We start from the raw sequence: 55,965 nt of genomic DNA on the forward strand, positions 1-55,965 counted from the left end.
TGCGGGATTACCGCGGACACGCGTTATCTGAATGCGCTGCCAGCGGCCCATAACTACGCCATGAGCTCACCCGGCTCGTTAGGCGTCTTTACGGCGGGGGGCTGCGTGGTGCTGGCAAACGATCCGAGCGCCACAATCTGCTTCCCGCTGATAGAAAAACATCAGATTACGGTTACCTCGCTGGTGCCCCCGGCTGTCAGCCTGTGGCTGCAGGCGATTGCCGACGGTGCAGGGAATGCCCCGCTCTCATCGCTGACGCTGCTGCAGGTCGGTGGGGCGCGCCTGTCCGCGACGCTCGCGGCGCGTATTCCGGCAGAAATTGGCTGCCAGCTGCAGCAGGTGTTTGGTATGGCGGAAGGGCTGGTGAACTACACCGCGCTCGATGATACGCCGGAACGCATTATCAATACGCAGGGGCGCCCGATGTGCCCGGATGACGAAGTGTGGGTGGCGGATGAGCACGGTAATCCGCTCCCGCGCGGTGAAGTCGGGCGTCTGATGACCCGCGGGCCGTATACCTTCCGCGGCTATTTCAACAGTCCGGAGCACAACGCCAGCGCCTTTGATGCGGACGGCTTTTACTGCTCCGGAGATCTGATCGCCATTGACGAACAGGGCTACATCACCGTTCAGGGACGGGAGAAAGATCAGATTAACCGCGGCGGCGAAAAGATTGCCGCTGAAGAGATTGAAAACCTGCTGTTGCGCCACGACGCGGTGATCCACGCGGCCCTGGTGAGCATGGAGGACAGCCTGCTGGGTGAAAAGAGCTGCGCGTATCTGGTGGTGAAAGAGCCACTGCGTGCGGTGGAGGTGCGCCGCTTCCTGCGTGAGCAGGGCGTTGCAGAATTTAAACTGCCGGACCGCGTGGAGAGCGTTGATGCGCTTCCGTTAACGCCCGTCGGCAAAGTCGATAAGAAACAGTTGCGCCTGTGGCTAGCTGAACGCGCCCGGGGCTAAGGAACAGAGTATGGCCATTCCACAATTAACCGCTTATGCGCTGCCGACGGCCGCAGACCTGCCAGACAACAAAGTGAACTGGGCGTTTGAGCCAGAACGTGCCGCGCTGTTGATCCATGATATGCAGGAGTATTTCCTGAACTTCTGGGGCGAAAACAGCCCGATGATGGCCCAGGTGGTCGCGAATATCGCCAGACTTCGCGATTACTGCAAGCAACACAATATTCCGGTTTACTACACCGCGCAGCCGAAAGCGCAGAGCGATGAAGACCGCGCCCTGCTGAACGATATGTGGGGACCGGGGCTGACCCGCTCACCAGAGCAGCAGCGCATTGTGTCTCAGCTGACGCCGGATGAAGCCGATACGGTACTGGTGAAGTGGCGCTACAGCGCGTTCCACCGCTCGCCGCTGGAGTTGATGCTGAAAGAGACGGGGCGCAACCAGCTGCTGATCACCGGGGTTTACGCCCATATTGGCTGCATGACGACCGCTACAGACGCCTTTATGCGGGATATCAAACCGTTCTTTATCGCCGATGCGCTGGCCGATTTTACCCGCGATGAGCACCTGATGTCCCTGAACTACGTCGCAGGGCGCGCCGGCCGGGTGGTTATGACGGACGACCTGCTGCAGTCCATTCCGGCCACGAAAGCGGCGCTGCGTGACATCATCCTGCCGCTGCTGGATGAATCAGATGAGCCGATGGATGACGAAAACCTGATCGACTACGGTCTGGACTCGGTGCGCATGATGGCGCTGGCCGCCCGCTGGCGCAAAGTGCACGGCGATATCGACTTTGTGATGCTGGCGAAAAATCCCACCCTCGACGCCTGGTGGGCGCTGCTCTCCCGCGAGGTGAAGTGATGGCGGGGTTCGATTTTACCGGCAAAACCGTCTGGGTAACGGGCGCGGGTAAGGGCATCGGTTACGCGACGGCGCGGGCGTTTGTTGAAGCGGGCGCGCAGGTCACCGGATTTGACCTGGCCTTCCCGCAGGAAGCGTATCCCTTTGCCACCGAAACGCTGGATATCGCGGATGCCGCACAGGTCCGCGAGGTATGCGGGCGTGCGCTGGCAAGGCTTGAGCGTCTGGACGTGCTGGTGAACGCGGCGGGAATTCTGCGTATGGGCGCGACCGACCAGATTGCGCAGGAGGACTGGCAGCAGACCTTCGCGGTTAATGTCGGCGGGGCATTTAACCTGTTCCAGCAGACGATGGGCCAGTTCCGTCGCCAGCAAAGCGGGGCGATTGTCACCGTGGCGTCTGACGCGGCCCACACGCCGCGTATCGGCATGAGCGCCTACGGTGCGTCGAAAGCGGCGCTAAAAAGCCTGGCGCTGACCGTCGGGCTTGAGCTGGCGGGCAGTGGCGTGCGCTGTAATCTGGTGTCACCCGGGTCAACGGACACCGATATGCAGCGCACCCTGTGGAAAAGCGACGATGCTGAGCAGCAGCGTATTCGCGGCTTTGGCGAGCAGTTCAAGCTCGGTATTCCGCTGGGCAAAATCGCCCGTCCGCAGGAGATTGCCAGCACGGTGCTGTTCCTCGCCTCCGATGCTGCCAGCCATATCACGTTGCAGGATATCGTGGTGGACGGCGGCTCCACGCTGGGGGCGTAGATGATCTGGAAACGTCACTTATCGCGTGAAGAAATGAACGCCACCAGTCTGAACTCCATGGTGGCGCATCTGGGCATCGTCTATACCCGCATCGGTGACGATACGCTTGAGGCCGAAATGCCCGTGGATGCGCGTACCCATCAGCCGTTCGGTCTGCTGCACGGCGGGGCATCGGCGGCGCTGGCGGAAACGCTGGGGTCGATGGCCGGGTTTCTGATGACCCGCGACGGACAAAGCGTGGTGGGAACGGAGCTGAACGCAACGCACCATCGCGCGGTATCGCATGGGAAGGTGCGCGGAGTGTGTCAGCCGTTGCATCTTGGGCGAACCAGCCAGAGCTGGGAGATTGTGGTGTTCGACGAGCAGGGACGGCGGTGCTGTACCTGCCGGTTGAGTACCCAAATTTTGGGCTAGCGTTGCACGGTCAACACCCCTCTCCCCGCTGGGGAGAGGGGGAAGGCTTACAGCATTGAAATCACCCGCTTCAACAAGCGTATTCTCGGCGCAATCGACGCTTTATCCAGCCACTCCGCCGGGCTGTGGAACCCGGCACCGATTGGCCCCAGCCCGTCCAGGGTCGGAATGCCCAGCGCGGCGGTGTGGTTGGCATCACTGCCACCACCGACCGCCTGCCAGGTAATGGCTATTCCTTCCGCCTGACCTGCCGCTTCAACCTGCTGCATCAGCGCCTGCGTGGCTTTACTCGCTGCCATCGCCGGTTTGTGGTTCACGCGCGCCAGCGAGGTCGTGACGCCCTCTAAAAAGCCTTTTTCACACAATGCCTCCAGCGCCTGGTTCACCCGGCTGTACTCATCGTTTTCCCAGAAACGCACGTCCAGCTCGGCAACGGCTTTATCGGCCACCACGTTTGCCGCGCTGCCGCCGTGGATCACGCCGACGTTGAGCGTGGTGCCACGTTCCTGGTCGGTCAGGGCATTAATGGCAATAATGCTGTTTGCCAGGGCGGTTATCGCCGAGCGGCCTTTCTCCGGTTCGTTACCCGCGTGTGCCGCCACGCCGCTGAACGTCAGGTGATAGCCCGCCATCCCTTTGCGAGCCTTCACCAGCGAACCGTCGGCGCGCGCGGCTTCGCATACCAGCACGCAGCGGGCGCGTTTTGCCAGTTCGCCAATCCATTCGTGTGAATAGACGGAGCCGGTCTCCTCGTCGGGATTCATGGCGATCGCAATGGCCAGACGATCGTGGTCGGCTGCGTCCAGCTCACGCATCGCCCACAAGATATTCAGCAGGCCGCTCTTCATATCCGATACGCCAGGGCCATAAAGACGGGTGGCGTCCTCGCTCAGCGGACGCTCGGCGACGGTGCCGGGGGCAAATACCGTATCAAGATGGCCGACCAGCAGAACGTCGAACTGTGCCGCCTGTGGCTTATTACTGACGAATACGCCCGGGCCGACCTTGTCGCCCAGATTGACCCGTTCGATGTGCCAGCCTTCGCGTTGCCAGAGCGTTTCAATAATGCCAGCCACGGTTTCGACGCCTGCGACAGTACGGGTGCCGCAGTCCACGTTCACCAGGGTTTTCAGCTCTTCAATATAATGGTCAAGGTTCATAGTAACGTCCTGTTCAGAGAATAATGCGCATCAGCAGCATGGCTAAGAAGGCGTTGATGACCGAAATGGCAATCATCAGCGGAATACGTTTGGCGCGGGTGCCGATCACACCCAGAATGCGGCCGAGATACTGCACCTGTGAGCCCATCAGATAGATAGCAGGTGCCAGAATCGCCAGGTGCTCGCCGGTAATAATGCCTTTATCAAACAGGCCGATCGCCACGCCGATCCCACCGCCCATCGACATCCAGCCGCCAATCAGCACGGCAGCCGCTTCACCCGGCAGGCCAAACAGGCCCATCAGCGGGGAGAAGATCATCCCCAGCCCTTTCAGTGCCCCGGTAATTTCCAGCGCCTTGATGATGATAAAAGCCATGACCACGTTGGGCAGGGTGCTGCCGGTGGCAATACTCCAGCCCTTGCGTGCGCCTTCGACAAACACATCGGTAATCACGGGATGAGATTGTGGGGCACTCATACGGTCTCTCCTTGTGTCGGTTGTTGCTCAGGGGCATCTTTGCCGATGACGGTCAGGATCAGGCGCAGCAGATTCGCGCCGACAATCTTCATGATGAACATCACGGCGATGCAGGCACCAATGGAGGTCGGCACCGCGGCCGTCCCGTCAACGGCGACCAGGGTAAAGAGGATGGCACCAGAGGAGAAAAAGTTGGTGATCATCGCCCCGGCGGAGAACTGGAACATGGCGAAAACGTCTTTCTCTTTTTCGCTAATCTGCCCTTCATCGGACAGGTTGCGGGTGAGGGATGCACCCACATCGGTGCTCTGCAGGCTGCCAATCAACGCCAGCCCGGTGGTGCCCGGAATACCCAGCAGCGGGCGCAGCAGCGGCGTTAACAGCTTACGGGCTGCACGCAGCGCACCATAGTGCTCCAGCACGTTGATCATCCCGAGCGCAAACATCACGGCCGGAATTAAACCGAGCGCAAAGAGAAACCCGTCCATTGCGCCACTGCCGCCGGTACCGCGAAAGGCGCTGGTGGCGGTAGTCAGGGTGCCGTCTTCAAGACTGGCCTTGCTGACCACCTTGCCAAACGCACCGTTGAGGGTGGTGAAATCAAACACGCCGTACCACTCTTTTCCGCCCAGCAGGCCAGAGAAGAAAACGGCTGCGAATGCCAGCGCAACGTACGCGCCGGGCCCGACCTTGAGATCCTGAGGTACTGAACTGTTCATATCCTTTTCCTTGTATGCACGCGATTGCGCAGGGTCATTCTGGCGAGGTTTTGAGCAAAAAAAATGATACAAATCATTTCGTAAGGCGGTGTCGGGACGAAAAAGGCAAAAGTGTGACCCGTGGCGGCAGGGGTGTTTCAGCGGAAGGTGATCGGCTTAACAATGTGGTGTAAATGTCTGGTTTGACCACGCATTATTGCGTTTCAAAGTTGTTAAATTTTGAGCGTTGTTCTAGAAACAAAATGTAACATCTCACTGTTTCACAACAACGGACAACAACTATGAACAACTCAGGGAAATACCTTACGTGGGCAGGGCTCTCCGTTGTGGGAGCATTTGCCCTGGGCTATATCGCCCTCAACCGGGGGGAACAGATCAACGCGCTGTGGATCGTTGTCGCCTCGGTCTGTATTTATCTGATCGCGTACCGTTTTTATGGCCGCTATATCGCGAAGACGGTGTTAGGGGTCGACGGCACGCGCATGACGCCTGCGGTTCGTCATAACGACGGTCTGGACTATGTGCCTACCGACAAGAAAGTGCTGTTCGGTCACCATTTTGCGGCGATTGCCGGCGCGGGCCCGCTGGTGGGGCCAGTCCTGGCGGCGCAGATGGGTTACCTGCCGGGGATGATCTGGATCCTCGCGGGCGTCGTACTGGCCGGTGCGGTGCAGGACTTTATGGTGCTGTTCGTCTCCACCCGCCGCGACGGACGTTCGCTCGGTGAGCTGGTGAAAGAGGAGATGGGAGCCACGGCCGGGGTGATCGCCCTGATCGCGACCTTTATGATCATGGTGATCATCCTCGCGGTGCTGGCGATGATCGTGGTGAAAGCGCTGACCCACAGTCCGTGGGGAACCTATACCGTGGCCTTTACCATTCCGCTGGCGCTGTTTATGGGGATCTACATTCGCTACCTGCGTCCGGGACGCATTGGTGAAGTGTCGGTCATCGGCCTGGTCTTTCTGGTGTTTGCCATTATCTCCGGCGGCTGGGTGGCTGAGAGCCCGACGTGGGCGCCGTTCTTCGATTTCACCGGCGTACAGCTGACGTGGATGCTGGTAGGGTACGGATTTGTGGCGGCGGTGCTGCCGGTGTGGCTGCTGCTGGCCCCGCGCGATTACCTCTCTACCTTCCTAAAAATCGGCACGATTGTGGGGCTGGCAATCGGCATTTTGATTATGCGCCCGACGCTGACCATGCCTGCGCTGACCAAATTTATTGATGGCACCGGCCCGGTCTGGACCGGCAACCTGTTCCCGTTCCTGTTTATCACCATCGCCTGTGGCGCGGTGTCTGGCTTCCACGCGCTGATTGCCTCCGGTACCACGCCGAAAATGCTCGCCAATGAGAATCAGGCCTGCCTGATTGGCTACGGCGGCATGCTGATGGAATCGTTCGTGGCGATAATGGCGCTGGTCTCGGCCTGTATTATCGACCCGGGCGTTTACTTCGCGATGAACAGCCCAATGGCGCTGCTGGCACCGGCCGGCACCGTTGACGTGGTGGCCTCTGCCGCGCAGGTGGTGAGCGGCTGGGGCTTTGCCATTACCCCAGACACGTTGACCCATATCGCCAGTGAAGTGGGCGAGCAGTCTATTATTTCCCGTGCGGGGGGCGCGCCAACGCTGGCGGTGGGTATGGCGTATATTCTGCACGGCGCGCTGGGCGGGCTGATGGACGTGTCGTTCTGGTATCACTTCGCCATTCTGTTTGAAGCGCTGTTTATTCTGACGGCGGTGGATGCAGGAACGCGTGCGGCACGCTTCATGCTACAGGATCTGCTGGGGGTGATCTCACCGAACCTGAAACGTACCGATTCATTACCGGCGAACCTGCTGGCAACGGCGCTGTGCGTACTGGCGTGGGGATATTTCCTCCATCAGGGCGTCGTCGATCCACTGGGGGGGATTAACACCCTGTGGCCGCTGTTTGGTATTGCCAACCAGATGCTGGCGGGCATGGCGCTGATGCTCTGTGCGGTAGTGTTGTTCAAGATGAAGCGTCAGCGTTATGCGTGGGTGGCGTTACTGCCAACCGCATGGCTGCTGATTTGTACCCTGACGGCAGGCTGGCAGAAAGCCTTCAGCCCGGACAACAAGGTGGGCTTCCTGGCTATTGCCAACAAGTTCCAGGCGATGATCGACAGCGGTAAGATCCCGGCGCAATATACGGAATCACAGCTGTCGCAGCTGGTGTTTAACAACCGTCTGGACGCCGGGCTGACCATCTTCTTTATGGTGGTGGTTGTGGTGCTGGCGTTGTATTCTCTGAAGACTGCACTGGCGGCGCTGAAAGAAGACAAGCCGACGGCAAAAGAGACACCGTATGAGCCAATGCCTGAGAACCTGGAAGAGATTGTGACCCAGGCGAAAGGGGCGCATTAATCGCTCAACCTCACCCTCTCCCCGCCGGGGAGAGGGGATAAAAGACGAGACATCCACTATGTTCGACACCCTCTCCAAAGCAGGAAAATACCTGGGCCAGGCCGCCAAAATGATGATCGGCGTACCGGATTACGACAACTACGTCGAGCATATGCGCGTCAACCACCCTGACCAGACGCCAATGACCTATGAAGCTTTCTTCCGCGACCGCCAGGACGCCCGCTACGGCGGCAAGGGCGGCGCGAAGTGCTGTTAACCCTCTTTCGGTAAACAAAGGCTGATCTGCTTTTGTTTACATTCAACATGCGATCAGGCGTTTAACCCGCCATCGACATCCAGTCCCGTGCCGGATATTTGTCCGGCGGCAGGACTGGCCAGGAAGGTGACCGCGGCGGCGATGTCTTCCGGCTGGCCGTAATGTCCCACCGCAATCATCTGGCGCTGAGATTCAGCCTGTTCTCCATCCTCCGGGTTCATATCGCTGTTTGTCGGGCCAGGATGCACAAGGTTCACGGTAATGCCGCGCGGGCCGAGATCGCGAGCCAGACCCCGGGTAAGGGAGTTGAGTGCAGATTTGGTCATCGAATAGACGGCAATACCGGGCATCGCCACACGGTTTGCCAGACAACTGCCGATGTTGATAATGCGCCCGCCGTCAGACATATGCACCAGCGCTTCCTGAATGGCGATCACCACGCCCCGGATATTGACGTTAATCAGGGCGTCAATATCCGCCAGCGTCATGGACTCCAGCGGACCGCCGCGTGCGATCCCGGCGTTGTTGACCAGAATATCCAGCCCGCCCAGGGAGCGCGCCGCATGGGTAACCGCATCCTGAATGGCCTGTGCGCTGGCGCTGTCGGCCTGGATCGCCTCGCTGTGGCGCCCAAGCGCCTTTATCTCTTCGGTGACCGCCTGGGCTTTGTCGGCGGATTTTTCATACGTAATAACCACATCGGCACCGGCGCGTGCCAGTGAAAGTGCGATGGCACGACCCAACCCACGGCTGGCGCCAGTAACCAGCGCCTTCTTACCTGTTAAATCGATCTGCATGATGACCTCGTTGCGAGAGTGATGAGAATCATCATTAGGTATAGTCGGTCGGAACGATTAACGGCTGAAGGATTCCACTTTCTCAAACGCGGCGCGCAGAACCGCAGGGGTGAGCGCGACCGGCAAATAGTGGATAGATTCCACCGGGCGCAGCGTATGGGCAATGACCTTGTCCAGCTCGTCGCGGTTGTTGATATCCACCTCCAGTTCGTGAAGCGTGGTGGGCAGGGTAAAGCGCTGATAGGCCGCCACCAGTTCGGCCAGCACGTCATCCTGGCCGAGCAGCGCACTTTGCACCAGAATGCCGTAGGCCACTTTGGTACCGTGCAGGTATTTTTCCGTTTGCGGCAAAACGGTTAAACCGTTGTGCACCGCATGCGCGGCCGCCACGCGGGTATAGCGCTCGCCCAGACCGCCCACCATTCCGCCCCCGGCAATAATGGCATCCACAACGTCCCTGAACGCCTGCGTCGCTTCGCCACGCTGCTGGTCGGCCAGCGCCTCTTCGCTACGGGAAAGCAGCACGTCGCGGATCGCCAGCGCGCCGTTGATCCCCAGGCGTACGGTCAAAGGCAGGTGTTCGGGTTGTGGGGCCAGGACCACCGCTTCATACCACTTCGCCAGCGTATCGCCGATGCCTGCCAGCAGGTACTCCGCTGGGGCATTGAGGATAATGTGCGGTTCCACCAGCACCAGGAAGTTAGCATCGTCGAACACCTCAAACTGCAGCGCCTGACCGGCATCGTTATACCAGACGGAGAGCGGCGTCCAGGCGGCGCAGGTGGCGGCGATGGTGGGAATAGCCACCACCGGCACGCCGAGACGGCGCGCCACCGCTTTGGCGGTATCAAGCAGTGCGCCACCGCCGACACCAATCACCACGCTGGCGTTATTGCCAGACGCCGTCACCAGATCGGTGACGTCACGTTCGCTGCAGTGCCCTTTAAAGCGCAGATGTTTTGCCCCCGGCGCGTGAAAGCTTTCCGGCAGGAAAGGGCGCGCGCCTTCAATGGCGCGTTCGCCATAAATCCACACCGCGCGGGAGAGCTGTTCCGGCGTAAAGAAATCATTCAGGTGCGCAAGGCTTCCCGGATGCGAGAAATAGTTCGCCGGGCCCGGCACGACGCGGATATCGGTGTTGCTCATGTGTTGTCCTTTTTTTAGCAAGCGCTAACCCGATGTTATGTCTGGACATCCGGATGGCTAATAATATTTCGCTTTATCTTATGCCTTTTCCGTCGTTGTCAGTCAACCGGAGCTGTGAAAAATTCGATAAATCACAATATGAAAGAAGGATTTAACGCGGATGGTTTCCAGTCGCCTTGAGATGCGCGGTATCAGCCTGGCCTTTTCCGGCTTTCAGGCGTTGTCGCGCGTGGATTTGACGTTAATGGGCGGCTCCGTGCATGCGCTGACCGGCGCAAACGGCGCGGGGAAATCGACGCTGATGGCGGTGCTGTGCGGCACTTACGATCGCTACGAAGGTGAGATCTGCATTAATAACCAGCCGGTGACGATCCGCGAGCCGCTTGATGCCAAACGGCTGGGTATCCACCTGGTGCAGCAGGAAGTGGACGTCGCGCTGATACCAGGGCTGAGCATTGCCGAAAACATCATGCTCGATCAGCTCGCACAGACGGGGCATCGCTATCGCTGGCGCGCAATCCGCCAGCAGGCGAAACAGGCGCTGGCGCAGCTGGGTATCGCTTTGGATGTGCGACGCATCGTCGACACCTGCACGCTGGCAGAAAAGCAGCAGATTTTGCTGGCGCGGGCGCTCTCACACCACTGCCGTTTTCTGATTCTGGATGAACCGACCGCGCCGCTGGATAGCCATGAAAGCGAACGGCTTTTCGCCGTAGTGAGACGTCTGCAAAAGCAGGGGATTGGCGTGGTGTTTATCTCTCACCGTATTCACGAACTGAACGCTATTTGCGACACCTTAACCGTGCTGCGCGACGGCAAGCTGATTGAATCCGGCCCGATGGCGAACCTCAGCGGTGACGCAATCGTTGAGAAGATGCTTGGCCATGAGCTTAACGATATCTATCCGCCGGCCCGTCCTGCGCACAGTGACGAGACGTTACTGCGCGTGGAAGGGCTGCACGATGACGCGCTGTTGAAAGATATCTCCCTGCACCTGCGAAAAGGCGAAATTCTGGGCATTGCCGGGCTGGCGGGAGCGGGCAAAACGGAACTCTGCAAGGCGCTGTTTGGGGCCAGCAAAAGCCGTGTAGCGCGTGGTGAGCTAAATCATCAGCCCTGGCAGCCGCGCGATCCGGCGGATTCGGTATTGCGCGGTCTGGCGCTGGTACCGGAGGAACGGCGTAAAGAGGGCATTTTTATTGATGAACCGGTGAGCATGAACCTGGCGGTCACCGCGGATAACAGCTTCTCGCGCTGGAGTCTGTTCGGCCACCGTCAGGCGTGGCGCTGGGCGGAAGAGGTGATTGCCCGCGTCGGCGTGCGTGCGCGTGGGCCGGGGCAGGTGCTACGTCGTCTGTCGGGGGGCAACCAGCAGAAGATTGCCATCGGCAAGTGGCTGCGCAACGACGCCAGCGTGTTGATTTTCGATGAGCCGACCAAAGGCGTCGATGTCAAAGCGAAAACCGATCTGTTCCAGTTAATTGACGGCCTGGCGCGCGAGGGCAAAGGGGTGATTTACGCCTCCGGTGAATTCGCTGAACTGGTGGGGCTGTGCGATCGCATTTGCGTGCTGTGGGACGGACGTATTGTGGCGGAAATCGCCGGGGCCGAGGCCCACGAAGAGACACTACTTTATTATTCAACCGGAGGAACGGCGTCGTGAGCAAGGCCCTTTCAGTAACGGCGGCGGCGTCTGGCCGTCAGCAAATTTTTGATTTTCTCTACAAGTGGGGCATGTTGCTGACCGTGGTGGCGCTGGTGGCCATCTTTGGCCTGGCGTCGGACAACTTCCTCGATCCGAACAACATTATCAATATCCTGCGCTCAATTGCCATCGTGACGGTGATTGCTATCGGGGTGTCAATTTCGCTGACCATCGGCGGGTTTGACCTGTCGGTTGGTTCAACGGCATCGCTGGCTAACGCGCTGGTGGTGTCACTGTTCGTCTGGTACGGCTTCGGCACCACCGAATCGATACTGATTACCCTGGCGCTCTGTACCCTGGTTGGCCTGTTTAACGCGTTTCTGATTGTCATCCTGCGGATCCCGGACATGCTTGCCACGCTTGCCAGCCTGTTTGTTATCCAGGGCGTGGCGATGACCTACAGCTACGGCGGGTCAATTACCGAAAACATGGTGCTGCCGAGCGGCGACATGGCTGAGGGGACCATTCCGGCGGCGTTCAGCCTGCTGGGACAGGTGCCGACTATCGTGATCATCATGCTGGTGGTGACGATCCTCGCACAGCTGGGGCTGTCACTGACCACCCATGGACGACGCATGTATGCCATCGGCGGTAATCCGGAGGCGGCACGTCTCTCCGGTATTCGCACCACGCGCTACAAGGTGGCGGCCTACGTGATTGCCTCTCTGCTCGCCGGACTAGGCGGCATTTTACTGGCCTCGCGGATTGGCTCGTCACAGGTGAATGCGGGCGGCGGCTATCTGATGGATGCGGTTGCGGCGGCGTGGATTGGCTTCTCGCTCGCCGGGTCCGGAAAACCGAACGCGCTGGGTACGCTCGTCGGGGCAGTCATTCTTGGCGTGCTGTCGAACGGTCTGGTGATGCTTTCCGTACCCTATTATGCGATGGACATTATAAAAGGGCTGGTGCTCGCCGTGGCGCTGGCGATTACCTACATACAAAAACGCTAACGATTGATCACAACACAACGGGAAAACAGAATGAAAAAAATCACCCTCTCTCTGGTGGCATTAGGGTTACTGACGTCGCTGCCAGGCCTTGCGGCAACCCCCGCACCGCTTCCGCCCGCCATTGCAAATCATGACGGCCCCATCCGTATTGCGGTGATCCGTAACCTCGGCTCTGACGACAACACCACGCAGTTTGTCGCCGGTGCCATTCAGGAGGGCAAAAAGCTCGGCTTTAAGGTCAGCACCTTTTTGAGCAATGGCGACGACGCCAAATTCCAGGACTTCGTTAATCAGGCGATCAGCCAGAAATATGACGGGATTATCCTCTCTCAGGGGCGCGACCCCTATGCGACCGCGCTGGTGAAAAAAGCCGTCGATGCCGGCATTAAAGTGTCGGTGTTTGATACCGCCGTTCAGGGCGACATTCCCGGGGTGACCGTGACCCAGCAGGATGATGCTTCCCTGACCCATCTTTCCTTCGGCCAGCTGGCAAAAGATTTCAACGGCAAAGCCAACATCGTGAAGCTGTGGGTTGCCGGTTTCCCGCCGATGGAACGTCGTCAGGCAGCCTATAAAGCGCTGCAGAAGCAGTATCCGGACATTAAAGAGCTGGAGTCTATCGGTGCCGTTTCGTCTGACGTGCAGGGAGATACCGCGAATAAAGTGGGCGCTATTCTGGCGAAATACCCGAAAGGCAAAATTGACGCCATCTGGGGAACCTGGGATGCCTTCAGCCAGGGGGCCTACAAAGCCCTGAAAGAGAACGGCCGCACCGAGATCAAACTCTACAGCATCGATATCTCAAACCAGGATCTTCAGCTGATGCGCGAGCCAGGCAGCCCGTGGAAAGTGAGCGTGGCGGTGGATCCGAAGCTGATTGGTGCAACCAACGTACGTCTGATTGCCAACAAGATTGCCGGTGAAACCACACCCGCCACGTATGATTTCAAAGCGGCGGCGATCCCGCAGGCGCTGCTGACCGCCCAGCCAGGCGCAGTGAACGTGGCGTCGCTGGGGAAAATCATTCCAGGCTGGGGTCAGACCGAAGATTTTATCGCCCCGTGGTTTGCGACGCTTGAAGCGAAACATCAATGAGTGTGCTTCCCACGCCTGAATACAGCCGCAATATGCGGCTGATTGGCCATAGCGACCAGGGCGGTCGCCCGGACGGCGTGCAGCTGATGGTGCATCGCGGTTTCGCGTACATCGGGCATATGGTCTCGCAGGGCTTTTCCATTGTGGACGTGCGCGACCCGAAACATCCCAAACCGGCAGGCTATATGCCCGCGCCGCCCGGCACCTGGAACGTTCATCTTCAGGCGCACGACGATCTCCTGCTGGTCATTAATGCGCGAGACTTGTTCGCGGATGCCCGTTTCGCTGACGAAAAGGTCTACTACACCCGTCAGGTAGGGGAAACCGTACGCGACGTGCAGGACAAAGGCTGGAGCGCCGGGATGCGGGTGTTTGATATCTCCACCCCTGACAAACCGCGTGAGATCGGCTTTTTATCCCTGAGCGGCATCGGCATTCACCGTATCTGGTACGTCGGCGGGCGCTGGGCGTATGTTTCGGCGCTGATCGACGGCTTTACCGACTATATTTTCCTGACGATCGATCTGGCCGACCCGAAAAAGCCTGAGGTGGCCGGGCGCTGGTGGCTGCCGGGGATGAACCAGGCCGACGGTGAGCAACCCAATTGGCCGGAAGGTAAACGCTACGCGCTGCACCACGCGATTATTGCCGGGGATACCGCTTACGGGAGCTGGCGCGACGGGGGACTGACGCTGCTGGACGTGAAGGATCGCACGCAGCCGAAGCTGATTAGCCATCGCAACTGGAGCCCGCCGTTTGGAGGTGGCACGCACACCGCGCTGCCATTGCCGGATCGTGACCTGCTGGTGGTGCTGGATGAAGCGGTGCTGGATAACCAGGAGGACGGTGAGAAGTTCATCTGGCTGTTTGATATTCGCGAGCCGTCGAACCCGGTAAGTATTTCCACATTCCCGCAGCCGCAGGAGCGGGATTATGTGGCCAAAGGGGCGCATTTTGGTCCACACAACCTGCACGAGAACCGGCCGGGAAGCTTTGTCAGCTCTACGCTGATTTTTGCGACCTGGCAGAATGCGGGCGTGCGCGCGTTTGATATTTCCAATCCTTACCGTCCGGTTGAAACCGGTGCGCTGGTGCCGGCGGCGCCTGAGAGGATGATGGATACGCGGCCGAATCGACCGCAGGTGATCCAGTCATGCGATGTGTTTGTCGATGCGCAGGGCATTATCTACAGCACGGATTATAACGGTGGATTGTCGGTGATTGAGTATCTGGGGTAACGGCGCGCTGGTGTCTTTCTGACGGCCCTCTTCATCGGGAGAGGGCCGAGGCGTTTAACTGTACTGACGCACCCGCGCCACCAGCGCTTCGACGGTGTCGATACGGTCGGCAATCACAATCAGCGCCTTGCCAAGCGTAATCGCGTGGCGCAGGCATTCGTGGCGCATTGCTTCATCCTGAATGGTCTCGATATCCGCCACGTGCGACAGACCGACACTGCGGCGAATCAGCTCCGTGCCGCAGAATCCGATCGCGTCTTTCCATACCTTTTTCAGGAATTCAGAGGCGTAGCCCGGGGCAGCAAGTGCCGCATCGCGCGTTTTCTCACTGGCCAGGATCTGGAAGCGCTCCGCGAAGGTGTTCCACAGCGTCTGAATGTCGGTCAGACGCTGTTCACGGGCCGCGGCAGCATCGCGAATACCCAGATGCCCCGGCAGGCCGCAGAAATTGAGCAGCAGGTTGCCGATGGCGGTGCCGACGTCAAAACCGATGGGGCCGAAATAGCCGAACTCTGCGTCGATGGCTTTCAGACTGCCGTCTGCCACGAAAATCGAGCCACTATGAATATCGCCATGCAGCAGGGCTTCAGCGTGTGAGAAGAAGCGGTGCTTCAGCGAGGCCACGGCAATTTTTAACTGAGCGTCATCGCGCAGGGCGGCAACGTCTTTTTCCAGTTCAGCAGGGTAGTTGTTACGTTCGTGGACCTGGTACGGATCGTTGAAGAACAGATCTTCGGTGATCTCGCACATCTCCGGATTAAGGAATTTCGCGACCTGCGCTTTCTTGTCATGCGGGTGCAGGTAAAAGTCGCTGGTATGGAACAGCGTGTGCGCGAGGTATTCACCCAGCTGACGCGCCGCCTGCGGGTAGTAGGTATTTTTGATCAGCTCCCCGCGCCAGATGGCATGGCTGGAGAGATCTTCCATCACCATCACCGCCAGTTCGGGGTCGAAGTGGTGGATTTTCACCGTGTGCTGCGGGCTGTGTTGGTAGTGTTCGATCAGCGTTTGCGCCTCCAGGCGGGCGCGATCCAGGGTCAGTGGCCAGGATTCGCCGACGCAGCGCACATACGGCAGCGCCTGCTTAACAACGATGCGGCTTACGCCCTCGGTATCGTAAATTTTGAACACCAGATTGAGGTTACCGTCGCCCACTTCCTGCGCCTCCACCAGCGATGAGGGATCATCAAGGCCGCCGAACTGCTTTGCATACTCCACGGCATCCTGGGCGGTAAAGGTACGGTATTGCGACATTGCCTGTTCCTCACTGGTTTAGCTAATAAAGACATTTAGACGTCTATACATCTGGATTTCATCCTGACACAATGTGCTACAACAACGCAACAGGGAATTAACGACATGCAGACATTACAGACGACCAGCCTGCGAGTGGCGGAGAATCAGTTATTTATTCTCGATCAGCAGGCGCTTCCTCAGGAGAAACGCTGGCTTGACGCCTCGACGGTAGAGGCGCTGGTCGGCCATATTCACGCCCTGCGCGTACGCGGGGCACCGCTGATTGGTCTCTCTGCAAGCCTGCTGCTGGCCCTTCTGGCGGAAAACGGCAAAAGCCGTGATGAACTGGCTGTGGCGCTGGAGACCCTGCGGGCATCCCGCCCGACGGCGGTGAACCTGATGAACAACCTCGACCGCATGAAGCTGGCTCTCTGGCAGGAGGATTTTGTGCCTGCGCTGGTGGCGGAAGCGCTGCGTCTGATTGATGAAGACAAGCAGCTGTGCGAGGCCATCGCGAATGCCGGCAGTACGCTGGTGAAACCCGGCAGCCGTCTGTTGACCCACTGCAATACCGGCGGGCTGGCGACGGCAGGGGTTGGCACCGCGCTCGGCGTGATTGCCCGCGCGCATCAGGAAGGACGCGTCAGCTCTGTCTGGGTGGATGAAACCCGCCCCCTGTTGCAGGGTGGAAGACTGACCGCATGGGAACTCGGCGAACTGGGCGTGCCGTACCAGCTGATCGCCGATTCCATGGCCGCCAGCCTGATGGCAAAAGGGCTGGTTGACGCGGTGTGGGTGGGCGCAGACCGTATTGCGGCCAACGGCGACGTGGCGAATAAAATTGGCACCTATTCTCTGGCGGTTCTGGCAACGTTCCACGGTATTCCGTTCTATGTCGCCGCCCCGCATACCACGCTTGACCCGGCGTGCCCGAACGGTGAGGCAATCCCCATTGAACAACGTGCGGCCAGTGAAGTGACGGGCGTGGCCGGGAGCTTTGGCGCGGTGCAGTGGGCTCCTGAAAACGCGCAGGTCTACAACCCGGCCTTTGACGTCACGCCAGCGGCATTGATAAGCGGTTGGGTGCTGGATACGGGCATCGTCACGCCGGAAGAGGTGGCAAAAGGGAAATTCGCCTGAGGACGACTATCCTTTAAGGGGTTCCCTTTAGGAGGACAGTCACGTGACGCTTGATCCTGATACAGACTTAAAACTGGAACGCGTGGTGGATGCCCCGCGCGATCTGCTGTGGCTCTGCTGGACGACACCCGAGCACATCAAAAACTTCTTCATTCCGGTTCCGCACAAAGTGACCGAGTGTGATCTTGACCTGCGCGTTGGCGGGCGATTTAACACGGTGTTTGAGGTAGACGGGCAACGGATGGATAACCGGGGGGTGTTTCTCGAAATCGATCCCGGCAGGAAGCTGGTCTTTACCGACGGTTATACGGAAGGCTGGAAGCCCGCCGAAAAGCCGTTTATGACGGCCATTCTACTGCTGGATGATGTGGGGGAGGGCAAAACGCGTTATACCGCCATTGCTCGCCACCCAACGGCGGAAATCCGCGAGCAGCATGAACAGATGGGCTTCCACGAAGGGTGGGGCATTGTGCTGGACCAGCTGGTGGCGTATACGAAGGGATTGAAACACTGACGTTTTTTCGCCCCCTCTCCCTGGAGGGAGAGGGGAAAAATCATGCCAGACGCGGATACGCATCCGCAATCGCATCGCCAGTGAACTGCGCAATCCACCCCTCGGGGTTATCAAAAATACGAATGGCGGTAAAGTTCGGCTCTGAGCCCATATCAAACCAGTGCGGCGTTCCAGCGGGCACGGAAATCAGGTCGTTTTTCTCACACAATACCTGACACACCTCGTCGCCAATGTGCAGGCAAAACAGCCCCGCCCCCTCAACAAAGAAACGCACTTCATCTTCCCCGTGGGTATGCTCGTTCAGGAACTTAGCGCGCAGCGCCTCTTTTTGAGGGTTGTCGGCACGCAGGCTGATGACATCCCAGCTTTGATAACCTTTCTCTGCCACTAACGTGTCGATCGCATGCTGATAAGCCGCGATAACCGCATCGGGGGCAGGATCGCGGCCTAAGTCGCGGTCTGCGGCCCAGCGCTCAAAACGCACCCCTCTGGCGTTGAGCTGTTGGGCGATGTCGGCAGCGTCGGTGCTGTGCCAGCGAGGTTGACTGGGGTCTTTATCGGAATAAATGGTCAATGCGCTCATGAAGGGATCTGCTCCGGGTTAATCTCGTCGAACTGGTGTACCTGATGGTGATGGCTTGCACCGTCATCATCGCCGCGAATCAGCTGCAGGGTGCGAAAACCTGCCAGCTCAGCGGCGTCCAGCTCCTGATGTATATCCGACAGGAACAGGATCTGCGACGGGGGGATACCCGTTTGTGCCGCAATGTTCTGGTAAGACTGCACGTCGCGCTTGGCACCGATGTGGGTATCAAAATAGCCGCTGAACAGATGAGTAATATCACCTTCGTCGCTGTAGCCAAATAACAGTTTCTGCGCCGCGACGGAGCCTGAGGAATAAACATAGAGATCAATACCCTGCGCTTTCCATTTTTCCAGCGCAGGCAGTACGTCCGGGTAGAGGTGGCCGGTAAAATCGCCGTTAACGTAGCCGTCGTGCCAGATGATCCCCTGCAGCGCCTTTAACGCGGTTGACTTGCGGTCTTCATCCATAAACGTAAAGAGTGTGTCGATAAGGTCGCTTGCGCTGGCGTGCGGGTGGTTAATTTCATCACGCAGGTTGTCCAGAATCGATTTGACCGGCTCGGCGTACTGCTGCGCGGACACAAAGGCCGCCAGACGCTCACGCGCGTAGGGGAACAAAACATCATGGACAAAACGGATATCGCTGGTGGTCCCTTCAATATCCGTCACAATCGCGCGAATCATACTCTCTCCCAGTGTCGTAAACGCATTTCGCATTCAAATAAGAATTCCAGTCCTTCCAGATGACGGCGGGCCTCGGCCACATCGCGTCCCCAGCAGGTTAAGCCATGACCGCGCAGAAGAAAACCATAATTAAACGGGTGCGTCTGAGCGTATTCGGCAATGCGCACGGCGAGCGCGTCGATATCCTGGTCGTTATCAAACACCGGGATGGCGACCGTATCCAGATGCGTACTCTGCCCGGAGAGGGATTTTTGCATCTCAAAGCCGGTGATCTTCAGTTCGGGCTCTTTGACCAGCCGCGACAAGACCGTGGCATTGACGGTATGGACGTGCAGAACCGCGTTGGCTTCGGGAAACAGACGATAGATGAGCGTGTGAAGCCCGGTTTCAGCCGACGGCGTGCGGCCAGAGGGTGCACGGTTGGTCGCAATCTCCACCTGCAGAAAATCGTCGGTGGTCAGGCTGCCTTTATCTTTACCGGATTCACTGAGCCAGCACAGATGCGCATCCTGACGCACGGACATGTTGCCGCCGGTCGCGGGAGCCCAGCCTTTGGCGCCGATCCAGCGGCAGGCGTCGACCAGGTGTGTGAGTTGCAGGTTGTCGGTCATCTTCCTTTTTCCCTCTCGGTCAGGAATATTCATATTGTTTAGACGTCTAAGCGTCTTGATTGCCAAAGACTAACATCGTGTTATAGTGTCAGCAACATAAGTATTACATGCAGGCACAACACAATGAGCAATAACGCATTGATTCCTCAGAGTAAACTTCCAAGTCTTGGCACCACCATCTTTACGCAAATGAGCGCACTGGCCCAGCAGCACAACGCCATTAATCTCTCGCAAGGGTTCCCGGATTTTGATGGCCCGCGTTATTTGCAGGAACGTCTGGCGTACCACGTTGCGCAGGGGGCGAACCAGTATGCACCGATGACGGGCGTGCAGGCACTGCGGGACGCCATAGCAGACAAAACGGCTGAGCTGTATGGCTATAAGCCAGACGCTACCAGCGACATCACGGTGACGGCAGGGGCGACCGAAGCGTTGTATGCCGCAATTACCGCGCTGGTGCGCACGGGTGATGAGGTGATCTGCTTTGACCCGAGTTATGACAGCTACGCGCCGGCGGTTGAACTCTCCGGCGGCGTGGTGAAACGTATCGCGCTACAGCCACCGCATTTCCGTCCGGACTGGCAGGCGTTTGCTGCCTTGCTGAGCGACAAAACCCGTCTGGTTATTATCAATACCCCACACAACCCGTCGGCGACCGCATGGCAGAAAGCCGATTTCGCTAAGCTGTGGCAGGCGATTGCCGGGCGTGAAATTTACGTGCTGAGCGATGAAGTGTATGAGCACATCTGTTTTGCGCAGGAAGGGCATGCCAGCGTGCTGGCCCATCCGCAGCTTCGCGAGCGTGCCGTGGCGGTATCGTCATTTGGTAAAACCTATCATATGACCGGCTGGAAGGTGGGGTACTGCGTGGCTCCCGCGGCCATCAGCGCTGAGCTGCGTAAAGTGCACCAGTACCTGACGTTTGCCGTAAACACGCCGGCCCAGCTGGCCCTGGCTGATATGCTGCGCGCCGAACCGGAGCACTACCGCGACCTGCCGGCATTCTACCGTCAGCGTCGGGATCTGTTTGTGAATGCGCTAAGCCAGAGCCGTCTGGAGATTTTACCCTGCGAAGGGACCTACTTCCTGCTGGCGGACTACAGCGCGATTTCAGATCGGGATGACGTGAGTTTTTGCCAGTGGCTGACAAAAGAGGTGGGCGTTGCTGCCATTCCGCTGTCCGTATTTTGCGCCGACCCGTTCCCGCATAAGCTGATCCGGCTCTGTTTTGCGAAACAGGAATCGACGCTTCTCGCGGCGGCGGAGCGGCTGAATACACTCTGAGCGTCTCATCCCTCTCACGTTAGAATAACGGCGGTCTGCCTATAATAAGTGAGAGTAATATCAGTCAAAATAACGTGAAAGCGCGTTATAAAATATAAGTCAGGATTATGTATTAACAAAGAGAACGGGCTGTGAGCGACACAGCCCGTCACTGTTATTTTTCTGTTACTTCGTTAATAAATTTCGCGAATGCCGTACTGTTCAATGCCGAGCGGTTATAAATCATAAAAATGTCAAGCGAGGGAAGGGTGAACGGTGCAGTGATTTTTTTGAGTCTTAGCACTTCACTGTATTTATCAAATAAGATTTCCGGTACGTAACCAATTAAATGAGAGGCGCTTATCATAGAAATAATAGTAAATACAGAGTCACAGCGAAAACCGATTGTCTTTTCCGCATGCACTTTTTCTGCCATCGATTGGTAGGTTTTAACGCCCGGCTCATCACTGAGGAATATCGTAAACTTCTCTTCCTGAAGCTCTTCCATGGTGGCCACCTCTTTCATCCGCGGATGATCCTGGCTGCAGACCAGCAGGACGGAATAAGATGCATATGGCACACAAATCATTGAACGGTTACTAACCGGGGCCATTGAGAAAATTAAGTCTGCCTTACGGTATGCCAGCAGATCTTCTGCGGAGTCAGCAGAGAGTAGCATGTCATGCAGTTCAATCTCGTAATTGTGCTCTCGCATCAATAATTTAAGCGGACCCAGCAGGTTTTCGGTGGTCAGAATTTGCGGGCTGTACACCACAAAATTCTTTTTTAGCGTTGAGCCATGCATGATGTTAATCGTCTGCTCAAGCTGGTTGAGGTTTTGCTCAAGATAATGGTGCAGGTTCACGCCTACCGTGGTGGGCGTAATCCCTTTCCCGGAACGAATGAACAGGGGATCGTTGAGCTGATTACGCAACCTTTGCAGCGACTGGCTGACCGCCGAGGGCGTAATATAGAGCGTTTCTGCTGCCTTGCTGATGCTTAAGTGCTGATAAATACACTCGAAAATTACCAGCAGATTAAGATCAAATTTTTTTAGATCGTAGAGATTAGCCATGTTTCATCCTGAGTGGACTGCGTTGCGTTAACACATCACTGATAACTATAGAAGGAAGTTAATCATTTACCATCCATGCAATTAACTTACTTAATTAGAGTTGTATGTTGACTTAATATATCACGATGGCAGATTTATAAAATAGAGCTTCAATGAATATTAAGATATTTTTATCTCTAAAACTGCGAGGGTGTTTGCATTAAAATAGTCTCAATTATATATAGACAAATAATTATCATTCATTTTTATTAATCCTCGCCGGCGCGTCTTACGTTCTGCGCGATAAACCGTGTTCGATGAAACCTATCACAGCCATAGATACGATTGGCGCTCATGTGCATTGCCCTCGCGCTGTGCGGGTGTTGTAATCAAGGCGCTGTTACGGCCTTGATATGAGGTATGTAGAGCGCAACGCAACGCCAGCAATTGCTGGCACTGAAAGTTCCTGTGGAAAGTTCAGGTATCAGGGCCGCCCACCAGGGCGGCCTTTTTACTTTTGGCTTTTCGTTAATTCAGTTCATCACGTTGTCTTGTTCGGGTTGTTAGGTATGGCTGATTGATTTGATAAAGCAAACGCATTAGCCCACCCGGCGAAAGTTGGTTACCTTACATCTCAACGAAAACACGGAGGAAGTACAGATGTCTTTGATTAATACCAAAATTAAACCTTTCAAAAACCAGGCGTTCAAAAACGGTGAATTCATCGAAGTGACCGAGAAAGATACCGAAGGCCGCTGGAGCGTCTTCTTCTTCTATCCGGCTGACTTCACCTTCGTTTGCCCGACCGAACTGGGTGACGTTGCAGACCATTACGACGAACTGCAGAAGCTGGGCGTAGACGTTTACTCTGTTTCTACCGACACCCACTTCACCCACAAAGCATGGCACAGCAGCTCTGAAACCATCGCGAAAATCAAATACGCGATGATCGGCGACCCGACTGGCGCCCTGACCCGTAACTTCGACAACATGCGTGAAGATGAAGGCCTGGCTGACCGTGCTACCTTCGTTGTTGACCCGCAGGGCATTATCCAGGCAATCGAAGTTACCGCTGAAGGTATCGGCCGTGATGCTTCTGACCTGCTGCGTAAAGTGAAAGCGGCGCAGTACGTTGCTTCTCACCCAGGTGAAGTTTGCCCGGCGAAATGGAAAGAAGGCGAAGCGACTCTGGCACCGTCTTTAGACCTGGTTGGCAAAATCTAAGTTTCCCGCCGTCTTTCGCGCAGAGCATCGCCTGCTCTGACGCGACAGGCTCCGGAAATGACAGTCGTAATGGGCGCGCCCGCGCCCATTTTATTCCAGCACCATGATGCAAGTTGCATTCAGGCCGCCCGAATAAGGCAGCTTGCATGATGACGTTTTTAGAGAGGGAAGAACAATGCTCGACACCAATATGAAAACCCAGCTCAAGGCCTACCTTGAGAAACTGACCAAACCTGTTGAGCTGATTGCCACGCTGGACGACAGCGCTAAATCGGCAGAGATCAAGGAACTGCTGGCAGAGATCGCCGAACTGTCACCGAACGTGACCTTCAAAGAAGATAACGATCTGGCGGTGCGCAAGCCCTCCTTCCTGATCACCAATCCGGGTTCTGACCAGGGGCCGCGTTTTGCCGGTTCTCCACTGGGCCACGAATTTACCTCGCTGGTGCTGGCACTGCTGTGGACCGGTGGTCATCCGTCAAAAGAGGCGCAGGCGCTGCTCGAGCAGATCCGCGACATTGACGGCGATTTTGAGTTTGAAACCTATTACTCACTCTCCTGCCATAACTGCCCGGACGTGGTGCAGGCGCTGAACCTGATGTCGGTGCTGAACCCGCGCATTAAGCACACGGCGATTGACGGCGGTACGTTCCAGAACGAAATCACCGACCGTAACGTCATGGGCGTTCCGGCGGTCTTTATGAACGGTCAGGAGTTTGGCCAGGGCCGTATGACGCTGACCGAAATCGTTGCCAAAGTGGACACGGGTGCCAAAAAACGTGCGGCAGAAGCGCTGAACAAACGTGACGCGTATGATGTTCTGATTGTCGGCTCCGGCCCGGCGGGCGCGGCGGCGGCGGTTTACTCCGCCCGTAAAGGCATTCGTACCGGACTGATGGGCGAACGCTTCGGTGGCCAGGTGCTCGACACCGTGGATATCGAAAACTACATCTCTGTGCCGAAGACCGAAGGCCAGAAACTGGCTGGCGCACTGAAGGCGCACGTCAGCGATTATGAAGTGGATGTGATCGACAGCCAGAGCGCCAGCAAGCTGGTTCCGGCCGCGGTTGAAGGGGGGTTACACCAGATTGAAACCGCCTCCGGCGCGGTGCTGAAAGCGCGCAGCATTATCATTGCCACCGGCGCCAAATGGCGCAACATGAACGTCCCGGGTGAAGATCAGTATCGCACCAAAGGCGTCACCTACTGCCCGCACTGCGACGGCCCGCTGTTTAAAGGTAAACGCGTGGCGGTGATCGGCGGCGGTAACTCCGGTGTGGAAGCGGCGATTGACCTGGCGGGTATCGTTGAACACGTCACCCTGCTGGAGTTCGCCCCAGAGATGAAAGCGGACCAGGTGCTGCAGGACAAAGTGCGTAGCCTGAAAAACGTCGATATCGTGCTGAATGCGCAGACCACGGAAGTGAAAGGTGACGGCAGCAAAGTGACCGGTCTGGAATACCGCGACCGCGTGAGCGGTGACGTGCATAGCGTGGCGCTGGCGGGGATCTTCGTACAGATTGGTCTGTTGCCAAACACCACCTGGCTGGACGGCGCGATTGAGCGCAACCGCATGGGCGAAATTATTATCGATGCGAAATGCGAAACCAGCGTGAAAGGGGTGTTCGCGGCAGGGGACTGCACCACGGTTCCGTACAAACAGATCATCATTGCCACCGGTGAAGGGGCGAAAGCGTCTCTGAGCTCGTTCGATTATCTGATTCGCACCAAAACGGCATAAAAAGAAAGCAAGACTACACCTGCAACAGCAAGAGGCCACCGAAAGGTGGCCTCTTTTTTTTACCTGACGACCATCACCGGAATGTGGGTGTGGCGGATCACGCTCGACGCGTTAGAGCCCAGCAGGTGGGTGGTAATGGAAGGATTACGGGAACCGATCACCACTACGTCTGCTTTCAGTTCATTGGCCAGTTCATTAACGGCATCCCGCACGCTACCGAACCTGACGTGAGTTTTGATACGTGAAGGGTCGATGCTGAAATGCCCGACCATGGTTTGTAGACGATTTTCAGCTTCGTGCTGAAGATGCTCTTCGAAACGACGTACATCGGCGGCAAAGCGGTGCAGACTCAGGCTGGCGGAACCCGGTAACACGTGTAAAAGATGGATGATCCCGTCCTGCTGCGCCAGGAACTCCGCGTGGCGTACGGCCTTGTCGCTCAGCTCCATCTCGAAAACATCAACCGGCATAATGATTGTCTGATACATACCCGTTTCTCCTTGTTTATAAACGCTGAATTCATTCAACCACAAAATATGAATGGTTTCTGTAAGCGCGGCGCCACTTTTTGATCTCGCCAGGAAAAATCTCAAAAGATCCGTCATCACGGGCAAGTCTTCTGGGGTAGCTACCCTTTATACACTGTCCTGGATCCTTTCGGAGGTTGCATGAAAGCACTCACGTATCACGGCCCGCATCATGTTCGCGTCGAGAATGTCCCCGATCCCATCATTGAACAGCCAGACGATATTATTCTGCGGGTCACGGCTACGGCGATTTGCGGGTCCGATCTGCATCTCTATCGCGGCAAAATCCCGAAGGTGCAACACGGCGATATTTTTGGTCATGAATTTATGGGGGAAATCGTTGAGTGTGGCAGGGAGGTGAAGAATTTACAGAAGGGCGATCGCGTGGTTATCCCGTTTGTGATTGCCTGCGGTGACTGTTTCTTCTGCCGTCTGCAGCAGTACGCGGCCTGCGAGACGACCAACGCCGCGCAGGGCGCCGCGCTGAACAAAAAGCAGATCCCCGCGCCAGCCGCGCTGTTTGGCTATAGCCATCTCTACGGCGGCGTGCCGGGAGGCCAGGCGGAATATGTTCGCGTACCGAAGGGGAACGTTGGGCCGTTCAAGGTGCCGCCGCTGTTGTCCGATGACAAAGCGCTGTTCCTGTCAGATATTTTACCCACCGCCTGGCAGGCGGCAAAAAATGCGCAGATCGAAAAAGGATCGAGCGTGGCCGTGTTCGGCGCCGGGCCGGTGGGGTTGCTGACCATTGCCTGCGCGCGGCTGCTCGGGGCGGAACAGATCTTCGTCATCGACCATCACCCGTATCGCCTGCGATTCGCTCAGGCGCGCTACGGCGCAATCCCTGTCAACTTTGATGATGATAACGATGCCGCCGAAAAAATCATTGAGCAAACTGCCGGCCAGCGTGGTGTCGATGCGGTGATTGATGCCGTCGGGTTCGAAGCCAAAGGCAGCACCACGGAAACAATCCTCAGCAACCTTAAAATTGAAGGCAGCAGCGGCAAAGCGCTGCGGCAGTGTATCGCGGCTGTCCGGCGCGGCGGCGTTGTCAGCGTCCCTGGCGTTTACGCCGGGTTTATTCACGGCTTCCTGTTTGGCGATGCCTTCGATAAAGGGCTGAGTTTCAGGATGGGGCAGACACACGTCCACGCCTGGCTGGGCGAGTTGCTGCCACTTATCGAAAAAGGGCTGCTTACGCCGGAGGAGATTGTGACCCACTATCTGCCGCTGGCGGATGCGGAACGCGCCTACAAGATTTTCGAAAAACGGGAGGAGGAGTGCCGCAAGGTCATTCTGGTGCCGGGGGCGGAAACGCCTGACGCGGCGGCACAGCAGGTGAAAGGCCTGGTCAATGCTTTCCCGGGTGGGGTGGTGTGAGATTATCGCTTACCGATGACGCTCAAGATAAAGCACCGCCATGACGATGATCGCCAGAATAATGAGAAAAATAAGTGTGATAACCACTATCTCACTCATGACCGTCCCCGCGGCACCCAAACAGATTAAGCGTGGGTTAAGGGGTTTTCGGGCGATATAGGATAATCGGGTGAATTTGCGGAAAGAGGATGCGGGTGCATCCTCTGTGCAACGCGGGAGCGTTTGTTCAGATGGGGTTAACGCAGGTAGTCGCCCGCGGCTTCTGGCTGGTAGAGCAGCTCCAGCACTTCCAGATGCGCCGCGGCACCGCCCGGCAACGCCCAGTTGATGGTGTCTCCCGTACGCAGACCAAGAAGCGCGGCACCCACAGGGGCAAGGACCGAAAGCTGTGCGCTGCTGTCGGTCATCTGCGCCGGGTAGACCAGCGTTCGGGTCAGCTCTTCACCGGTGGCCAGGTTACGGAATTTAACCCGGCTGTTCATGGTGACCACGTCGTGAGGCATGGATTCAGGCGTGCACATCTGCGCCCGGTCAAGCTCTTCATTCAGGGCGTCAGCCACCGGAAGCGAAGCGAATTCTGCTTTTTCCAGCAGTCTGTCAATACGTTCTGCGTCAAGCTCATTGATGATGATGGTGGGTCTGGACATTTTTTACTCCATGTCGTTAATGCTGCGTGTAACGCAGAAACCAATCCAAAAGAAAACCCTCGCCGTCTGGCAGCGAGGGTTTAACTCTTCTGATGATACTGGCTGAGCGCACAACTTTGAAGTGATACAGGTCACATTCATGGGTCATATGAATTTTCGGTGAAAAACGTGCTCCCTTGCCAATTTGCATTATTCTTTTTAAGCGCCCCCTGCGGGCGACTATCCGCATTCAGTGTTTCTTCTCAGGAGATCTCATGAGCGATTACGACAAAATTACGTTGAAAGACGGCAGTTATTTATATTTTAAAGACTGGGGAAGCGGGCAACCCGTGGTGTTTAGCCACGGCTGGCCGCTGACGGCGGATGCCTTTGAAGACCAAATGTTATACCTGGGGTCAAAAGGATTTCGCGTAATTGCACATGACCGCCGCGGACATGGCCGCTCAGCGCAGCCGTGGGATGGGCACAATATGGATCAGTACGCCGACGACCTGGCTGAGCTGACGGCGCGTCTGAATCTGAAAGACGCTGTTCACGTGGGGCATTCAACCGGCGGTGGCGAAGTGGCGCGCTATATTGGTCGCCACGGTACGGATCGCGTGGCGAAAGCGGTACTTATTGGTGCCGTGACACCGATTATGATCAAAACCGATTTCAACCCGAACGGTGTGCCGAAAGAGGTGTTTGATGGTATTCGGGAAGGCGTGATTAACGATCGCGCAGCTTTCTTCTATGCGCTGACCGAGGCGTTTTATGGCTATAACCGCCCGGGGGCGAAAGAGTCCAAAGCGGTGCGGGAGAGCTTCGTTGAGCAGGGGCTTCAGGGGTCGATCAAGGCGCTGTATGACTGCGTCAAAGCGTTCTCTGAAACCGATCTGCGTGAAGATCTGAAAAAGATGACTATCCCGACGCTGGTGATCCACGGCGACGACGACCAGATAGTCCCGATCGAGACCTGTGGTCGGGTGGCTGCAGAGCTCCTGCCGAACGCTGAACTGAAGGTCTATGCCGGGGGTTCTCACGGCATATGCACCACGCATAAGCACCAGATCAATGACGATTTGCTGAAATTTATTCAGTCTTAATTCCTGGCGGATTGCGTTACGCTGAGTGTCCTGATCCAGGGTACTGAGCGAAACGCAATTCGTGTCTGCCCCACCATTAAGAGAGCACTATGTATTTCTATCAACCTTCTCTGGGACACGGCCTGCCGCATGACCCACTGAACGCGATTATTGGCCCACGCCCGATTGGCTGGATCTCCTCGTGCGACAACGCCGGTCAGCTGAATCTCGCGCCGTATAGCTTCTTTAACTGCTTTAACTATCGTCCGCCTATCATCGGTTTTTCCAGCAACGGCTGGAAAGACAGCGTGCGTAATATTACCGAAACCGGCGAGTTTGTCTGGAACCTGGCGACGCGCGATCTGGCTGAAGCGATGAATGCGACCTCGGCTATGCTTCCCCACGATGAAAATGAATTTACCTTTGCGGGATTAACGCCAGCGGCCAGCCAGCTGGTGAACGCCCCGCGGGTGGCAGAAAGCCCGGTTAACTTTGAGTGTCGCCTGTCGCAGTGTATTCAGCTTACCGGGGCCGACGGCACACCGGTTGATACCTGGCTGGTGCTCGGCGAAGTGGTGGGTATTCACATCGCCGAAACGTTGCTGGAAGAGGGGATTTATCAGACGGCGAAAGCGCAGCCCATCCTGCGTGCGGGTGGGCCGACGGCTTACTATGGCATCAGTGACGAGCACCGGTTTGACATGACCCGACCGATCGTCAATCAGTGACCGGCTTTATCAATGACGAATTGTTTTCCGCAGTTACCCGGGTGTGGCTGCGGAGCAAATGAGGTTGCAGAAAGCGGGTTATTAATGGTGTCTGCCTTCAGTGAGATCTGCATTTCAGTCAGGTAGGACGGGTTGCCATTACAGGTAAGCTTGAACGCTTTGACATTCTCCTTGCCCCAGCCTTTGGCCACGGCGCTGTCAAAGTCGCTGCGGCTTACGGTTTTTCCATAGTTATCGGCGAGGAACTTGCCGACCGCGCTGTTTTTTATCTCCTGATTCATGCGCACCATCGTGCCGAAATACGCGTCAGGATCAAAACCAAAGCACACGCCGTGTTTGGCATATTCGTAGCGTTCCAGGCAGGAGTTACCGCCAGCACCTGGCATAACGCTGTTCAGCTTCGCAGCACCTGAAAGCGACAGTCCGGTTTCGGCGGCAGCGCATTTGCGGCTGGCCTTCACCTCCGGCATGTTCGGGATTGGACGGGTTGCGCAGCCAAAACGCATCCAGCGACGTTCATCCACCCCCCGTGCGGCAACAGACTTTGGCAGCCCCGGCCATAATCCGTGCACGGTCAGAAAATCGGTTTTGTTATCACTCTCTTTTTGTAAACGGCACTCTTCGGGCTCGTTGCGGTTACGGTCGGCCATGCTCTGGCAGAACCCGGTTTGCCAGGAAAGAGCCAGAACGTAGCGATCGAAATCGCCATACTGCGTTGCCTTGAGTGGGTCGGCCTGTGCGGAGAATACACAGAGTGCCAGCGCGATTGCGCCAGACGGAATAACGATATCCTTCCTGAACATGTGATTTCCTGATCGAATGAGCATGAATAATTTCTGGAAATTATTAAAGCACAAAAAGCGCCCGCAGGCGCTTTCTGGATATCAGGAATTTAGCTTAAGCTGCGCCGGGTACCAGCACCTGCGTGGCAATAATCACGATAATCAGCCCCACAATCACGGGGACGGAGGTGCGTTTGATCACTTCGAAAGGCGAGATTTTTGCCATCCCGGCAACGGCTACGACTACTCCCGATACCGGCGAAATGGTGCGACCGAGGTTTGACGCCTGCAGCATGGGGATGGAGAGATAGGCCGGGTTAATGCCCGAGGAGTGAGCCAGTTTCGGGATCATCTCAACGAAGGCGTAGAACGGCGCGTTACCTGAACCGGTGGTCATGGCGGCGAGCATGGTCAGCACTACCAGAACCAGCATCAGGATAATACTGGCCGAGCCGAACGAGGTGGCGATGGAAATCAGGCTCTGAATAAAGCCGATGGTGCTCAGGCCCTGGGCGAAGACGCCTGCTGCAACCAGCAGCATAACGACCCCTGCAAACGCATCCGCCATACCGCGATAGGCCACTTCCAGACCCGAGAAGACTTTCTGCGTGTTAAACCCACGCACAAACTCCAGCAGGGCGGCCAGCAGCATGCAGATCACCAGAATGGTGATGATGTGCAGCTGCGGGCCCCATTTACCGTCAAAAATAAGCACGCCAATAATAGGTGTGAACGGCAGAATGGCATAAAACGCCGGCGCGGTGGTGGTGATTTCACTCACGTCCAGCATCTCGTGGCTGATGTTCTCCTTCTTATCGAGATAACGCTGCCAGAAGAAGTGCGCGATGCCCATGCCGACAATGGCGACGATAGAAATGGGCAGCGTGGTTTTGAACGCAAAGTCGATAAGCGACATCTCAGCGGCTTTGGCTGCGAGCACGACATCACCGGAGGTGGGGGAAAGAATAATGGCGGCCGGCGAGGCGCAAATCGCGGCGGCCGCGCCGCGGCTGATACCGACGTTAACCATAATCGGGAACAGGGTGGCCATTAACAGTACGCCCAGACCGGTGGCGGACGACACGGCAAGGGACATCAGGCAGGCAAGGAAATAGGCCGCGACCATCAGCAGATACGGGGAGTTAATGTACTGCAGCGGTTTGGACGCCAGTTTAACCACCATATCATTCGCGCCGATATGGGTCATGTACGCCGCAAAACCGCACAGCATCATGATCATCATACCCAGGTCGCCACCGCGGCTCATGAGCAGGATTTTAATGTATTCAACAATGTCAGTGGCGGTGTAGCCCGTACTGTCTGCGCTGGCCGGTAACACCTGATGGCCCATGATGGCGCTGATAATGAGCAGGGTTAGCCCGCCGACAAATAACACCCCTGTGGCCGAGTAACCTTTAATGATGTAGCGCGCTACACCGACAATGACGACGACTCCGATAAGGAGCTCGATAAACGTAAGCATGGTTTCCCCTGTATCCTTGCTGCCCGAGAGCACAAATAATCAATAAAAAAGAAGGATGAAATGTGCCGAATTAATGTTCTGTCCTTGCTGATTAAAATCAATAAACAGACTACTAAAGAAGATATTAACGGTATTTTTGCCATCGCCCCGGCATTTATCTCATGCGCATATTGACCGGTAGAGATATTACTATATGTCAATTAAATGATAATGGGTTGTTAAATATTTTGTGGGTTTAAATTCGCCGCAGAAAGAAAAGGCAAAAACCCTTTGAGAACTGGGTTTTTAATGGCTGCCGGCAGCCCTCCGGAACGGGCCCTGGAGACCGTCATTGCTGGCGTTGGTGAGGTTGTCCAGCGTATTAAAGCCTAATAAAGGCTTACTTTTATTGTGCTTATTATGGCGTGAAGGTATGTTCCTCTCAGAATATTCCCAGGAAGACGCTGATTAATTAGGAATAACGCTGATGCTGTTAAGCTTTGATTAAACTATTTTATGGTAAACTTTGCCTCGAATACTAAGAATGGTAATTGCATTGTGATTGTACGTAATAAATTTTTCCTCATTTTGTTGTTTATTTTTGGGCAGTTAGCATTGTCGTCTGTTGCACACGCTGAGAGCAATGCAACCGATAAAGGCTGGTTCTCCACCTTCACTGATAATGTGTCGCAGACCTGGACTGCGCCAGAGCATTATGACCTGTATGTTCCGGCAATAACGTGGCATGCGCGTTTTGCCTATGACAAAGAAAAGACTGACAAATATAACGAGCGCCCGTGGGGGGCTGGTTTTGGTCAGTCGCGTTGGGACGAAAAAGGGAACTGGCATGGTATCTATCTTATGGCCTTTAAAGATTCCTTTAACAAGTGGGAACCGATCGGGGGTTATGGCTGGGAGAAAACCTGGCATCCGTTAGCCGATGAAAACTTCCATGTGGGGCTGGGCTACACCGCCGGTGTGACCGCACGCGACAACTGGAACTACATTCCGATTCCGGTGCTGCTGCCTCTGGCCTCTATCGGCTATGGTCCGGCAACGTTCCAGATGACCTATATTCCGGGGACATACAACAACGGTAACGTTTACTTCGCCTGGATGCGTTTTCAGTTTTAACTGAAAAAACGTCACGTACTGGTGAAAAAGTGTACAGCCGTTGATTCCGTTGAGATAAAAAACCGTCAGCAGAAATTAACGCGACTTTAGTCACTTTTTATCAAAGAACCGCTGGACAAAAGGTCCCACAATTGATGTACTGGTACCCGACACAGCATTTGTGTCGTTTTTTAATGTAAAGGTAATTTTGATGTCTAAGATTAAAGGTAACGTTAAGTGGTTTAATGAGTCCAAAGGATTCGGTTTCATTACTCCTGAAGATGGCAGCAAAGACGTGTTCGTACACTTCTCTGCAATCCAGTCTAATGGTTTCAAAACTCTGGCTGAAGGTCAGCGTGTAGAGTTCGAAATCACTAACGGTGCCAAAGGCCCTTCTGCTGCTAACGTAATCGCTCTGTAATTCAGACGCGTCAGCAAGAATTTCAAAACCCGCTCACTGAGCGGGTTTTTTTTCGCGTTGAATCAGCTAAGCAGATACATTTTGAGGAAGCTGGCAACGATCAGCACGCTCAACAACACCACACCTGCGCTCATCAGGTTCTGTTTCATTCTGTCACCCTCGTTCTGTATTGCGTTCAGAGTGACAGAGAAAAATTAAGCCAACATTAACGCAGCGTCTGTTAGTGCGTCGTGGCGGAGGAAAATAGCCAGAATGCGATCCCCGTCATCGCAAAGGAGCCGAGCATATTAATCGCAATGTTCATCAGCGCCCAGCCGACACGCCCTTCCTGAAACAGGAAAACCACTTCCGCCGAGAACGTTGAGAAGGTGGTTAAACCGCCGCAAAAGCCGGTGGTAATCAATAGCTTCCACACGGGATCGATATGCGTCATACGGTTAAACCAGGCCAGCCCCACGCCAATAATGAAAGCGCCTATCAGGTTAGCCGCCAGCGTACCCATTGGAATAGCCTGATGCAGGGGATTAAAACGCATACTCAAGAACCACCGCGCAACGCTACCCGTACCCCCACCAATAAAAACGGCTAAAAGTAGTTGTAACACTGTAAATACCTGCTATTTGATGTGTAAGAGTGGCGAGTTTAACGCGGTTTTTGCTGAGGGGACAAATATGTATGTTGCGGTAGGACAGTTTGCGGTTACGCCTGACTGGCAAGAGAATGCAGATAAATGTGTCTCTCTGATGAGGCAGGCCCGCCTGAAAGAAGCATCCTTGCTGGTGCTGCCGGAGGCGCTGCTGGCAAGAGATGACAACGACCCGGACCTGTCGGTGAAGTCTGCCCAGCCCCTGGACGGCGGATTTTTACAGCACCTGCTGGCGGAAAGTGCGGGCAATGGTTTGACCACCCTCTTTACGGTGCATGTTCCCTCGACGGCGGGACGGGCGGTAAATACCCTCGTGGCCATCCGTGACGGCGCGATCGTTGCGCGCTATGCCAAACTCCATCTTTATGATGCCTTCAGCATTCAGGAATCACGGCGGGTGGATCCGGGAGACAGCATCCCACCGCTGCTTGATGTCGATGGCTTTAAGATTGGGTTGATGACCTGCTACGACCTGCGTTTTCCTGAGCTGGCACTTACGCTCGCGTTAAAGGGGGCTGACGTGCTGGTAGTGCCTGCCGCGTGGGTCAAGGGGCCGCTTAAAGAGCATCACTGGGCAACGCTCCTTGCAGCACGTGCGCTGGATACAACCTGTTATGTTGTGGCCTCGGGGGAGTGCGGCAATAAGAACATTGGGCAGAGCAGGGTGGTGGATCCGCTGGGTGTTACGATAGCCGCTGCAGCGGAGGTCCCGGTTTTGCTGATGACAGAATTACAGCGGGAGAGGATTACGCTTGCACGGCAGCAATTACCGGTTCTTCGCAACCGTCGGTTTGCGCCACCGCAATTATTGTGATGTTTTTTTCAACAATGCTTGATTCACCTTGTTACAGATTGCTATTGTGTGCACGCGTCAAATGACCGTTAATACAATCAGGTTTTTGGCGCTGAATGCAGCCTGGTTTATGTAAAGAAGGTATCTATGGGTGAGATTAGTATTACCAAACTGCTGGTGGTTGCCGCACTGGTCGTCCTGCTGTTTGGTACCAAGAAGTTACGCACGCTGGGTGGTGACCTGGGTGCCGCCATCAAAGGCTTTAAGAAAGCAATGAACGACGATGATGCGGCTGCGAAGAAAAGCGCCGAGGGTGACATCCCGGCAGAGAAGCTTTCTCACAAAGAGTAACGGCAATGCCTGAGGGCTTGCGAAAAAAAACCGGCTCAAGAGGCCGGTTTTTTTGTATTACTGTAAGTGAATATTACAGCTTTATTTCACTTCTTCGCCTTTTGCCTGCATATCGGCATGGTAAGAGGAGCGAACAAATGGGCCGCAGGCTGCATGGGTAAAGCCCATCGCCATCGCTTCGGCTTTCATCTCATCAAACTCATCCGGGCTCACGTAGCGCTGCACGGGCAGGTGGTGGCGACTTGGCTGCAGATACTGTCCCAGCGTCAGCATGGTCACACCGTGGCGGCGCAGATCGCGCATCACTTCGATGATCTCAGCATTCGTTTCACCGAGACCAACCATCAGGCCTGACTTGGTTGGAATATGGGGATGCGCTTCTTTAAAACGCTCCAGCAGCTTCAGAGACCAGTTATAGTCCGCACCAGGACGTACCTGACGGTAGAGACGTGGCACGTTCTCCAGGTTGTGGTTAAACACGTCTGGTGGCGTCGCGGTCAGGATGTCCAGCGCGCGATCCATACGGCCGCGGAAGTCTGGAACCAGCGTCTCAATTTTGATGTTCGGGCTTTTCTCACGAATAGCGGTAATGCAGTCAGCGAAGTGCTGAGCACCGCCATCACGCAGATCGTCACGGTCAACGGAGGTAATAACGACATAACGCAGCGCCATATCGGCGATGGTCTGTGCCAGTTTCTGAGGTTCGTTGGCGTCGGGTGCTACCGGGCGGCCATGAGCCACATCGCAGAACGGGCAGCGGCGGGTACAGATGGCACCCAGAATCATAAACGTCGCGGTACCGTGATTGAAACATTCAGCAAGGTTCGGGCAAGAGGCTTCTTCACAGACGGAGTGAAGGCCGTTCTTGCGCATCGCCGCTTTGATCCCCTGGATACGCGAAGAGTCAGCCGGAAGTTTAATTTTCATCCATTCCGGTTTTCTTAACAGCGCTTCGCGCTCTGTAGCCACGTTTTTAACCGGGATAAGGGCCATTTTATCGGCATCGCGGTATTTAACACCGCGTTCCATCACAATGGGTTTACTCATAGCGTGCGTGTTCCAGTTGCGAATATCGAAGGAAAGCGTTTCTATTCAAGGGAATGTTGTATTTATCAACTATTTTTGAACGAACGACAGGCAGTATATCATTGAAACGGTCGGTAAAGCAGCCTGCCAGGTCGCCAATTTGTAAAATAGTTGTTGTTTTGTGCGTTTTGCCCGGCAGGGGGCAGGGGCTTGTGCTGTATCAACCAGTCAGAAGGCCTGGCGGATGACGCGGATAACGTTTTCCAGTACCGGATCGCGCAAGCTGAGTTTGTTGTAATGCAGTGAAATCTCGATAGATTCCGCATTGAGCTGGTTGAGAGGAATGCTCTCCAGCGGCCAACATTTACGCAACAAGGTATACAGACGCGAAGGCATGATGCAGAGCATGTCGCTGCTGCCGATCAGGGAGGCAGTGGTGAACATATTGTAACTACTGAAGCTGATCTGGCGTTCCGGGAATATCTCATCGATTCGCTGACGCAGCGCATGGTTGGACTGTCCTTCGGTCATGAAAGACGAATGATCGTAGTTGCGCAGATTTTCAATGGTCAACGGCCCGCTCAGGGCGGGATGCTGCTGGCGGCACACCAGCACCAGGTTATCCGCATACAGGACATGTTGTCCGAGCGCTCGGGCGCTAAAGCTGCCGCTTTCTATAATCAGGTCGGTCTGAAACTGAGCAAGCTGAATATCAGGCTCGTTGAGCGGCACATTTCGCAGCAGGAGCTGGGGAACATGCTCTTTTATCGCCTGAAAAATAGCGGGCATCACCAGCACGCCGACAGACGGGGTGCAGCCGATAGTAATGGTTCTCTGTTTGTCATAGCTGCCGGTTAAATCCAGCGCACCCAGAATCGACTCCAGCCCCTGGCTGATGTACTCATGCAGATGGGTAGCGTAGGCCGTCGGCGTAACCCCCTGGCCCTTACGAATAAATAACGGGTCGGGAAATATAGCGCGCAGTTTTTGAATTGACTGGCTTATTGCTGAAGGCGTGAGATTAAGAATTTTCGCAGCATTAACGATACCCTTATGGACATATACTGCCTCAAAAATAGTCAACAAATTGAGATCAATATTACGTAAAGTCCGAAAAATTTGTGGCTTGTCCTCACCACCTGGGTCATTCAGTCGTTTGGCTGGTAAATTATTATACTCCACGCTTTCACTCCGTATACATTCACATTATGAATGATAGTTGAATTTATTTATTATGCTTGTAGAGATTCGTAAAGTGTTGGTTTTGTTTCACTTGTTTATCAAAAACAAACAGTTGTGTGATTATCACGCAAGTTACTTACGCCCTGTATGCAGTTCTGGCTGGAGGCTAAATAATATGTAGCGGTAATATTCGGGCGCTTCGAAAATATAGAATAAGCGGATTATTGTAAAGCGTAAAAGCGGTAAATAAACAGTGGCCCGTCAAATAATCGAGCCATGATGCATGATATATTAAGCAGTGATATATTCGTAAGATGGATTGTTAAGTAGGGCTAAAACGTTCTTCAAAAGCACAGGACGAATATTCTCGGGCGTTGCGCTTTCAACCCACTGGCGCATTTGCGTCATCTCCATTCCGGCGTAGCCACAGGGGTTTATGCGCTGGAAAGGGGTAAGATCCATATTAATATTCAGTGCCAGCCCGTGGAAGGAGCAGCCTTTGCGGATACGCAGCCCCAGTGAGCAAATCTTACTTTCTCCCACATAGACGCCCGGCGCATCGGCACGCGGATGGGCTTCAATACCGTATTCCGCCAGCGTGTTAACCACGGTTTGTTCCAGCAGGGTAACCAGTTCGCGAACGCCGAGCTTTCTGCGCTTCAGGTTCAGCAGAACGTACATCACCTGTTGCCCGGGCCCGTGGTACGTGACCTGCCCACCGCGATCGCTTTGAATTACCGGGATATCACCCGTCATCAATAAATGTTCCGCTTTTCCCGCCTGTCCCTGTGTAAATACCGGCAGGTGTTCAACCAGCCAGATCTCATCAGGGGTGGTGTCATCGCGTGAATCGGTGAAGTCATGCATGGCCTGGGAGACAGGCTCGTAAGGTTGCAGCCCGAGATGACGGACAAGAATTTTATCCTGATACAAAAGGACGTCTCCGAAGACGAGGGACAAAAGGTGAGGGAGAGTATATCACAAGCGGGGAGGCGGGTTACCCGGCAAACCGGGTAACCGCAGAGGGACTACAGCACCATACGAACAATTTCGATATTGCCGAGCTCTTCGTACAGCGTCTCAACCTGCTCAATGTGGGTTGCGGTAATGGTAATGGATACCGAGTGGTAGTTGCCCTTGCTGCTTGGTTTTACTGACGGAGAGTAGTCACCCGGCGCATGGCGCTGTACCACTTCAACCACCTGATCAACCAGCTCAGGTTTCGCCAGACCCATTACTTTGTAGGTAAACGGGGTAGGGAATTCAAGCAGTTCGTTAAGTTTGGTTTTCATGTCAGCTCCGGCGTAACGTCAAAAAGAATAACTCCCACGACAGGTGGGAGTTATCAGGATATCTAGTATATGGGGATCAAAATCACACTTTCAAGTGTTCAATTTTTAGCCAAACCAGTGATGGAACATCAATTTAATGTAATCAATGATTTTGCCGAAGAAATTGCCTTCCGGGATTTCTTGCAGAACAACCAGCGGACGCTGATCGATGGTTTTACCATCCAGTTGGAAGTTGATGGTGCCCACCACCTGGTTTTTCTGCAGTGGCGCGTGCAGCTCAGTGGTGTTCAGCACGTAGCTGGCTTTCAGATCTTTCATGCGACCACGAGGAATGGTCAGGTACAGATCTTTATCCACGCCAAGGGAAGCACGGTCGTTATCACCGAACCAGACTGGCTCAGAAGCAAACTCTTTACCGGCTTTCAGCGGGTTCACGGTTTCGAAGAAACGGAAGCCCCAGGTCAGCAGTTTCTTGCTTTCCGTCTCACGACCTTTGAAGGTACGACCGCCCATCACGGCAGAGATCAGACGCATCTGGCCTTCGGTGGCAGAAGCAACCAGGTTGTAGCCAGCTTTATCGGTATGGCCAGTTTTGATACCGTCAACGTTCAGGCTGTTATCCCACAGCAGGCCGTTACGGTTGGTCTGACGGATACCGTTGAAGGTGAACTCTTTCTCTTTATAGATGGAGTATTCGTTCGGCACGTCACGGATCAGCGCCTGACCAATCAACGCCATATCACGTGCGGAGCTGTACTGACCATCTGCGTCCAGACCATGTACGGTCTGGAAATGGCTGTTCTTCAGACCCAGCGCGGTGACGTAGCTGTTCATCAGACCGACGAAGGCATCCTGGCTTCCTGCGGCGAAATCGGCCATTGCCACGCACGCATCGTTACCGGATTGCAGGTTAATACCACGGATCAGCTGAGAAACAGGAACCTGCATGCCCGGTTTCAGGAACATCAATGATGAACCTTTAAATACCGGGTTGCCGGTTGCCCACGCATCGTTACCGATGGTGACCAGATCCGTTTCTTTGAACTTCCCTGCTTTCATGGCCTGGCCGATAACGTAGCTGGTCATCATTTTGGTCAGGCTGGCCGGATCGCGGCGGGCGTCGGCATTCTGTTCAGCCAGCACTTTGCCAGAGTTGTAGTCGATCAGGATATACGATTCCGCGTCGATTTGCGGAACGCCAGGGATCATGGTCTTGATATTCAGGTCATCGGCGTGAGCTGCAGAGAGAGCAGTTGCGCAAAGGGCCGTGGTCAGCGCCATGCGCTGCACAAAACGAGCAGAAAAAGTGGTCTTCATGGTCAGAACAACGACATCCGTGATGGAATTAAAAAAAGTGCCTTACTATAGCAAATGCTATTCAGGCAGGCATCCGACTTTAAGCATGAGTTTGTGAATGTGTTTTACACAAATTGACACTTTGGATGCCGCCAGTTCATTATTTCGCTACAGCGATAAATGATTGTAGTTGGGCTTCATTTTGCAGGCGCTGCTGCAGAGACGCTGCCTGCGATTTGCTGGCAAACGGTCCCATCTGAATACGCCATACTGCGCCGTTTTGCGCAACGCGTCCCGGAACACCAAACTGCTGGCTCAGACGCTGTTGATACTGCTGCGCACGGGCCTGATCGCTTACCGCCCCAACCTGAACCACAAAGCCGCCGCTGGCCGCCGCCGGAGCCGCAACCGGTGTGCTTTGCGCCGTCGCCGGAGCCGTTACGGGCGCAGGCTCAGTGGCAGGAGCGGCAACAGGAGCCGGTGCAGGCGTTGGTTCGCTGCCTTCCAGCACGCCGGTGGCTAACGTTGTCGGCGCGCCAAGGAAGCCGCTACTCTTTACCGGCGCACCCGTCGTGTCTTCGCTCTGCAGCGTATCATTGCTGATTGGGCGCACTTCTCCTGCTGGCTGAGAAGGCTCTGCCGGAGAAGAGACGCTTCCCATGCCGCCGTCCAGGTTCGGGCGGTCAGGAAGGGCGTAAGTCTGTTTCGCCACCGTCGTACACGCGGTACCTGGCCCGGAGAGGGTGCCATCCTGCGCCACGATAATCGGGTCAATACGGACTTTGGTATTGTTCGAGGTGTTCAGGCGGTCTGCAGCCGCGCGTGACAGGGAGATCACCCGGTCGTTACCGTAGGGACCACGATCGTTAATGCGTACCACGATCATACGACCATTCGCCAGGTTGGTGATACGGGCGTAGCTCGGGACAGGCAGGGTCGGGTGAGCCGCCGTCAGTTGCATCGGATCGAACGCTTCGCCAGTCGCCGTCAGGTTGCTGCCTGGCTCGGCATCATAAATGGCGGCAAAGCCAGCCTGGCTAAAGCGGGAGGGATCCTGAACAATTTTGTAGCTTTTGCCATCGCGCTCGTAATCCTGATTCGCGCTGGCATTGAGCGGTTCATAAACGGGATCGGCACCGCTGATTTCAACGATCGGGCCATTACAAACCGCAGGCTGCGGCGGCGCGACGGTTGCCTGTTGCTGACCATCATCACTTGTGCAGGCCGCAAGTAAACTTGCCGCAATGCAGATCCCCAGCCACTGCTTACGCATTCCGATCCCCTTATTTTTATACGCTTTTTGACAACATTTTTCTGTGGGTATGGATCGACATCACGATACCAAACCCGGCCATCAACACGATCAGTGCCGAGCCTCCGTAGCTCACCAGCGGGAGCGGGACGCCAACAACCGGCAGAATACCACTCACCATACCAATATTTACGAAGACATAAACGAATAAAATCAGCATCAATCCGCCTGCCATCACGCGACCAAAGGTGGTTTGCGCACGCGCGGCGATCCACAGCCCTCGCATGATCAACAGCACATACAGCGCCAGCAGAATCAGGATGCCAACCAGGCCCAGCTCTTCCGCCAGAACCGCAAAGATAAAGTCGGTGTGGCGTTCCGGTAAGAACTCCAGCTGGGACTGGGTGCCGTGCAGCCAGCCTTTACCGCGCAGGCCGCCGGAACCGATCGCAATCTTGGACTGAATAATATGATAACCCGCACCCAGCGGATCGGTTTCCGGATCGAGCAGCATCATGACGCGTTGTCGCTGGTAATCATGCATCAGGAAGAACCAGAGAATCGGGATGAATGCTGCCACCAGCACGACTGCAATGCCAATCAGACGCCAGCTTAAACCCGACAGGAACAGGACAAACAGGCCGGAGAGGGCGATAAGAATCGAGGTGCCGAGGTCAGGCTGCGCCGCAACCAGCAGCGTCGGCAGGAAAATCAGCACCAGCGCAATGGCGGTATTTTTCAGCGAAGGCGGGCAGACGTCACGGTTAATAAAACGCGCCACCATCAAGGGAACCGCTATTTTGGCTATTTCAGAGGGCTGGAAGCGGACAACGCCCAGATCCAGCCAGCGCTGCGCGCCTTTAGAGATGGCCCCAAAGGCATCTACCGCAACCAGCAGCACAATACAGAATATGTACAGATACGGTGCCCAGCCTTCATAGACCCGCGGCGGGATCTGCGCCATGACCACCATAATGACCAGGCCCATCGCGATCTGGCCGATTTTGCGCTCCATCATGCCGATGTCCTGGCCGCTGGCGCTCCAGATAACCAGGGCGCTGTAAACCAGCAAAGCCAGCAGGATCAGCAGCATGGCTGGGTCGATATGGATTTTATCCCACAGCGATTTTTTATTTGGATTATCCGTCATGATTATTGGTCCTCCGCCGCAGCGGCGGCCGGGTTTTCAGCCGGCAGTTCGGTGTTGTTATCACCCAGCATAATGTGGTCGAGGATCTGGCGCATGATGGTCCCCACGGCCGGACCTGCGCCGCCGTTTTCCAGAATCATCGCCACCGCAACCTGCGGGTTATCATAAGGGGCAAAGGCCGTCATCAGCTTATGGTCACGCAGACGTTCAGCAATGCGGTGCGCGTTATAGGTTTCATTGGCTTTCAGACCGAAGACCTGCGCAGTACCGGATTTGGCGGCCACTTTATACGGTGTGCCGGCGAAATACTTATGTGCGGTCCCGTTCGGGCGGTTCGCCACGCCGTACATACCGTCTTTGGCAATTTCCCAGTAACCGGAATGAATGTCACCCACCGGGGCTTCATGCGGCTGGATCCACGGCACTTTTTTGCCGTCTTCAACCGTACTTTGCAGCAGGTGCGGAACTTTCACTACGCCATCGTTGATGAGGATCATCATCGCTTTGTTCATCTGAATCGGGGTCGCCGTCCAGTAGCCTTGACCGATACCCACCGGAATGGTATCACCCTGATACCACGGCTTCTTAAAGCGCTTCAGCTTCCACTCACGGGTTGGCATGTTACCGGAACGTTCTTCTGAAAGGTCAACGCCGGTGTAATGTCCATAGCCGAATTTGCTCATCCACTCTGACAGGCGGTCAATGCCCATGTCATACGCAACCTGGTAGAAGAAGGTATCCGCAGACTCTTCCAGCGATTTGGTAACGTTGAGGTGACCATGGCCCCATTTTTTCCAGTCGCGATAGCGTTTTTCAGAGCCTGGTAATTGCCACCAGCCCGGGTCAAACAGACTGGTATTGCGGTTGATGACGCCCGCGCTCAGCGCAGAGACCGCCACGTACGGTTTTACCGTTGACGCTGGCGGGTAAACCCCTTGTGTGGCGCGGTTCACCAGCGGCGTATTCGGGTCATTGAGCAGACCGGAATAGTCTTTGCTGGAGATACCATCGACAAAGAGGTTCGGGTCGTAGCTTGGCATGGACACCATCGCCAGAATGCCGCCGGAACGCGGATCGGTGACGACAACGGCAGCACGGCTGCCCGCCAGTAAGGTTTCAATATACTGCTGCAGCTTGAGGTCGAGCGTCAGGTAGACGTCATGCCCCGCCTGCGGTGGCACTTCTTTGAGCTGGCGAATGACGCGGCCACGGTTGTTAACTTCAACCTCTTCATAGCCGGTCTGCCCGTGCAGGACATCTTCGTAGTAGCGTTCGATCCCCAGCTTACCGATATCGTGCGTCGCCGCGTAGTTCGCCAGTTTGCCGTCTTTATCGAGGCGTTCAACGTCTTTATCGTTGATCTTGGAAACGTAACCAATGACATGCGTCAGCGCGGAACCGTAAGGGTAGTAGCGACGCTTGTAACCTTTCACTTCCACGCCGGGAAAACGATACTGGTTCACGGCAAAGCGGGCCACCTGGACTTCCGTCAGGTTCGTTTTAACCGGAATTGAGGTGAAACGGTGGGAGCGGGCACGCTCTTTTTTGAACGCGGCGATATCATCGTCGGTCAGATCGACAACGCCTTTTAGCGCTTCAAGCGTATCCTGCACATTATCGACTTTTTCCGGCATCATTTCGATTTGATAAATGGTGCGGTTTAACGCCAGCGGAGTGCCGTTACGGTCGTAGATAATGCCGCGGCTGGGCGCGATGGGCACCAGCTTGATACGGTTTTCGTTTGAACGCGTCTGATAATCGGTAAAGCGGACAATTTGCAGATTATAGAGGTTGGCGATCAGCACGCCGGTAAGCAGCAAAATCCCCGTAAAGGCGACCAGCGCCCGGCGCACAAACAGCGCGGACTCAGCCGTATAGTCGCGAAAAGAATTCTGTAGTTTCATCCGCTGCTTAATCTACCCTGGTCAGTCACTACTCGCGGTGATATGGGTGGTTGGTAGTAATGCTCCACGCGCGATACAGGCTTTCTGCCACCAGTACCCGAACGAGCGGGTGGGGAAGCGTCAGCGCGGAGAGAGACCAACTTTGTTCTGCCGCCGCTTTGCAGGCAGGAGATAACCCTTCAGGCCCGCCAATCAACAGACTGACGTCACGACCATCCTGCTTCCAGCGCTCCAGTTCGTGCGCCAGCTGCGGCGTATCCCAGGGTTTACCTGGAATATCGAGGGTGACGATGCGGTTTTTGCCTGCGGCAGCCAGCATCAGCTCTCCCTCTTTATCGAGAATACGTTTGATATCGGCGTTCTTGCCGCGTTTCCCGGCGGGAATTTCCACCAGTTCGAACGGCATGTCTTTTGGAAAACGACGCAGATATTCAGTAAAACCGGTTTGTACCCAGTCCGGCATTTTGGTGCCGACGGCGACCAGTTGCAACTTCACGCATTAACCCCAGAGTTTTTCCAGCTCATACAGGCGACGGCTCTCTTCCTGCATGACATGGACAATCACATCGCCGAGATCGACAACCACCCAGTCAGCGGTCGCTTCACCTTCAACGCCAAGCGGTAACAGGCCTGCTGCACGCGATTCCTGAACAACGTGGTCGGCAATCGAAACAACATGACGCGTTGAAGTACCGGTGCAGATAATCATGCAGTCGGTGATGCTGGATTTACCCTTAACGTCGATAGCGATGATGTCCTGACCTTTCAGGTCATCAATTTTGTCGATAACAAAATCCTGGAGTGCTTTACCCTGCAAGTTTTCCCCCTGGGGTGAATGAGATTGTATAACTATGAATTCGTGGCCAGACAGTATACCTGAACTGACGCCAGTGTCGGGACAAATGTCTCCGGCCGGGCTTTTGAAGGCGGGTATCATCCCACCCTCCGCCTGAGATTGCATCGCCATTTTTGTAAAACAATTTCTGTAAAGCAATGATCGGCGGGAAAGTCTGGCAGCGGAGGATAACAGTATGGCTTAACCTGTCAAGGCAGGATAATCATTACGCCGCTTTTTCATGCGCCCCCGCTATGCGTCTGCGCTTTTCTGATACAACCCATGCGCGTGAATGTAGTCCAGCACAGCTGATGGCAGCAGATCGTCACAGGCTAATCCCTGCTGCAGACGCTCGCGAATGAGAGTCGCAGAAATATCGAACCACGGCGTCTCTGCCAGATAAATCTTCCCGGCAGGCTGGTTGTGCAAGTCTTCAATATTGTCTGTGAGATGCGCCTCAAGCCACTGCTGGTACTGCTCTTCTCGCATGGTCAGCGGATAGCCCGGACGGCGACAGACAAGCAGGTGGCTGTTTTCCAGAATCGTTTCATACTGGTGCCAGGTGGGAAAATTGAGCAGGGAGTCCTGACCAATAATAAAGGCCAGCGGCGTGTCCGGCCCTTGCTCGGCTCGCCACTCCTGCAGCGTTTGCGACGTCCAGGACGGTGTGTTGCGGCGCAATTCTCGCTCATCAAGGCTAAAAAGCGGTTTATCCGCGATCGCCAGAGCGAGCATCTCTTTTCTCTGCTCGCTGCTCGCTTCAGGTTGCGGACGGTGTGGCGGCACATTATTGGGCATGATGATTACGCGCTGAAGGCCGATCAGATTCGCCAGAATTTCAACCGGCTTCAGATGTCCGTAATGGACCGGGTCGAAGGTACCACCGTACAGGGCCTGTAAAGAATGCATACTATCCATCGATAAATACGTCTGCCAGCGCCTTATGGCAGAGCAGCAGAGAGAGACTTTCCAGCTCCGCCCAGACCGACTGACCATAATCTTGTTTCAACGTAAGCTCAGCGCGCATCAGAAGCTGTACGGCCTGACGCAGCTGTTCATGACTCAGGCGGTTGATGGCCTCGGTGGTCATCGCCCGACGGTTTTGCCACACGCGATGTTTATCAAACAGCGAACGTAATGGCGTATGTGCAGACTGACGCTTGAGGGTAATCAGCAGTAATAATTCACGCTGAAGAGTGCGCAGCAAAATAACCGGTTCGCTACCTTCCAGACGCAGCTGTTGCAGTATATGCAGGGCGCGTTTGCTTTTCGCTGCCAGCAGTGCATCCACCCAGTGGAAGGGCGTAAAGTGCGCGGCATCGTTAACGGCCTGCTCCACGCGTGGCAGTGTCAGCTTACCGTCTGGCCAGAGCAGGGAGAGCCTGTCCAGCGCCTGCGCCAGTGCCAGCAGGTTGCCTTCATAGCAGTAGCAGAGAAGCTGGTTTGCGGCGTCGTCCAGCTGAAGATTGTTTTGCTTCGCTCTTGTCGCGACCCATTTTGGCAGATGGGCTTGCTCAGGCGTCTGACAGGTCACCATAACCGCATTGGCCGCGAGCTGGGTAAACCAGGCCGCGTTTTCCTGCGCTTTGGTGAGCTTGTTGCCGCGCACAATAAACAGCAGATCGCTGTGCAGCAGACTGACCAGCGTTGCCAGCTGTTCATTGATGGCCGCGTTAGGGCCATTCTCCGGCAGCAGGATCTGGATGGTCTGGCGCGATGCGAAGAGGCTCATCGCCTGGCAAAGCGAGAAGAGGGCATTCCAGTCGGTGTTGTTATCCAGCTGGACGGTGTGGTGTTCATCAAAGCCCTGAGCGGCCGCCGCCTGTCGGACGGCATCCAGGCTTTCCTGAAGTAATAACGGATCGTTTCCGAGAAGCAGATACGCCGCGCGCAGCCCTTCATTGAGCTGCGCGCGGAGTTGTTCAGGATACAGCCTGATCATCAGTTACCCATGGAGGCAGAAACAGGAGGCGTGTTGGCATCCGGTTTTTCGATGATGTCAGAACCCTGTTTCGTTGACGCGGCAACGCCCGGCAGCTTACGGATCAGCTGCTCTGCGGCCTTATCGTACATTTCGTTAATGATAATCTGCTGCTCGGCGTCTTTTGCCAGAGCCGTCTGCGGGTTATCGAAGAACGAACGGTACACTTTCGTGCTGATTGGGTAGATGTCTTTACCCGGGATCAGAACGGCGGCATTAACCGACAGGACCATCTGATACTCCGCGGTACGGCCGTCCTGGAAAATGGACGCCGTGTCTTTGGCTAAGGTTGAGCCCAGAACGCGCAGGGATGGAACATCCTGACGTAACGTCCCTTTCTCAATCAACTCAACATCGTTAAGACGCAGCTGGTTTCGAATTGCCCGGCTGAGTGGACCATTCGGATCCGATGAGTCGAAAATCATCGTTTTCATTTCAGCAGGCACTGCCGTGGTATTGCGCAGATGCCAGCCACAACCAGCGGTGACAAGCACCGCCAGAGATAAGAGTATTGTTGCCAGTTGTCGCACGTTTCCTCCCGCGCTTAGCCAACGACCAGATTCAGCAATTTACCCGGTACGTAGATCACTTTACGTACGGTAACGCCCTCAAGATATTTCGCAACCAGATGTTCCTGGCCTGCGCGTTCGCGAACCTGTTCTTCGGTAGCATCGACCGCCACGGTAATTTTACCGCGAACTTTGCCGTTAACCTGGACCACAACCAGCGTGGTGTTTTCCACCATCGCGGATTCGTCAGCCACTGGCCACGGTGCGTTGTCGATATCGCCTTCGCCTTTCAGCTCCTGCCAGAGGGTGAAGCTGACGTGCGGGGTGAACGGGTTCAACATGCGAACGACGGCCAGCAGCGCTTCACGCATTAAGGCACGATCCTGCTCGCCGTCCTGCGGGGCTTTTGCCAGCTTGTTCATCAGTTCCATAATAGCCGCAATTGCGGTATTGAAGGTCTGACGACGACCAATATCATCGGTCACTTTTGCAATCGTTTTATGAACATCACGACGCAGCGCCTGCTGATCTTCAGTCAGTGCCGCGACGTTCACTGCCGGAGCATCACCCTGAGAGGTGTGCTCGTAAACCAGTTTCCAGACACGCTTCAGGAAGCGGTTAGCCCCTTCAACGCCCGATTCCTGCCATTCCAGGGTCATGTCAGCCGGAGAGGCAAACATCATAAACAGACGCACGGTATCTGCGCCGTAACGCTCAACCATCACCTGAGGGTCGATGCCGTTGTTTTTAGACTTCGACATCTTGCTCATGCCGGTATAAACCAGTTCATGACCTTCGGCGTCTTTCGCCTTCACGATACGGCCTTTCTCGTCGCGCTCAACGATCGCGTCAACCGGAGACACCCAGTTACGCTCGCCGTTCGCCCCGACGTAGTAGAAGGCATCGGCCAGCACCATTCCCTGACACAGCAGCTGTTTTGCTGGTTCGTCAGAGTTGACCATGCCTGCGTCGCGCATCAGCTTGTGGAAGAAGCGGAAGTAGAGCAGGTGCATGATGGCGTGTTCAATACCACCGATGTAGATGTCCACAGGCAGCCAGTAGTTTGCTGCATCGGAATCCAGCATGCCTTCCTGATACTGCGGGCAGGTGTAACGCGCGTAGTACCATGACGATTCCATAAAGGTATCAAAGGTGTCAGTTTCACGCAGCGCTGGCTGGCCGTTAACGGTCGTTTTTGCCCACTCAGGGTCGGCTTTGATTGGGCTGGTGATACCGTCCATGATCACGTCTTCCGGCAGGATCACCGGGAGTTGATCTTCTGGCGTTGGCATCACGGTACCATCTTCCAGCGTCACCATTGGGATAGGTGCTCCCCAGTAGCGCTGGCGAGAGACACCCCAGTCGCGCAGGCGGTAGTTGACTTTACGCTCACCGACGCCCAGCGACGCTAACTTGTCGGCAATCGCGTTGAAGCCATCTTCAAAGCTCAGACCGCTGAATTCACCCGAGTTGAACAGGGTGCCTTTTTCGGTCAGGGCTTGTGCGGAGAGGTCTGGCTCAGAACCGTCAGCCGCGAGGATGACAGGTTTAATGGTCAGGCCATATTTGGTGGCAAATTCGTAGTCACGCTGATCGTGGCCTGGAACGGCCATGACGGCACCCGTACCGTACTCCATCAGCACGAAGTTGGCTGCCCAGACAGGGATTGCTTCGCCCGTCAGTGGATGGATAGCCTTAAAGCCGGTATCAACGCCTTTCTTCTCCATCGTCGCCATGTCGGCTTCGGCCACTTTGGTGTTGCGGCACTCGTCGATGAAGGCCGCCAGCTCCGGGTTGTTTTCCGCGGCTTTCTGCGCCAGCGGGTGACCAGCGGCCACGGCCAGATAGGTCGCACCCATGAAGGTGTCCGGACGGGTAGTGTAGACGGTCAGGGTCCGATCGTCGTTCTCAACATTGAAGGTGATCTCCACGCCTTCTGAACGGCCGATCCAGTTACGCTGCATAGTCTTGACGGTATCAGGCCAGTGATCCAGATTATCCAGATCGTTCAGCAGCTCGTCAGCGTAGGCGGTGATTTTGATAAACCACTGTGGGATCTCTTTACGCTCAACTTTGGTATCACAACGCCAGCAGCAGCCGTCGATAACCTGCTCGTTCGCCAGTACGGTCTGGTCGTTCGGGCACCAGTTAACGGCAGAGGTCTTCTTGTACACCAGGCCTTTTTTGTACAGCTCGGTGAAGAATTTCTGCTCCCAGCGGTAGTATTCCGGGGTGCAGGTCGCCAGCTCGCGGCTCCAGTCATAGCCAAAGCCCAGCATTTTGAGCTGGTTTTTCATGTACGCGATGTTGTCGTACGTCCACGGGGCAGGTGCCGTGTTGTTTTTGACCGCCGCGCCTTCTGCAGGCAGACCAAACGCATCCCAGCCGATTGGCTGCAGGACGTTTTTGCCGAGCATACGCTGGTAGCGGGCAATCACATCACCAATGGTGTAGTTACGCACGTGGCCCATGTGTAGTCGACCAGAAGGATAGGGAAGCATCGACAGGCAGTAATACTTCTCTTTGCTCTCGTCTTCGGTTACTTCAAAGGTGCGCTTCTCGTCCCAGTGTTGCTGGACTTTTGATTCTATCTCTTCCGGGCGGTATTGCTCTTGCATGGCAGCCAGTGGTCCTGTTTTCAATACAGCTACAAATGTAGCCAATGGATGTGGTAATTCAGATCCGCATAGCATAGCCCAAACGCCCGCGCCAAAACAGCCTTTCGCACAAATGCGCGCGTGAGGAATTTGTCGGGTCTGTGGTTCACCTGGCAAAGCGGTGGCGAAATAAGGTCTATTATTAGAGTCAGTTACTTACCCGGGAGGCAAAATGATGAACAAGGTTGCTCAATTTTACCGAGAACTGGTGACAACACTGACGGAACGGCTGCGTAACGGCGAGCGTGATATTGATGCGCTGGTGGAACAGGCGCGGGCCCGCGTGACGCAAACGGGTGAGTTAACGCGAACCGAAGTGGAAGAGGTGACGCGCGCCGTACGCCGCGACCTGGAAGAGTTTGCGCGAAGCTACGAAGAGAGTCAGAACGAGGTTACCGACAGCGTCTTTATGCGGGTAATTAAAGAAAGCCTGTGGCAGGAGTTGGCGGATATCACCGATAAAACGCAGCTGGAGTGGCGTGAAGTCTTTCAGGACCTCAACCACCACGGGGTCTATCACAGCGGAGAAGTGGTCGGGCTGGGGAATCTGGTGTGCGAGAAATGCCATCACCACATTGCGGTCTATACGCCGGATGTGTTGCCGCTGTGTCCAAAGTGTGGACACGATCAGTTCCAGCGTCGGCCGTTTGAGCCCTAAGTAAAAGCCGCCCTCTGCCTTCAGGTCAGAGGGAGGGCATCAGGCCACAGAGCAGTCTACCATGCCCGGTGGCCATCGCTTACCGGGCCTGACTGTAATAGTTGAGTCTTTCCGCCAGCAAATCCACGAACGCTTCCCGGTCGATATCCACCATCAGCGTGGTGTTGGGTTGATTGCCCGTCAGCGAATAGTAGTCCACCACCGTCATACCCTGAGTGTATTTCCCCTGGGTTTCCACGCCTACCCACCGTTCTACCGTGGTAAACATCTCCGGTTTGAGCAGCCAGGCAATGGTGCACGGATCGTGCAGCGGCGCGCCGTGAAAACCCCATTTCTCGGCTTTGTGATACTCCATAAAGAAGTCCAGCAATTCTGCGACGGTTGTCGCCACCGGGTTGCCAATGGCACGAAAGCGCGCAATGTCGTGCGCCATTATTTGTGCGCGATGGGTGACGTCCAGGCCGGCCATGACAATCGGCAGGCCAGACTGGAAGACAATCTCTGCGGCTTCCGGATCGACAAAAATGTTGAACTCCGCCGCTGGCGTCCAGTTCCCGAGTCCCATTGTGCCGCCCATGATCACGATTCGGGCGATTTTACTGTGCAATTCCGGATGGCTGTTCAGCAGCAGCGCAACGTTGGTTTGCGGGCCGGTGGCCACCAGCGTGACCGGTTCCGCGCTTTCACGCAGCACTTTTGCCATCAACTCTACGGCGGTGCAGGGTTGCGCTTCAAACCCCGGTTCGGGCAGTGCCGGGCCATCCAGCCCACTTTCACCGTGCACGTTGTCGGCAATGATCAGATCGCGCATGAGCGGTTTGACGGCACCACCGGCGACCGGTATATCGGTGCGTTTGAGCAACGTCAGCATACGCAGGACATTACGCAGCGTTTTCTCCGGGGTCTGGTTTCCGGCAGAAGACGTAACGGCTTTGACGTCCAGTTCAGGGGAGGCAAGTGCAAGGACGAGGGCGATCGCGTCATCATGACCCGGGTCGCAATCGAGAAGGATAGGTTGTGCCATAGCGTGCTCCATACGTAGCATTATTTTGTGACAAGGTTAACGCTGCAATGTGACGCCGACGAGAAGAAGAGAGCTAAAGCGTGAAGCAGTGCGCAATCCGCAGATTGCGCACCGGGGAGATTAGTGCAGGATTTTGGCGAGGAAGTCTTTTGCTCGCTCGGATTTTGGATTGGCGAAGAACTCTTCTTTCGGCGAGTCTTCAACAATCTTCCCTTCGTCCATGAAGATCACGCGGTTCGCCACTTTGCGGGCAAAGCCCATTTCGTGGGTCACCACCATCATCGTCATCCCTTCGTGCGCCAGCTCAACCATTACGTCCAGCACTTCGTTGATCATCTCGGGATCGAGAGCGGAAGTCGGTTCATCAAACAGCATGGCGACCGGATCCATACACAGGGCCCGGGCAATAGCCACACGCTGCTGCTGACCGCCAGAGAGCTGCGCCGGGAATTTATCAGCATGCGCAGAGAGTCCCACGCGTTCCAGCAGCTTCAGACCTTTATCGCGCGCGAGCTTTTTATCGCGTTTCAGCACTTTTACCTGCGCCAGCGTCAGGTTCTCAATAATGGAGAGGTGCGGAAACAGCTCAAAGTGCTGGAACACCATGCCGACGTGGGAACGCAGCTGAGCAAGGTTGGTTTTCCTGTCATTGACTTTGGTGCCATTGACGAGGATCTCACCTTGCTGTACCGGCTCCAGGCCATTAACGGTTTTGATCAGCGTGGATTTACCGGAGCCGGATGGCCCACATACCACCACCACGTCACCTTTTTTCACTTCGGTTGAGCAGTCGGTCAGCACCTGAAAGTGCCCATACCATTTAGAAACATTTTTCAGGGAAATCATTATACAGTCCTTTTCTTCAGCCAGCTGACCAACAGCGACGCGCTTAAACTAATCACAAAATAGACGCCACCCGCGAAGAGCACCATTTCGACCTGCGTACCGTCACGTTCACCGATGGTAGACGCGGTACGGAAGAAGTCTGCCAGGCTCAGTACGTAGACCAGAGAGGTATCCTGGAACAGTACGATGCCCTGGGTCAGCAGGAGGGGGACCATGGCGCGAAACGCCTGCGGCAGAATAATGAGCTGCATGGATTGCCAGTGCGTCATCCCCAGCGCCAGCGCGGCGCTGGACTGCCCACGGGAAATACTCTGAATACCCGCGCGGATAATCTCTGAATAGTAAGCAGCCTCAAACATTGAGAACGCGACCATCGCGGAGATCAGGCGGATATCGGTTTTCGGCGACAGCCCCAGCACGTTTTGCAGAAAGCCGGGAACAATCAGGTAAAACCACAGCAGTACCATCACCAGGGGGATGGAGCGGAAAACGTTAACGTAGGCTGTGGCAAACCAGGCGAACGGTTTAAAGGCCGACAGGCGCATGACCGCCAGCAGGGTGCCCCAGACGATACCCACCACAATAGCAATCACGGTGATTTTTAAGGTGATCAGCAGGCCATCCAGCAGGTAAGGCATGGATGGAACGATAGAACTCCAGTCAAATTCGTACATTATTTGCCCCCCAGATTGCCCGGCAGGCGGATTTTGCGTTCAACCAGGTTCATCACCAGCATGATGAAAGTGTTAATCAGAACATAGGCGAGTGTGATCGCCGTGAAGGATTCCCACGCGTGAGCGGAATAATCCAGCAGCTTGCCCGCCTGTGCGGCCATATCCACCAGACCGATGGTCGAGGCGATGGCCGAGTTTTTCACCAGGTTCATCATCTCAGACGTCATCGGTGGAACAATGACGCGGTAAGCGTTAGGCAGCAGTACGTAGCGGTAAGTTTGTGGCAGCGTCAGGCCCATCGCCAGGCCAGCATTTTTTTGTCCGCGCGGCAGTGACTGAATGGCGGCACGCACCTGCTCGCAAACGCGCGCGGCGGTGAAAAGCCCCAGACAGAGCATGGAGGAGACAAAGAACTGCACGTTCGGATCCAGTTCCGACTTAAACCACATGCCAATATTTTCCGGCAGCAGTTCCGGGACGACCAGATACCAGGTGAAAAATTGCACAATCAGCGGAACGTTACGGAACAGTTCCACATACAGGGTGCCGAGAGATGAGAGAAAACGGTTAGGCACGGTGCGCAAAATACCGAACAGTGAACCGACAAGAAACGCGATAATCCACGACGTAATCGATAAGGCGACGGTAACCTGAAAACCGCTCCACAGCCAGCCAAGATAGGTGGTGTTGCCGAACGGGGCTTGTTGCAGGAATATGCCCCAGTTCCAGTCTATTGACATAATAAACTCCAGAAAAAAAAGGGTAGCAGCGCTACCCTCGAAGATTGGTGAGAAGCTCATTTTTCGCGCTGAGTGGGGAACGACCACTCAACGTATAGTCTGTCCATGCTTCCCGACAATCGAGAGGGCAGGAGATCCCGCCCCTGTTGTTCTAATTAGTTAAGAGCCTTGTCGTTTGGTGATTTGAACAGCGCTTTCATGTCGTCAGACAGTTCGAAGTTCATGTTAAGATTTTTGGGTGGAATCGGGTTATTGAACCATTTATCGAACCATTTTTCCGCTTCACCGGAGGTCTGAACCTGAGCGATGGTGTCATCGATCAGCTTCTTGAACTGCGGATCGTCTTTACGCAGCATACAACCGTACGCTTCTTTAGATTGCGCCGTGCCGACGATATCCCAGTTGTCTGGTTTCTTCGCTTTTGCACGTTCGCCTGCCAGCAGGGCATCATCCATCATAAACGCCACAGCACGGCCACTTTCCAGGGTACGGAAAGAGTCGCCATGATCTTTCGCGCTGATGATGCGCATATCCATTTTCTTCTCGTCGTTCAGCTTGTGCAGCAACACTTCGGAAGTGGTACCGGAGGTAACAACAACGGCTTTACCTTTCAGATCTGCAAAGTCTTTGATCTCGCCGCCTTTCTTGGTCAGCAGGCGGGTGCCCACGACGAAGATGGTGTCAGAGAAGGCAGCCTGTTTCTGACGTTCAAGGTTGTTGGTGGTGGAACCGCACTCAAAATCGAACGTGCCGTTTTGCAGCAGTGGAATACGGTTTTGTGAAGTGATTGGAATCAGCTTCACCTGCAGGTCAGGTTTGTTCAGCTTTTTCTTCACAGCTTCAACGATAGCGTTGGAGTAATCCTGTGAATAGCCCACGACTTTTTGCGTGTTGTCGTAGTAAGAGAACGGGACAGAAGATTCACGGTGGCCGACCACGATCACGCCGTTTTTGGCAATCTTGTCGAGAGTGCTCCCGGCAGCCGGAGCATCTTCAGCGTGAACGACGCTTGCCGACATCCCCATAACCAGCATTGCTGTGGCCAGTTTACGTAATTGCATACCCAACTCCTTTCTTATCAGCGCCAGTGACGCATTGATACCCATTGTGATGTTGTTATATCTCGCGCTATGCGAGTGCAGTGTTATGCAAGCTTGTTAACATTTAGTCTGGCTTAATGTAAAGATTTTGCTGCGTTATTGTTTATTTTTGCGAAGCGCGCCGCACCAATCAGAGGCAAATATCTCTCGTTGCACTGTTTCGGTGCTACCGGTGATCTACGCTGGTGCGACGAAGTTGCACGTTAAGCCAAACTGCGTTTACGTGGGGAAATAAAGCAAGAGACGTGCCAGAAATGCCCTCTCCCAACGGGAGAGGGGAAGGGAGGGGAAATTATCGACGACGCTGACGCAAGCTCATCAGCACCGCGCCAAATCCGAACAGCGCGGTCAGGATCCACAGCGGCCAGTTGCCGGTGCGGGCATAAGGCGTCAGGCCCGTCGCAGGCGTGACGTTGGTCGTCAGCACTTCACGGGTGAACTGCGGGATCATGGCCTGGATTTCGCCCTGCGGGCCAATCACGGCGGTAATGCCGTTGTTGGTGCTACGCAGCAGCGGGCGCGCCAGCTCCAGGGAGCGCATCCGCGCCATCTGGAAATGCTGCCACGGGCCAATCGACTTACCAAACCAGGCATCGTTGGAGATAGTCAGCAGGAAGTCAGTGTCCGGACGGAAGTTATCGCGCACCTGCTCGCCGAGGATAATTTCGTAGCAGATGGCCGCCGTAAGGGCAAAACCGTGCGCATGCAGCTGGGGCTGAACGTACGGGCCACGGCTGAATGAGGACATCGGCAGGTCAAAGAACGGTGCTAACGGGCGCAGAATGGACTCCAGCGGTACAAATTCGCCAAACGGTACCAGGTGATTCTTGTTATACCGGTCAGTGGAGTTGTAGCTGTATTCGCTGTCTTTACCCAGCGTAATGATGGTGTTGTAGGTGTCATAGCGGTTCTGCTGATTCAGACGCGCATCGACAATCCCCGTAACCA

Annotated in this window: 59 protein-coding genes (2 of these 59 cut by a window edge); 23 read left to right on the top strand and 36 right to left on the bottom strand. The window is 55.4% G+C overall.

All coding sequences use genetic code 11. The features are described 5' to 3' along the window. The 4 genes in view from entE to entH are tightly spaced (at most 10 nt apart) and all read left to right on the top strand, a layout consistent with a single transcriptional unit that may run on beyond the window. Positions 1-960 carry the 3' portion of a (2,3-dihydroxybenzoyl)adenylate synthase EntE gene (gene entE, locus QRN24_RS01855; RefSeq protein WP_277492476.1) on the top strand. 651 nt of this gene lie to the left of the window's left edge, so only the last 960 of its 1,611 coding nucleotides appear in the window; its start codon lies beyond the left edge, outside the window; it ends in the stop codon at positions 958-960. A gap of 10 nt (positions 961-970) precedes the next feature. Continuing rightward, on the top strand, positions 971-1,825 hold the full coding sequence (locus QRN24_RS01860) for an isochorismatase (RefSeq protein ID WP_277492475.1): 855 nt from the start codon (positions 971-973) through the stop codon (positions 1,823-1,825). Next, on the top strand, positions 1,825-2,580 hold the full coding sequence (gene entA, locus QRN24_RS01865) for a 2,3-dihydro-2,3-dihydroxybenzoate dehydrogenase EntA (RefSeq protein ID WP_020885024.1): 756 nt from the start codon (positions 1,825-1,827) through the stop codon (positions 2,578-2,580). The genes QRN24_RS01860 and entA overlap by 1 nt, the downstream gene beginning before the upstream one ends. Continuing rightward, on the top strand, positions 2,581-2,994 hold the full coding sequence (gene entH, locus QRN24_RS01870; RefSeq protein WP_014169074.1) for a proofreading thioesterase EntH: 414 nt from the start codon (positions 2,581-2,583) through the stop codon (positions 2,992-2,994). A gap of 47 nt (positions 2,995-3,041) precedes the next feature. On the opposite strand, the gene QRN24_RS01875 is transcribed toward entH, so the two are convergent. The 3 genes from QRN24_RS01875 to QRN24_RS01885 are packed head-to-tail and all read right to left on the bottom strand — an operon-like array spanning position 3,042 to position 5,351. Beyond that, positions 3,042-4,154 (bottom strand): M20 family metallopeptidase, encoded by a 1,113-nt coding sequence (locus QRN24_RS01875; protein ID WP_284942267.1) that lies wholly within the window; start codon positions 4,152-4,154, stop codon positions 3,042-3,044. Between the two features lie 13 nt (positions 4,155-4,167). Beyond that, complete coding sequence (locus tag QRN24_RS01880; protein ID WP_014169076.1) at positions 4,168-4,632, bottom strand: YjiG family protein; 465 nt, start codon at positions 4,630-4,632, stop codon at positions 4,168-4,170. Further along, on the bottom strand, positions 4,629-5,351 hold the full coding sequence (locus QRN24_RS01885) for a nucleoside recognition domain-containing protein (protein ID WP_020885022.1): 723 nt from the start codon (positions 5,349-5,351) through the stop codon (positions 4,629-4,631). The genes QRN24_RS01880 and QRN24_RS01885 overlap by 4 nt, the downstream gene beginning before the upstream one ends. A gap of 281 nt (positions 5,352-5,632) precedes the next feature. Between QRN24_RS01885 and cstA the strand changes: the two genes are divergently transcribed. Together cstA and QRN24_RS01895 are read left to right on the top strand one after the other, a co-directional pair. Beyond that, on the top strand, positions 5,633-7,738 hold the full coding sequence (cstA, locus tag QRN24_RS01890) for a pyruvate/proton symporter CstA (protein ID WP_014169078.1): 2,106 nt from the start codon (positions 5,633-5,635) through the stop codon (positions 7,736-7,738). Positions 7,739-7,796: 58 nt separating this feature from the next. Beyond that, complete coding sequence (locus QRN24_RS01895) at positions 7,797-7,994, top strand: YbdD/YjiX family protein (RefSeq protein WP_014169079.1); 198 nt, start codon at positions 7,797-7,799, stop codon at positions 7,992-7,994. A gap of 53 nt (positions 7,995-8,047) precedes the next feature. Here the strand turns inward: QRN24_RS01895 and QRN24_RS01900 are convergent, their stop codons facing one another. Together QRN24_RS01900 and QRN24_RS01905 are read right to left on the bottom strand one after the other, a co-directional pair. Beyond that, entirely contained in the window at positions 8,048-8,791 is a 744-nt protein-coding gene (locus QRN24_RS01900) for an SDR family NAD(P)-dependent oxidoreductase (protein WP_014169080.1), read from the bottom strand. 57 nt (positions 8,792-8,848) lie between these two features. Then, complete coding sequence (locus QRN24_RS01905; protein WP_284942268.1) at positions 8,849-9,937, bottom strand: oxidoreductase; 1,089 nt, start codon at positions 9,935-9,937, stop codon at positions 8,849-8,851. Positions 9,938-10,097: 160 nt separating this feature from the next. Between QRN24_RS01905 and QRN24_RS01910 the strand changes: the two genes are divergently transcribed. The 4 genes from QRN24_RS01910 to QRN24_RS01925 are packed head-to-tail and all read left to right on the top strand — an operon-like array spanning position 10,098 to position 14,925. Then, on the top strand, positions 10,098-11,600 hold the full coding sequence (locus QRN24_RS01910) for a sugar ABC transporter ATP-binding protein (protein ID WP_079231287.1): 1,503 nt from the start codon (positions 10,098-10,100) through the stop codon (positions 11,598-11,600). Then, on the top strand, positions 11,597-12,592 hold the full coding sequence (locus tag QRN24_RS01915) for an ABC transporter permease (RefSeq protein WP_025204689.1): 996 nt from the start codon (positions 11,597-11,599) through the stop codon (positions 12,590-12,592). The genes QRN24_RS01910 and QRN24_RS01915 overlap by 4 nt, the downstream gene beginning before the upstream one ends. Before the next feature lie 30 nt (positions 12,593-12,622). After that, on the top strand, positions 12,623-13,687 hold the full coding sequence (locus QRN24_RS01920; RefSeq protein WP_020885017.1) for a sugar ABC transporter substrate-binding protein: 1,065 nt from the start codon (positions 12,623-12,625) through the stop codon (positions 13,685-13,687). After that, positions 13,684-14,925: an LVIVD repeat-containing protein gene (locus QRN24_RS01925; RefSeq protein ID WP_050737401.1), complete on the top strand. Its 1,242-nt coding sequence runs from the start codon at positions 13,684-13,686 to the stop codon at positions 14,923-14,925. Before QRN24_RS01920 ends, QRN24_RS01925 begins: the two co-directional genes overlap by 4 nt. A 54-nt stretch (positions 14,926-14,979) precedes the next feature. Here the strand turns inward: QRN24_RS01925 and mtnK are convergent, their stop codons facing one another. Then, a complete protein-coding gene (gene mtnK / locus QRN24_RS01930; RefSeq protein WP_284942269.1) occupies positions 14,980-16,179 on the bottom strand; it encodes an S-methyl-5-thioribose kinase in 1,200 nt (399 codons plus the stop codon). A gap of 105 nt (positions 16,180-16,284) precedes the next feature. Here mtnK and mtnA point away from each other — a divergent pair, with 105 nt between their 5' ends. After that, on the top strand, positions 16,285-17,301 hold the full coding sequence (gene mtnA / locus QRN24_RS01935) for an S-methyl-5-thioribose-1-phosphate isomerase (protein WP_025204686.1): 1,017 nt from the start codon (positions 16,285-16,287) through the stop codon (positions 17,299-17,301). 43 nt (positions 17,302-17,344) lie between these two features. After that, positions 17,345-17,815: an SRPBCC family protein gene (locus QRN24_RS01940; RefSeq protein WP_014169088.1), complete on the top strand. Its 471-nt coding sequence runs from the start codon at positions 17,345-17,347 to the stop codon at positions 17,813-17,815. A gap of 40 nt (positions 17,816-17,855) precedes the next feature. Here the strand turns inward: QRN24_RS01940 and QRN24_RS01945 are convergent, their stop codons facing one another. The 3 genes from QRN24_RS01945 to QRN24_RS01955 are packed head-to-tail and all read right to left on the bottom strand — an operon-like array spanning position 17,856 to position 19,695. Then, complete coding sequence (locus tag QRN24_RS01945) at positions 17,856-18,398, bottom strand: 1,2-dihydroxy-3-keto-5-methylthiopentene dioxygenase (protein WP_014169089.1); 543 nt, start codon at positions 18,396-18,398, stop codon at positions 17,856-17,858. Then, positions 18,395-19,084, bottom strand: coding sequence for an acireductone synthase (gene mtnC / locus QRN24_RS01950; protein ID WP_040016916.1), 690 nt, complete (start codon positions 19,082-19,084; stop codon positions 18,395-18,397). The genes QRN24_RS01945 and mtnC overlap by 4 nt, the downstream gene beginning before the upstream one ends. Beyond that, positions 19,081-19,695, bottom strand: a complete 615-nt coding sequence (locus QRN24_RS01955) for a methylthioribulose 1-phosphate dehydratase (RefSeq protein ID WP_047955225.1) — start codon at positions 19,693-19,695, stop codon at positions 19,081-19,083. Before QRN24_RS01955 ends, mtnC begins: the two co-directional genes overlap by 4 nt. A 123-nt stretch (positions 19,696-19,818) precedes the next feature. Here QRN24_RS01955 and QRN24_RS01960 point away from each other — a divergent pair, with 123 nt between their 5' ends. After that, positions 19,819-20,979, top strand: coding sequence for a pyridoxal phosphate-dependent aminotransferase (locus QRN24_RS01960; RefSeq protein ID WP_025204683.1), 1,161 nt, complete (start codon positions 19,819-19,821; stop codon positions 20,977-20,979). 154 nt (positions 20,980-21,133) lie between these two features. Here the strand turns inward: QRN24_RS01960 and citR are convergent, their stop codons facing one another. Beyond that, positions 21,134-22,033 (bottom strand): DNA-binding transcriptional repressor CitR, encoded by a 900-nt coding sequence (gene citR / locus QRN24_RS01965; RefSeq protein WP_284942270.1) that lies wholly within the window; start codon positions 22,031-22,033, stop codon positions 21,134-21,136. A 639-nt stretch (positions 22,034-22,672) separates the two neighbouring features. On the opposite strand from citR, the gene ahpC reads away from it, so the two are divergent. Both ahpC and ahpF read left to right on the top strand, forming a co-directional pair. Then, positions 22,673-23,236: an alkyl hydroperoxide reductase subunit C gene (gene ahpC, locus QRN24_RS01970; protein WP_008501015.1), complete on the top strand. Its 564-nt coding sequence runs from the start codon at positions 22,673-22,675 to the stop codon at positions 23,234-23,236. 175 nt (positions 23,237-23,411) lie between these two features. Then, positions 23,412-24,977 (top strand): alkyl hydroperoxide reductase subunit F, encoded by a 1,566-nt coding sequence (ahpF, locus tag QRN24_RS01975; protein WP_284942271.1) that lies wholly within the window; start codon positions 23,412-23,414, stop codon positions 24,975-24,977. 59 nt (positions 24,978-25,036) lie between these two features. On the opposite strand, the gene uspG is transcribed toward ahpF, so the two are convergent. Continuing rightward, positions 25,037-25,465, bottom strand: coding sequence for a universal stress protein UspG (gene uspG / locus QRN24_RS01980; protein WP_020885008.1), 429 nt, complete (start codon positions 25,463-25,465; stop codon positions 25,037-25,039). Positions 25,466-25,645: 180 nt separating this feature from the next. Here uspG and QRN24_RS01985 point away from each other — a divergent pair, with 180 nt between their 5' ends. Next, positions 25,646-26,884, top strand: a complete 1,239-nt coding sequence (locus tag QRN24_RS01985; protein WP_284942272.1) for a zinc-dependent alcohol dehydrogenase — start codon at positions 25,646-25,648, stop codon at positions 26,882-26,884. Between the two features lie 9 nt (positions 26,885-26,893). Here the strand turns inward: QRN24_RS01985 and yldA are convergent, their stop codons facing one another. Beyond that, positions 26,894-26,983, bottom strand: a complete 90-nt coding sequence (gene yldA / locus QRN24_RS01990) for a small membrane protein YldA (RefSeq protein ID WP_271661446.1) — start codon at positions 26,981-26,983, stop codon at positions 26,894-26,896. A gap of 137 nt (positions 26,984-27,120) precedes the next feature. Then, positions 27,121-27,531 (bottom strand): nucleoside diphosphate kinase regulator, encoded by a 411-nt coding sequence (gene rnk, locus QRN24_RS01995; RefSeq protein WP_014169101.1) that lies wholly within the window; start codon positions 27,529-27,531, stop codon positions 27,121-27,123. A gap of 254 nt (positions 27,532-27,785) precedes the next feature. Between rnk and QRN24_RS02000 the strand changes: the two genes are divergently transcribed. Together QRN24_RS02000 and QRN24_RS02005 are read left to right on the top strand one after the other, a co-directional pair. Further along, the gene (locus tag QRN24_RS02000) at positions 27,786-28,616 is read left to right on the top strand and encodes an alpha/beta fold hydrolase (protein ID WP_041162487.1); all 831 of its coding nucleotides are present in this window, start codon (positions 27,786-27,788) and stop codon (positions 28,614-28,616) included. Between the two features lie 89 nt (positions 28,617-28,705). Further along, positions 28,706-29,323, top strand: a complete 618-nt coding sequence (locus QRN24_RS02005) for a flavin reductase family protein (RefSeq protein WP_025204679.1) — start codon at positions 28,706-28,708, stop codon at positions 29,321-29,323. Here the strand turns inward: QRN24_RS02005 and rna are convergent. Beyond that, positions 29,317-30,126: a ribonuclease I gene (gene rna, locus QRN24_RS02010; protein WP_020885004.1), complete on the bottom strand. Its 810-nt coding sequence runs from the start codon at positions 30,124-30,126 to the stop codon at positions 29,317-29,319. The two genes, QRN24_RS02005 and rna, sit on opposite strands and share 7 nt — an antisense overlap. A 94-nt stretch (positions 30,127-30,220) precedes the next feature. After that, positions 30,221-31,588: an anaerobic C4-dicarboxylate transporter DcuC gene (dcuC, locus tag QRN24_RS02015; RefSeq protein ID WP_020885003.1), complete on the bottom strand. Its 1,368-nt coding sequence runs from the start codon at positions 31,586-31,588 to the stop codon at positions 30,221-30,223. Positions 31,589-32,083: 495 nt separating this feature from the next. Between dcuC and pagP the strand changes: the two genes are divergently transcribed. After that, the gene (gene pagP, locus QRN24_RS02020) at positions 32,084-32,701 is read left to right on the top strand and encodes a lipid IV(A) palmitoyltransferase PagP (RefSeq protein WP_284942273.1); all 618 of its coding nucleotides are present in this window, start codon (positions 32,084-32,086) and stop codon (positions 32,699-32,701) included. A gap of 190 nt (positions 32,702-32,891) precedes the next feature. Continuing rightward, a complete protein-coding gene (gene cspE / locus QRN24_RS02025) occupies positions 32,892-33,101 on the top strand; it encodes a transcription antiterminator/RNA stability regulator CspE (protein ID WP_002439184.1) in 210 nt (69 codons plus the stop codon). 220 nt (positions 33,102-33,321) lie between these two features. Here cspE and crcB read toward each other — a convergent pair whose 3' ends face one another. Beyond that, a complete protein-coding gene (crcB, locus tag QRN24_RS02030; RefSeq protein WP_014169110.1) occupies positions 33,322-33,705 on the bottom strand; it encodes a fluoride efflux transporter CrcB in 384 nt (127 codons plus the stop codon). Between the two features lie 67 nt (positions 33,706-33,772). Between crcB and QRN24_RS02035 the strand changes: the two genes are divergently transcribed. Next, a complete protein-coding gene (locus QRN24_RS02035) occupies positions 33,773-34,561 on the top strand; it encodes a deaminated glutathione amidase (protein ID WP_284942274.1) in 789 nt (262 codons plus the stop codon). A 126-nt stretch (positions 34,562-34,687) separates the two neighbouring features. After that, on the top strand, positions 34,688-34,891 hold the full coding sequence (gene tatE / locus QRN24_RS02040; RefSeq protein ID WP_014169112.1) for a twin-arginine translocase subunit TatE: 204 nt from the start codon (positions 34,688-34,690) through the stop codon (positions 34,889-34,891). A gap of 81 nt (positions 34,892-34,972) precedes the next feature. Here tatE and lipA read toward each other — a convergent pair whose 3' ends face one another. The 14 genes from lipA to leuS form a co-directional block, all read right to left on the bottom strand. Further along, the gene (lipA, locus tag QRN24_RS02045) at positions 34,973-35,938 is read right to left on the bottom strand and encodes a lipoyl synthase (RefSeq protein ID WP_014169113.1); all 966 of its coding nucleotides are present in this window, start codon (positions 35,936-35,938) and stop codon (positions 34,973-34,975) included. A 207-nt stretch (positions 35,939-36,145) separates the two neighbouring features. Then, a complete protein-coding gene (locus tag QRN24_RS02050) occupies positions 36,146-37,099 on the bottom strand; it encodes a YbeF family transcriptional regulator (protein ID WP_020885001.1) in 954 nt (317 codons plus the stop codon). 291 nt (positions 37,100-37,390) lie between these two features. Further along, positions 37,391-38,032, bottom strand: a complete 642-nt coding sequence (gene lipB, locus QRN24_RS02055) for a lipoyl(octanoyl) transferase LipB (protein WP_020885000.1) — start codon at positions 38,030-38,032, stop codon at positions 37,391-37,393. Positions 38,033-38,127: 95 nt separating this feature from the next. Further along, positions 38,128-38,391, bottom strand: a complete 264-nt coding sequence (gene ybeD, locus QRN24_RS02060; RefSeq protein WP_003858718.1) for a DUF493 family protein YbeD — start codon at positions 38,389-38,391, stop codon at positions 38,128-38,130. 105 nt (positions 38,392-38,496) lie between these two features. Then, the gene (gene dacA, locus QRN24_RS02065) at positions 38,497-39,708 is read right to left on the bottom strand and encodes a D-alanyl-D-alanine carboxypeptidase DacA (protein ID WP_014169116.1); all 1,212 of its coding nucleotides are present in this window, start codon (positions 39,706-39,708) and stop codon (positions 38,497-38,499) included. 139 nt (positions 39,709-39,847) lie between these two features. Further along, positions 39,848-40,960 carry an endolytic peptidoglycan transglycosylase RlpA gene (gene rlpA / locus QRN24_RS02070; protein ID WP_025204674.1) on the bottom strand — a complete coding sequence of 371 codons (1,113 nt, stop codon included), beginning with the start codon at positions 40,958-40,960 and terminating at the stop codon, positions 39,848-39,850. A 16-nt stretch (positions 40,961-40,976) separates the two neighbouring features. Next, positions 40,977-42,089, bottom strand: a complete 1,113-nt coding sequence (gene mrdB / locus QRN24_RS02075; protein ID WP_014169118.1) for a peptidoglycan glycosyltransferase MrdB — start codon at positions 42,087-42,089, stop codon at positions 40,977-40,979. A 2-nt stretch (positions 42,090-42,091) separates the two neighbouring features. Further along, entirely contained in the window at positions 42,092-43,993 is a 1,902-nt protein-coding gene (mrdA, locus tag QRN24_RS02080; RefSeq protein ID WP_014169119.1) for a peptidoglycan DD-transpeptidase MrdA, read from the bottom strand. 28 nt (positions 43,994-44,021) lie between these two features. Beyond that, a complete protein-coding gene (gene rlmH / locus QRN24_RS02085; protein ID WP_003858701.1) occupies positions 44,022-44,489 on the bottom strand; it encodes a 23S rRNA (pseudouridine(1915)-N(3))-methyltransferase RlmH in 468 nt (155 codons plus the stop codon). Between the two features lie 3 nt (positions 44,490-44,492). After that, positions 44,493-44,810 carry a ribosome silencing factor gene (gene rsfS / locus QRN24_RS02090; protein WP_003858696.1) on the bottom strand — a complete coding sequence of 106 codons (318 nt, stop codon included), beginning with the start codon at positions 44,808-44,810 and terminating at the stop codon, positions 44,493-44,495. A 270-nt stretch (positions 44,811-45,080) separates the two neighbouring features. Then, positions 45,081-45,746: a nicotinate-nucleotide adenylyltransferase gene (gene nadD, locus QRN24_RS02095; protein WP_049023577.1), complete on the bottom strand. Its 666-nt coding sequence runs from the start codon at positions 45,744-45,746 to the stop codon at positions 45,081-45,083. Further along, positions 45,739-46,770: a DNA polymerase III subunit delta gene (gene holA / locus QRN24_RS02100; protein WP_040016926.1), complete on the bottom strand. Its 1,032-nt coding sequence runs from the start codon at positions 46,768-46,770 to the stop codon at positions 45,739-45,741. The genes nadD and holA overlap by 8 nt, the downstream gene beginning before the upstream one ends. Continuing rightward, positions 46,770-47,339, bottom strand: coding sequence for an LPS assembly lipoprotein LptE (gene lptE / locus QRN24_RS02105; protein WP_121340095.1), 570 nt, complete (start codon positions 47,337-47,339; stop codon positions 46,770-46,772). The genes holA and lptE overlap by 1 nt, the downstream gene beginning before the upstream one ends. Positions 47,340-47,353: 14 nt before the next feature. Beyond that, complete coding sequence (leuS, locus tag QRN24_RS02110) at positions 47,354-49,936, bottom strand: leucine--tRNA ligase (RefSeq protein WP_020884994.1); 2,583 nt, start codon at positions 49,934-49,936, stop codon at positions 47,354-47,356. A gap of 214 nt (positions 49,937-50,150) precedes the next feature. On the opposite strand from leuS, the gene QRN24_RS02115 reads away from it, so the two are divergent. Then, positions 50,151-50,633, top strand: a complete 483-nt coding sequence (locus QRN24_RS02115) for a zinc ribbon-containing protein (protein ID WP_025204671.1) — start codon at positions 50,151-50,153, stop codon at positions 50,631-50,633. 79 nt (positions 50,634-50,712) lie between these two features. Here QRN24_RS02115 and rihA read toward each other — a convergent pair whose 3' ends face one another. The 6 genes from rihA to lnt form a co-directional block, all read right to left on the bottom strand. After that, complete coding sequence (gene rihA / locus QRN24_RS02120) at positions 50,713-51,657, bottom strand: pyrimidine-specific ribonucleoside hydrolase RihA (RefSeq protein WP_284942275.1); 945 nt, start codon at positions 51,655-51,657, stop codon at positions 50,713-50,715. Between the two features lie 120 nt (positions 51,658-51,777). Continuing rightward, positions 51,778-52,503 carry an amino acid ABC transporter ATP-binding protein gene (locus QRN24_RS02125; protein ID WP_014169127.1) on the bottom strand — a complete coding sequence of 242 codons (726 nt, stop codon included), beginning with the start codon at positions 52,501-52,503 and terminating at the stop codon, positions 51,778-51,780. Further along, positions 52,503-53,177 carry a glutamate/aspartate ABC transporter permease GltK gene (gltK, locus tag QRN24_RS02130; RefSeq protein WP_014169128.1) on the bottom strand — a complete coding sequence of 225 codons (675 nt, stop codon included), beginning with the start codon at positions 53,175-53,177 and terminating at the stop codon, positions 52,503-52,505. Before gltK ends, QRN24_RS02125 begins: the two co-directional genes overlap by 1 nt. Beyond that, complete coding sequence (locus QRN24_RS02135) at positions 53,177-53,917, bottom strand: amino acid ABC transporter permease (protein WP_284942276.1); 741 nt, start codon at positions 53,915-53,917, stop codon at positions 53,177-53,179. Before QRN24_RS02135 ends, gltK begins: the two co-directional genes overlap by 1 nt. Positions 53,918-54,072: 155 nt before the next feature. Next, positions 54,073-54,978 (bottom strand): amino acid ABC transporter substrate-binding protein, encoded by a 906-nt coding sequence (locus QRN24_RS02140; RefSeq protein ID WP_284942277.1) that lies wholly within the window; start codon positions 54,976-54,978, stop codon positions 54,073-54,075. Positions 54,979-55,309: 331 nt separating this feature from the next. Beyond that, on the bottom strand, positions 55,310-55,965 hold the end of the coding sequence (lnt, locus tag QRN24_RS02145; protein WP_284942278.1) for an apolipoprotein N-acyltransferase. Its footprint extends 883 nt past the window's final position; only the last 656 of its 1,539 coding nucleotides appear in the window; its start codon lies off the right edge, out of view; the stop codon is at positions 55,310-55,312.

It is taken from the genome of Enterobacter sp. MEB024, from assembly GCF_030209635.1.
GTDB classification, from domain to species: domain Bacteria; phylum Pseudomonadota; class Gammaproteobacteria; order Enterobacterales; family Enterobacteriaceae; genus Enterobacter; species Enterobacter ludwigii.

Excerpts from the sequence above, each read along its gene's own strand:
- QRN24_RS01885 (WP_020885022.1), bottom strand. The coding sequence starts at position 5,351 with ATGAACAGTTCAGTACCTCAGGATCTCAAGGTCGGGCCCGGCGCGTAC.
- QRN24_RS01920 (WP_020885017.1), top strand. The coding sequence starts at position 12,623 with ATGAAAAAAATCACCCTCTCTCTGGTGGCATTAGGGTTACTGACGTCG.
- mtnA (WP_025204686.1), top strand. The coding sequence starts at position 16,285 with ATGCAGACATTACAGACGACCAGCCTGCGAGTGGCGGAGAATCAGTTA.
- rna (WP_020885004.1), bottom strand. The coding sequence starts at position 30,126 with ATGTTCAGGAAGGATATCGTTATTCCGTCTGGCGCAATCGCGCTGGCA.
- mtnK (WP_284942269.1), bottom strand. The coding sequence starts at position 16,179 with ATGTCGCAATACCGTACCTTTACCGCCCAGGATGCCGTGGAGTATGCA.
- entA (WP_020885024.1), top strand. The coding sequence starts at position 1,825 with ATGGCGGGGTTCGATTTTACCGGCAAAACCGTCTGGGTAACGGGCGCG.
- QRN24_RS01925 (WP_050737401.1), top strand. The coding sequence starts at position 13,684 with ATGAGTGTGCTTCCCACGCCTGAATACAGCCGCAATATGCGGCTGATT.
- QRN24_RS02005 (WP_025204679.1), top strand. The coding sequence starts at position 28,706 with ATGTATTTCTATCAACCTTCTCTGGGACACGGCCTGCCGCATGACCCA.
- rlpA (WP_025204674.1), bottom strand. The coding sequence starts at position 40,960 with ATGCGTAAGCAGTGGCTGGGGATCTGCATTGCGGCAAGTTTACTTGCG.
- QRN24_RS02125 (WP_014169127.1), bottom strand. The coding sequence starts at position 52,503 with ATGATTTCCCTGAAAAATGTTTCTAAATGGTATGGGCACTTTCAGGTG.
- QRN24_RS02140 (WP_284942277.1), bottom strand. The coding sequence starts at position 54,978 with ATGCAATTACGTAAACTGGCCACAGCAATGCTGGTTATGGGGATGTCG.
- mrdB (WP_014169118.1), bottom strand. The coding sequence starts at position 42,089 with ATGACGGATAATCCAAATAAAAAATCGCTGTGGGATAAAATCCATATC.
- citR (WP_284942270.1), bottom strand. The coding sequence starts at position 22,033 with ATGGCTAATCTCTACGATCTAAAAAAATTTGATCTTAATCTGCTGGTA.
- QRN24_RS01945 (WP_014169089.1), bottom strand. The coding sequence starts at position 18,398 with ATGAGCGCATTGACCATTTATTCCGATAAAGACCCCAGTCAACCTCGC.
- mtnC (WP_040016916.1), bottom strand. The coding sequence starts at position 19,084 with ATGATTCGCGCGATTGTGACGGATATTGAAGGGACCACCAGCGATATC.
- dacA (WP_014169116.1), bottom strand. The coding sequence starts at position 39,708 with ATGAAGACCACTTTTTCTGCTCGTTTTGTGCAGCGCATGGCGCTGACC.
- ybeD (WP_003858718.1), bottom strand. The coding sequence starts at position 38,391 with ATGAAAACCAAACTTAACGAACTGCTTGAATTCCCTACCCCGTTTACC.
- leuS (WP_020884994.1), bottom strand. The coding sequence starts at position 49,936 with ATGCAAGAGCAATACCGCCCGGAAGAGATAGAATCAAAAGTCCAGCAA.
- rnk (WP_014169101.1), bottom strand. The coding sequence starts at position 27,531 with ATGTCCAGACCCACCATCATCATCAATGAGCTTGACGCAGAACGTATT.
- yldA (WP_271661446.1), bottom strand. The coding sequence starts at position 26,983 with ATGAGTGAGATAGTGGTTATCACACTTATTTTTCTCATTATTCTGGCG.
- QRN24_RS02115 (WP_025204671.1), top strand. The coding sequence starts at position 50,151 with ATGAACAAGGTTGCTCAATTTTACCGAGAACTGGTGACAACACTGACG.
- QRN24_RS01875 (WP_284942267.1), bottom strand. The coding sequence starts at position 4,154 with ATGAACCTTGACCATTATATTGAAGAGCTGAAAACCCTGGTGAACGTG.
- QRN24_RS01960 (WP_025204683.1), top strand. The coding sequence starts at position 19,819 with ATGAGCAATAACGCATTGATTCCTCAGAGTAAACTTCCAAGTCTTGGC.
- QRN24_RS02035 (WP_284942274.1), top strand. The coding sequence starts at position 33,773 with ATGTATGTTGCGGTAGGACAGTTTGCGGTTACGCCTGACTGGCAAGAG.
- mrdA (WP_014169119.1), bottom strand. The coding sequence starts at position 43,993 with ATGAAACTACAGAATTCTTTTCGCGACTATACGGCTGAGTCCGCGCTG.
- holA (WP_040016926.1), bottom strand. The coding sequence starts at position 46,770 with ATGATCAGGCTGTATCCTGAACAACTCCGCGCGCAGCTCAATGAAGGG.
- pagP (WP_284942273.1), top strand. The coding sequence starts at position 32,084 with ATGGTAAACTTTGCCTCGAATACTAAGAATGGTAATTGCATTGTGATT.
- ahpF (WP_284942271.1), top strand. The coding sequence starts at position 23,412 with ATGCTCGACACCAATATGAAAACCCAGCTCAAGGCCTACCTTGAGAAA.
- dcuC (WP_020885003.1), bottom strand. The coding sequence starts at position 31,588 with ATGCTTACGTTTATCGAGCTCCTTATCGGAGTCGTCGTCATTGTCGGT.
- lipA (WP_014169113.1), bottom strand. The coding sequence starts at position 35,938 with ATGAGTAAACCCATTGTGATGGAACGCGGTGTTAAATACCGCGATGCC.
- cspE (WP_002439184.1), top strand. The coding sequence starts at position 32,892 with ATGTCTAAGATTAAAGGTAACGTTAAGTGGTTTAATGAGTCCAAAGGA.
- QRN24_RS01900 (WP_014169080.1), bottom strand. The coding sequence starts at position 8,791 with ATGCAGATCGATTTAACAGGTAAGAAGGCGCTGGTTACTGGCGCCAGC.
- QRN24_RS01895 (WP_014169079.1), top strand. The coding sequence starts at position 7,797 with ATGTTCGACACCCTCTCCAAAGCAGGAAAATACCTGGGCCAGGCCGCC.
- QRN24_RS02000 (WP_041162487.1), top strand. The coding sequence starts at position 27,786 with ATGAGCGATTACGACAAAATTACGTTGAAAGACGGCAGTTATTTATAT.
- QRN24_RS01955 (WP_047955225.1), bottom strand. The coding sequence starts at position 19,695 with ATGACCGACAACCTGCAACTCACACACCTGGTCGACGCCTGCCGCTGG.
- QRN24_RS01905 (WP_284942268.1), bottom strand. The coding sequence starts at position 9,937 with ATGAGCAACACCGATATCCGCGTCGTGCCGGGCCCGGCGAACTATTTC.
- entH (WP_014169074.1), top strand. The coding sequence starts at position 2,581 with ATGATCTGGAAACGTCACTTATCGCGTGAAGAAATGAACGCCACCAGT.
- QRN24_RS01985 (WP_284942272.1), top strand. The coding sequence starts at position 25,646 with ATGAAAGCACTCACGTATCACGGCCCGCATCATGTTCGCGTCGAGAAT.
- gltK (WP_014169128.1), bottom strand. The coding sequence starts at position 53,177 with ATGTACGAATTTGACTGGAGTTCTATCGTTCCATCCATGCCTTACCTG.
- cstA (WP_014169078.1), top strand. The coding sequence starts at position 5,633 with ATGAACAACTCAGGGAAATACCTTACGTGGGCAGGGCTCTCCGTTGTG.
- tatE (WP_014169112.1), top strand. The coding sequence starts at position 34,688 with ATGGGTGAGATTAGTATTACCAAACTGCTGGTGGTTGCCGCACTGGTC.
- ahpC (WP_008501015.1), top strand. The coding sequence starts at position 22,673 with ATGTCTTTGATTAATACCAAAATTAAACCTTTCAAAAACCAGGCGTTC.
- rihA (WP_284942275.1), bottom strand. The coding sequence starts at position 51,657 with ATGGCACAACCTATCCTTCTCGATTGCGACCCGGGTCATGATGACGCG.
- QRN24_RS01880 (WP_014169076.1), bottom strand. The coding sequence starts at position 4,632 with ATGAGTGCCCCACAATCTCATCCCGTGATTACCGATGTGTTTGTCGAA.
- uspG (WP_020885008.1), bottom strand. The coding sequence starts at position 25,465 with ATGTATCAGACAATCATTATGCCGGTTGATGTTTTCGAGATGGAGCTG.
- QRN24_RS01860 (WP_277492475.1), top strand. The coding sequence starts at position 971 with ATGGCCATTCCACAATTAACCGCTTATGCGCTGCCGACGGCCGCAGAC.
- nadD (WP_049023577.1), bottom strand. The coding sequence starts at position 45,746 with ATGGATAGTATGCATTCTTTACAGGCCCTGTACGGTGGTACCTTCGAC.
- QRN24_RS02135 (WP_284942276.1), bottom strand. The coding sequence starts at position 53,917 with ATGTCAATAGACTGGAACTGGGGCATATTCCTGCAACAAGCCCCGTTC.
- QRN24_RS01910 (WP_079231287.1), top strand. The coding sequence starts at position 10,098 with ATGGTTTCCAGTCGCCTTGAGATGCGCGGTATCAGCCTGGCCTTTTCC.